Source organism: Alteromonas sp. RKMC-009 (genome assembly GCF_003584565.2).
In the GTDB taxonomy this organism is placed as follows: Bacteria; Pseudomonadota; Gammaproteobacteria; order Enterobacterales; family Alteromonadaceae; genus Alteromonas.
Genome location: NZ_CP031010.1, coordinates 3,056,588 through 3,113,121 on the forward strand (window position 1 = coordinate 3,056,588; position 56,534 = coordinate 3,113,121).

A 56,534-nucleotide genomic window follows, 5' to 3' on the forward strand; every position below is an offset into this window, starting at 1 on the left:
CGCTTCAGGGAAAAGCTGTCAGCAGGGAGTCGCTATTTTGCACTGGCAAGAAGACGTTGCCAGAGCGCCATAACCAGCCGCTGATCCTCTTCTTCCAGTTCTTTATTATCAAAGGCGGCTTGTAAACTGCCCTGCATGGCTTCGTCCAGGGTGGCCAGGCTCGCATCAGGCTGCATTTCCTGTTGTCTGGCAATCACCGCAAAATGACCTTGCAGGTAGCTGGCAATAAACAATTCATCGTCACTACCATGATCAACAACACCATCCAGCGCGTCTTCGATGTGTCCGGATTGCCCGATAAATTCAGTGGGGGCGGCGGCGGGAAATTCCATAAAGTCTCCTTATTTTGCAGGATACAGCACTTTGTCCCGGTATCCGGTGATCACCGGAAAATAGCCGGCAAGTGCGGTATCTAATTCAGCGTCACCGGTATCGAGCCGCAGAGGACGGCCATCCAGAGACTGTAATTTGGTTTTTGTAGCGGTGATCAGTACATTTTCCTTCCCTGTCCGGCGGATAAATGACGGTGAGAGTTGCTGGTTCCCACGGCCAAAAATATGCCCCTGACCACCAATCACTGTAATGACCATTTTAACCGGCTGGCCGTCAGTAAGTTCAAGCAGCTGTGCCGCTGTCACATCCGACGCCACCAGTTCGCCGTCTTTCACGACATCGACGCCCAGCAGCGTATTGTCCAGACCCATTGAATCCATAATTGCGGCCACGGTGGAGCCCGATCCCATCACGAAAAACGTGTCCGGCTCATCTTCGATGGTTTCACGGATAAAGGCCGCGATATCTTCCAGCACCAGTTCATCACTTTCCTTGCCGCCGGCTTTGACGGCCTGTACGTAGGTCAGTGAGTCCGGCACCCGCATTTCACCGAAATGCTTTGCCAGTACCTTGCCCTGACGAAATGCCTCTTCGTCAATGTCACGGACTTCCGCCGGGGCTTCACTCACCAGCTCCCCGCGAACCATCATAGCCACCACTTCACCGGCAGCTACGGGGGTTACTGCATATACTCCGGAGTGGATTTTACACCCGGCCGGTACGCCCAGCACAGGCGTTTGCAGCTCTGCAATCTGACACACATTTCGTGCAGTGCCGTCACCGCCGGCAAATAACAGTAAGTCGATCCCCTCAGCAAGTATGGCTTCCACTGCAGCTTCTGTGTCTTCAGCTTCAGTCTGTGCCTGTGCGGGTGTGTACACCACCTTTGCTGTCAGACCGGCCTCACGGGCACTGTTTTCACCCATTTCAGCGGAGGCGGTTATCACAGTGATCTGACCGGCAAGCGAACTGAGTACATTCAGCGCGCGGGTCATTTTAATACCCGCCAGTTGTTCCGCTCCGGCTGCCAGCGCCTGTTCACGTACCGCAGCACCGTCGCTGCCTTTGAGAGCCACCGCACCGCCAATGCCGGCAAACGGATTAACCACCACGCCCAGACGAAATTTATCGCTCATGCTAATGCCTCTGCCCGTTCTGTAGTAACCGGCGCCGTATTAAAATGCGCCTGCAGTACTGTCATCAACATACCGGCACGGGGTGGAAATCCAGTACGGGTATATTGCACCAGTTGCTCATGCACAGCAGCGGTGAACGCTTCACGGTCAGGCTCTGCCCCGTCCAGATTATCCGTACTGACCCGGAATTGACGCCCCGCACTGAGCGTCAGAGCCCATTCCACTGCCTGCGGTTTAATTTCCACCTGTTCAAAAGCTTTCTGTTGAACGGCGTCCCGGCCGTCAGGGCAATACCAGTAACCATAATCTTCCAGCAGTCGCCGTTTTTCACCGGCGATACACCAGTGCGCAATTTCATGCAACGCACTGGAGAAAAAACCGTGGGCAAAAACGATGCGGTGAAAAAGTACTTCATCACCCGCGGGCAAATACACCGGCTCATCATCGCCGCGCACAAGACGGGTATTCCAGTTTTCGGCGAAGGTGGCGTCAAACAGGCGGATGAGTTCCTCCACTTGCGGATCGGTATCGTCCTGCGGGGTAAACTGCATTTGTGGTTGCATCGTATTTAAGGCTGAATTTTGTTGCTGCATTCAACTCACTGACAAGCCTGAAAAGAGGTTGCGCATAGTACCAAATGCCGGTCATTCCGCCAAATCTGAGCATGAATGTGATATGTTGATGTGAACATAAGGAGAGCAGATTTGAACACCACGTCCGGTATTGTCAGACACATCCACCGCGTGAATGCGTTGAAAAACATGGCAGAGAAAATGGGCCAGTTGCCGGCTATCCATGCCCTGCAACAATGGCAGTGTGAACGTTTGCTGGTGACTCATGCAGATCTGGCGGCTCAGCCACAGTACCGCCAGGCTATGGCATTTTTCACTGAAGAGCTCTACGGACCGAAAGATTTTTCACAGCGGGATGCCGATATCGCGCGGGTGATCCCGAAACTGGCAAAAGTACTGCCGGACAAAGCCATGCAGGCGCTGGATGACGCCCTTGCACTGAATGCCCTCTCTTTTGAATTGGATCAAAAGGTTGTTGAGGCACTGCAGGGCCAGCCGCTTAACAACAATACCTATGCACTGGCCTACCGTGAAGCGGGTGATAAAGCAGCAAGAACACAGCAAATTGACATCATCCGGCACCTGGGACAACAACTGGCCGGAATCATTAAAATACGGGGTATTGGTATGCTGATTTCGGTATCCCGCCGTCCGGCAAAACTGGCGGGACTCCTTTCTCTGCACGAATTTTTGCAGCGGGGATACGATACCTTCAGACAACTTGGCGATGTTGAACGCTTTACCGGACCGGTTATTGCCCGTGAGCAACAATTAATGTTACAACTGTTTTCCGACGATTTTAGCCTTGAAAACAATCCTGTACCCCATGTACCCGAACGATGAATACCAGCCGGAATGGGCACTGCCTGCCCCTTTCGTTAAACCATGGCAAATAAACGACTCCCACATAGATCACTATCAGCACGTTAACAATGTGGCCTATCTGTCACAACTGGAGTCGCTGGCCTGGTCACATTCAAATCATCTGGGACTGACATTCGATGATTACCGGGCATGCGGTAAAGGTATGGTGATTCACCGTCACGAACTGGACTATCTGTTACCCTGTCACGAAGGTGATACATTATTGTGTGCCACCTGGATTGTGGAATGCGACGGTAAACTGAACCTTGAGCGACGTTTCCAGTTTATCTGTCCCGTGCGCCGGAAAACGGTGTTTGCCGCCAGAACCCGTTTTGTTTGCGTCAATTTAAAAACCGGTGCCCCTGCGCGTATGCCTGCACTGTTTAAAAATACGTATACTGAAGCGGTGACAACGTCGTGAACAAATGGTTGCTGGCTGCTCTGGTGTTATCTCTCGCCCTTAACGGCATATTGCTGGTAACCCGCCGGGAGCCCGTTACACAGCAGGTTGTGCCGCTGGCAGACAGTACTGAAGATAATATTCGTCCTGCTGCGCAAGCCTCCTCAGTGACAAGCTCTCCCCTTTCAATCTCAGATCCCATGCAGGAAGAAAGGCCATCTGCCGCTACACTGCAAGCCTGGTTTAATAACGGTGATCCACGCTTTTTTCCTGCCCTCACTGCCGCCCTCAGGGATCAGCCTTATAACTGGGAATTGTTGCTGCTGGAAGCAATGTGGGTGAAACGTGAGGAACCGTTAAGTGAAGCTATCATCCAGTACTACAAAATTCTTGAGCGAAACCCTCCGCCGCAGGTAGAACAGGATATCTCCGCATTGATTACCCAAATGGCAGACACCGCAGCAGAAAAGCTCCGGCTCGCCGGCGACTGGGACACCCTTGCGGCGTTTGTTGAGCCACTTTACCAGTACCGGCCGGAAGACCGTTTTTATACCCTGCAACTGGCAGAGGCGTATGGCAGACAGCAGAAATTTACACTGATGGAAAATGTACTGGCTTCGCTGCCATCTGAAGACCGGCAGGCTGAAGCGCTGCGGCGTGTGCTGTATCCTCAGACAGCAGACGCACAAAGTGAAGATACCCCGCCCACGGAGAAAGAACGTGAGGTATCCGGTAACGCATACAGAATGCCGCTGGAACAAACCGGCGATCATTATCTCGCGCCACTGACACTTAACGGCCGTCACTCAAGATTGCTGGTAGATACCGGTGCCTCGGTTACAACGGTGACGACGGAGGTATTCAGGCAAGTAGCCAGACGGGGAAATTACCGGGACCTGGGAAATTTTGCAGTCAATACCGCAGGCGGCCGGGTAGACGCCCGCATGGTAACGTTAAAAGAAGTAGAGTTTGGTCCGTGGCGACTGGCGGATGTATCGGTGCTGGTGCTGCCTCCGGGTACGCTTGATGGCACTGAGGGGCTGCTTGGCATGAATATTCTCAAGCGGTTTCATTTCCGCATTGACCAGGCCGGGAATGCGCTGCTGCTGGATCCCATTCATTAAGCCCGGTTTTGTAACACCGGGCTCAGTCTGCTTCGAACCGTTACAAAGCCGCAGCGACTTTTGTACCCTGTTCAATCGCCCGCTTGGCATCCAGCTCACGGGCCTCATCCGCACCGCCGATAAGATGACACGGTTTCGTCAGGCCTTCCTGCAATGTCCGCAGCGGCTCCTGTCCGGCACAAATGATCACATTATCTACCGGTAGTACCATTGGCTTACCCTCTACTGTGCAGTGAAAACCTTCATCATCAATGCGGTCATAGGTCACGCCCGCGATCATTTTCACTCCTTTCATCATAAGATTGGCGCGGTGAGACCATCCGGTGGTTTTACCCAGGCCGGCGCCCACTTTGGAAGTTTTCCGCTGGAGCAGGAAGATTTCTCTGGATGACGGCTCTGGTGCAGGTTTAACCCCTTCCACACCAGCCCTTGCTGTCATTGTCATATCCACCCCCCACTCTTTCATGAAAACGGGAATATCCAGGCTTGGCGCATCCTTCCCGTGTGACAGATACTCAGAGACATCAAAACCGATCCCACCGGCACCGACCACCGCGACCCGTTTACCCACCGGTTTTTTATCTCTGATCACGTCCAGATAGGTGAGAACTTTACTGTGTTCAATACCCTCAATGTCGGGCACTCTCGGGGTAATACCGGTAGCCAGAATAACGTCATCAAAGTTGCCGTTATTCAGTGTGTCTACAGTCACTCTGGTGTTCAGTTGAACATCTACGCCGGTAAGCGCAAGCTGGCGGGCAAAATAGCGCAGGGTCTCATTAAACTCTTCTTTGCCCGGGATCTGTCTGGCGATATTGAACTGACCGCCAATCTCAGAAGCACTGTCAAAAAGTGTGACTTTATGGCCCCGACGTGCAGCGGTAGTCGCCGCCGCCAGTCCTGCAGGACCGGCCCCGACCACTGCAATGTGCTTCACTGACTGCGCCGGTGCAATTTGCAGTTGCAGTTCATGACAGGCCCGCGGGTTAACCAGACAACTGGTGAGTTTGCCGTTAAAAATATGGTCCAGACACGCTTGATTGCAGCCAATACAGGTATTTATTTCATCACTGCGGTTTTGTTCAGCTTTAATAACGAACTCAGCGTCTGCCAGAAATGGCCGCGCCATGGAAACCATGTCCGCATCACCCCGCGCCAGCACGGCTTCTGCGACCTCCGGTGTATTGATGCGGTTACAGGTGATCAGCGGCACATTGAGCGCCGCCTTAAACTTCGCGGTCACCCAGGTGAAAGCAGCCCGCGGCACCCGTGTTGAAATGGTAGGAATTCGAGCTTCATGCCAGCCGATCCCGGTATTGATAAGATTCGCGCCGGCTTCCTCAATAGCCAGCCCCAGCTTCACCACTTCATCGTATGTGGAGCCGCCTTCGACTAAGTCCAGCATGGAAAGCCGGTAAATAATGATGAAGTTATCGCCGGTGGCTTCACGGACCCGGCGCACCACTTCAACCGGCAGACGCATTCTGTTCTCATAACTGCCTCCCCAGTCATCATCACGCTGATTCGTGCGGGCGGCAATAAACTGATTCAGGAAATACCCTTCAGAACCCATGATTTCCACACCGTCATAACCGGCTTTCTGCGCCTGAGTGGCAGCAAAAATAAAGTCACTGATCTGTTGTTCGATTTCTTCTTCTGTCAGCGCTTTGGGTTTGTACGGATTAATCGGCGCCTGAATAGCCGATGGCGCCACCAGTTTCTCTGAGTAGGCATAACGGCCGGTATGCAGGATTTGCATACAAATTTTCCCGCCTTCTGCATGCACCGCATCCGTTACTTCACGATGATGCGCAACCGCCTTATCTGAATCCAGGCGCCGTGTGGCAGGATGGGTAGAGCCTTCTTCGTTCGGCCCGATCCCACCGGTCACAATTAACGCCACACCGCCCCGGGCACGTTCGGCATAGAATGCAGCCATGTGTTTGTGCCCGCCCGGCATTTCTTCAAGCCCGGTGTGCATAGAGCCCATGATGACGCGGTTCTTTAACTGAGTGAATCCCAAATCAAGGGGGCGAAACAGATGCGGATACGTGGTGGTGCTCATGTTTAGTCCTGATGGTTGCCTGTAAATGAATTTGTAGCCAGGTTTGATCAACAACGCAAACTTGACACCGTCAAGATAACACCAATGTTGACAGTGTCAAGATTAAACGGGACACTCTGCCTACCGACTTTTCAGGAAACGCTATGACTTCCGGTTCTTCTTACCATCACGGTGATTTACGCAGTGCGCTCATAGAAGCGGCCACCACTATCATTGAAGACAGTGGCATAGATGCTTTGTCACTGAGAAAGCTGGCAGAGGTAACGGGCGTATCGAGAACCGCCCCGTATCACCATTTTAAAGATAAAAATGCATTACTCAGTGCTATTGCTGCTAAAGGGTTCGACGACTGGCACGCGTCTGCCAGAGCTATTTTTGAACAGGAAGATGTGACTCCGGCTACCCGTTTCCGCCGCTTTATCCACCAGTATGTCAATTATGCTGCGAACCACCCGCAGGTGTATGAACTGATGTTCGGGCGGACGTTATGGCACAACGATCAGGCAACAGCACAGTTGAAAGACATTGCTTATCCCTGTTTCCAATACCAGCTCACCATGACCCGCACCTGGCAGTCCTGTGGCCTGCTCCCCGAAGATCAGGATGCACTGAGGCTGGCGCAGGTCACCTGGAGTACCCTGCACGGTATCGCAAGACTATTAATTGATGGTATTTACGCCGACGAGTCGCATATCAGCGAAATGTGCGACTGTGCCGCAGAAGTGTTTATCCGCTCTGCCGGATTAAAGTAAGTCCTGAAGGCAAAGTACCTTTTGCAGAAAACCCGGCGGCTCAGGGATGGCCGGCACTGCGGATGATCAGGTCCGCCACCCGCTCGGCAATCATCACCACCGGCGCATTGGTATTGCCCCCGGGCAACACAGGCATGACCGACGCATCTGCTACCCGCAGGCCATTAACCCCTTTTACGCGACACTGATTGTCAGTCACCGCCATTGCGTCGTCTGCCGCTCCCATTTTGCAGGTGCCCACAGGATGATAGATACTTTCCGCATGCTCACGGATAAATTCGTCCAGCAATGCCTCATCGTTATTCCCTTGTGGCGGTGACAATCGTTTTCCCCGCACGTCATCGAAAGCCGCGCTGTTTACCAGCTTGTCCGCCAGAGCAACCCCCTCGAGCAGCACTTTTTTATCGTCGGGATGGGTGAGATAAGCAGGCTCGATAAGCGGATGGTCGGCAGGATGACTGCTTTGCAAGGAGATACTGCCACGGCTTTTCGGATACAGGGCACAAACGTGGACCCCGAAACCGTATCCGTAAACCGAGCGGCGGCCATGTTCAGCCAGAATGGCCGGCAGGAAATGAAATTGCAGATCCGGCTGACCTGACTGCGCCAGCGAAGAAGAAGCAAAACCGCCGGCTTCAGCAATGTTAGAAGAAAGCAGGCCACCTGATGAAAACAAATACCGGAAACCGGCTGCAATGTAAGAGGGTATGGCAGAAAGTGCAACAGCATAGCCCTGACGGGAGGTGCACCGGTATTGCACAATAGCGTCCAGATGGTCCTGCAAATTACGGCCTGTACCGGGGGAGTCCGCGACCACATGGACGCCTTTTTCCATCAGCATGTCACGGGGTCCCACCCCGGAGAGCATCAGCAAATGCGGTGAATTAATTGCACCCCCGCACAAAATGACTTCTTTACGTGCGCCAATCCGGCGACCTTTGCCTTTATACCGCACCTGCACGCCGCTGGCGGTTTTACCGGTGAAAAGTACCTTTTCTGTGAGCGTCCGGGTATGTACCGTCAGGTTGGGCCGGTTCAACGCCGGTTTAAGATACGCCTGCGCCGTAGACCAGCGCCGGCCGTGCTTTTGGGTAACATCATAAAAGCCAAGCCCTTCCCGCTGTTCACGGTTGAAGTCTGTTCTGACAGGCAAACCGGCAGCATCTGCAGAATTCACAAAACACCGGGAAAGCGGATCGGTATGACGAAGCTTTTCAACTCTGAGGGGACCGCCGGTGCCATGATAAGCATCAGCACCGCCGTGATAATCTTCTGCCTTTTTAAACCATGGCAGCACTTCGTTGTAACTCCAGCCGGCAGCGCCGGATTCAGCCCAACGGTCATAGTCTTCCCGTTGTCCGCGAATGTAGCACATGGCATTGACAGAACTGCTGCCCCCCAGGGTTTTCCCTCTGGGCCAGAAAAGTTCGCGGTCATTCAGCTCACGTTGCGGCGCAGTGAAATATCCCCAGCCAATGCTGTCAAAACGACTGAGCAAAGACAATCCGAACGGCACATGGATGAACGGATTGTTATCTTTACCGCCGGCTTCCAGCAGACACACAGTAACAGACGGATTTTCTGACAAACGGGCCGCCAGCACTGCGCCGGCAGATCCCGCCCCGGTGATCACATAATCATACTGTTCTTCAACCATACGCCACCCGCGATGTGCTTATTCAACTGCTCTTACCAGTTTAACAAATTGTCGGCTATTGTCTGTGTTTTTTATGTTACTGTAGTGACAGACGCAACCACAGGGACAGAGGATTGACACTCAGCTGGCGGGAAAAATGGAAAGTCGCCGTTTGCGGCCTGATGATAAAAACAGGCCGGCTGACGTATGACGACTACACCACACAAGAACTACAGGCGTTACTGACTCCCCTGTTCCCCCGCTCTTTTCCGTTTGATGTACCGGGAGGAAAGGCCCGCCTGACTATCACGGAAGCACAGGTTCACTGTCAGGAAGAATCAAACAGGCTGGCACTGCAATGTTTCGCGGAACTCAACATTACGGTGCTCGATACCCCGCTTTACCGGGCCCATGTCATTGTCGTGATAAGCGGAACGCCGGTTTACGATATTCAAAACCATGTGATCAGTATTGAGGATCTCAAATCCGACGCCATCCAACTGGTTAATGACAACTATGCTCTGCTCAATGACACCCGCTCACTGATCCGTCAGATTGTGCCCGGGTTACAACTGGGTAAGTCACTGACTGAGTTTATCAGTGCTCCCCTTCTGAATATCGCCAGTATCGCCACCACCGGCAAAACTGACCGTTTGTTGTCGTATCTGCGTCTGTATCTTGATCACAACAAACAGCGCATTCTGGACTATCACAAACCGGAAATTGATGCGGTGTTGCAGCGCCATACTGAAACGCAGGATCTCAGCTATGCATTAGGCGGGCACTGGCGGGAAGATGTTTTTCACCGTTGGGGCAAACAGGTATTCGTGGTCAACGGCGGGCTGAGATTCAGTTTCCGCTAAGGTTATTGATTTGTTCAGACTATTCAGCAATGACTGAACGGGGATAACTTTCAATCTGCTCGCCGATATCTTCAATACCCACTCCGGGTTCATCCAGCGACTGGGCCAGAATGGCTAAAGCTTCATGGACATAGCCGGCCAGAGGGCTGATGTCTTTGACATGCCGGTTGCAGCACACCATCCCCACGTTTGCCGTCCCGTTGTAGGTCATGAGTGTGATATTCACGCCGCCACCCGGCGTCATGGTGGACACCGGATAACAGGCCAGTAATTTGCTGTCCTTCAGATAACGGGCTTCTTTTGGTCCGGGCAGGTTTGAAATTAAGATATTCGCTATGGGCTTGACGAAGTCTGACAAGTGTAACCATTCAAACACCAGTGATACCGCCTGAATAGTGATGGTGTACGCTTTGAATGCCCCCGGCGTCGCTTTTTGTGCAGCATGTTTGACGATGCGGTGATTCACAATAATTTGCCTTAACCGCACATACGGGTCCCGCTCACCGTGGGCCAGTTCAACAGGCACAATGGCAATTTTATTTCCGGTGGTCTTCTCGCCCGGTTTACGCAAATTAACCGGCATATTAGTATACAGAGGACGGATAAACCGCTGTCCGTGATCTTTCAGAAAACGGTGAACCGCAATATCAAATACGCACAGCAATATTTCGTTAGCAGATGCCCGCGTGCGTCTTGCCAGCGCTTTAATCTCTGCAAAATCGATGTCTGTTGTAGTTACCGCCCTGCCCGCTCTCACCTGTCCGGTAAGGGGCGTCTGCGTACCGCTGAAGGGCAAAGGCATGTAATGGGTGTTAATACGCACCAGCTTCATCAGCAGCCGCAACATAATGATGAAAAACTGCCAGCTGGTTTTCAGTCCCTGCCAGACGGCGAACAACCTGTCACGCCAGCGCACAAGGTGCTTTCTTTTGTGGCGCAGCCGTTTCAGCGCCCAGACCGGAGTAAACCCCTCCTCTGCAGGTCCGGCGGTATATCCGGCCTGAAACCAGCGAACCAGCGTTGCGCCGTCGCCGTAGAGGTGATGTACCCGTGCATAAATCACAAACTGACGGCTGGTATTGTCATGCAAAAAAATGAACTGCCAGAGTGGCTTTTCCGGGTCGAGCCGCGAAGCATGCAGTGTTTCAGTGAGTTTATCGAGCTGTCTGCGATCCTGAATGTTTTCAGTTATATGAAATTGCACGTGATAATCCATATCCATGTGCTTAAAAGGCTGCAAACCCAGGGGGTAACCCAGCAGCGTTTTAACCTTGCAATTAAATGGCGGGGTAATTTTTGTGTGCGATTTTACTTCTTCGTAAAGCGCCCTGACGTACTCTGAAGCACATGCCTGCTCAGGCATTTCAAGGATTTGCACACAACCCACATGCTTGGGACTGGCTTCAGACTCCGCCAGCCAGAAAGACTTGTCCAGAAAAGACAGTGAGCGGCCCATCAGTCTTCCCCGTCCGTCCATTCAGTATGTTTCAGGTTTGCCAGACTGTGACGGGCAATCCCCTGATTCAGTTCGGCCAGGGTGCCCTCCGGTAAAGTTAACCGCGGCAATAAACTCATCATTAATAAAGACAGGCAGTGATATCGCTGAGATTCACCGTCAAGGCTGCGGCCAAGCTGGTCATATTGGAACGACTGGGTCAATACCAGGGTTAACAGCTCTGTAAGCAGAGGTAACTCTGCTTTCTCCAGGGTCAGAGAACCGGAGGATTTAAGTGCATGCAATACATTGCTTATCTGTTTTTCCAGCGCACTCACCACCTGATTTCTCACTTTGTGGGCGTGCGGATACTTTTCGGCAAGATCTGCCGGGCTACGGTAAAGAAATTCAAACAGATGCAGTTTCTCAATGATCATGTAGAAATAATAGAACACATCTTCCGCACTGATGCGGCCGGCAATATCACTTCGCAGTACATGCAGCATCTGATTTTTGTGAATGCTGATAAGGCGTTCAACAATCACTTCTTTGCCTTTGTAATGGTAATACAGGTTACCCGGACTGATATCCAGTTCCATGGCAATATCTACACTGGTTACGCTGTTTTCGCCATGCTCATTGAACAGTGACAGCGCCGTGTAGAGTATTTTGTCTGCGGTTTTCATGATCAGATAAATACCAGATAAAGCTGGGCAAAACCGGCAGCCAGACCCAGCAATGCGCCTGTGAGAATAAGCTTCCATTCATCCTGCCGGTAAGCAGGACGCAATACACCTTCAAATTCTTCCGGCGAGAGTGCCTGCATGCGGAGCCGTAAGTCATCACCTACCCGCAAAGCAGAATGGGCGTAATCGTAAGCATAAAACAGGGTTTTATCTGAGTTTTCAAAAATACGCTGTACGGCCAGCGCTTTCATCTTGAAATAATTTTCAGAGCCGACACCCAGCCCGAAATACGGCTGGGCAATGGCCACATAGCGCTCAATAGCATCATTGACGTGCAGCTCAATTAGCTCCAGTAACGAAGCAGATCCGGAACCGTGCAGGATCACATGGGTAATATTTTGCGGAGTGATAAGCTTATTTTCGATAATTTCAGCATACACACGGGACACTTCCGCCTGTCGTTTCAGAAACATGCCCTGAACAGTCACAGGACCAAACTTGCGGGGACGTTTAGGCTCGAAGATGATTTTAATAGCAATCCAGTTAGTGGCGTAGCCCACCAGCAATCCGCCCAGCGGCAATAACCACCAGGCCTGAAAATAGTGCCACAGAAACATGGTGGGTAAGCCGAAAAGAAAACCAAAATAAAAACCGGAACGGACGATGAACGGAAACTCTTTGGCACCGGCAGTAAGAAAAATTTCATTGATGAGTGAAGGCGAACCGACCAGTTGCTCGACTACCAACTCTTTGATGTTCAGAATTTCATTTATATTTAACTGAAAATCTGTGACCAGCTTTTTTACAACCCGGGGCATGTCATTTTCAATCCGGCGGTAAACCAGATTCTTTCCCTGCACCGGCACTGCGGCCCATAAATCCGGTGCTGAAGCTTCCATCACCTCGTTGACCACACTTTTCAGCACCTGCTTTAAGCGCCGTTCGATGGCACAGGCCAGCTGTTCGCCGTCCAGGCGTTGGGCGAGTTCTTCAACACTGAGCAGTTTGCCCAGAACCAGCTCTACTTCAATTTCAGCCATTTCCCGCCGTTTTGCCGGGATCAGCCCCTGCCAGCCCAAAAATGGTCTGATCCCCTTAAATTCAATGGGATAAAACATCATTTTGACCGCCAGATAATTGGTCACCCAACCCACAATCGCGCTGATAAACGGGATAGACAGCAGGCTAAGCAGTTCCGGGTTCCATTCCATGCAAGCTATTGTTTTTGGCTATTTTACCGACATAGCTTCAGGCTAAAGGGAGATTACATATTTAGCAAACCTTTTGCGGTGAAAGCTTGATCTGCGCCATACGTTCAAAATTAGGTAGAGCATTCAAATTATTCCTGCCAGGCTGGTTAATATCACTGCAAGTGATGCGTTTCCAAAGATCAGTTAGAGGCCGGTATTATGGTATTTTTCTCAAAATCGAATGCAATAGAGCAGGATATTGAACAGGCTTCTGATTATGCTGAATACCGTGAAGCCTGCCTGGCTCACGACGCCCTGACCGGCGCAGAGAACTGGAAGCGAAAAGAAGCCAGCAGAGATTATGACTACCGGTTGATACGAAAGCGTGTTCAACGCATGCAGTCAGCCAGAAAGCTACAGGATGTGACCGGCCTGATGTCGGTACTCCATGAAGGGTTGCATGGCAACCTGGGTAATATCGCCAACCCTGCCCTGCTGACACACAGTAAAACGGGCACCAAGCAGCTTATCGAGACCTTTATCAGCGAAGTGGTGATGGCACTGGATGCCATTTACCGGGCTGATGAGTCTGTGGTGGATTTTTTCCATAAAAAGCAGTTTTTTGAAGAGACGGCTCATGCTTTCGGCCGTTCCTGTCTGATGCTGTCCGGTGGTGCCGGTCTGGGATTTTTTCACGCCGGTGTAGTGAAATCCCTCAATGAACACAACCTGTTGCCCACCGTGATATCAGGCGCCAGTGCCGGTGCTATTATCGCTGCTATGATTGGCACAAAAAACCAGCAGGAACTGCAGGAAGCCCTTTCTCCTGAGTTTATTCTGAGTAAGTTTCGTTACTGGAGAAAATGGTCAGGGTTTGGCAGGAAGTCGTTGCTGGATGCCACAGCGCTGGAAAATACCCTCATTGACCTGTTTGATCTGATGACCTTTGAAGAGGCTTTCAGTAAAACCGGCCGTCATATCAACATTTCCGTATCGCCGATGGATTTGCATCAACAATCACGGGTACTCAACGCCAAATCGTCTCCGAATGCTATTATTACTCAGGCTGTGCGGGCTTCCACCGCCGTCCCGTTATTTTTCAGTCCTGTGCAACTACGCGCTAAAAATGCTGCCGGCGATATCATACCGTACATCCCTAACCGCAGGTTTGTGGACGGTTCACTCATGGCGGATTTGCCTTTCAGACAATTGTCGCGGTTATACGGTGTTAACCACAGCATCGTCAGCCAGACAAATCCTCTGGCTGTGCCTTTTTTGTCTTCGAACCGCGCCGGCGCTACCACACTGACCGGACTGACATTCCGCCACGTCAGTCAACTGGCAAAGTCTAACAGCATTTTTGCGTTCGACATGCTTGAGAACCTCACCGGTAACAAGGCTGCCCGCCTCGCAATTCATAAAGTACGGTCGGTTATTGACCAGCAGTACGTAGGCAATATTAATATTCTTCCTCATAAGCAGCTCAGGAGTCTCAGTCAGATCCTCGCCAACCCGACTTCAGAAAGTATTACGTCGCTGATACGCAGCGGCGAGAAGGCTACCTGGGAGCACATTGATGTTATTGAAAGAAATACTAAAATTAGCGAGACGTTACGCTTATATTTAACTAAGCTAAAAGAACGGGAAGCCAGGGAATCAGGGCACTGATAAAAAACCGGAAAGGAAGACCCGGAGTATTTTAACGCTCAGGAATGCCGTGAACCACAATGCCACTCAGGCTGACAGCCAGTATGTCAGCAAAGTCAAAAAACTCATTGAACTTGTCGATCCTGTGGATACGGCAAAGCCCTCGGTGGTGACATACGCCAGACACTTTTATGCGGTGACCGCAGACCTGAAAAAGCGCATTCAGAGCCTGGCGCAGGAAGTCAAAGTTGTCAGCGAAACCAGGGCTAACATTGCCGTGCTGGAAGATCTGAAGAAGCAACACAAAGCCGCGGTGCAGCAACTTGAGAAAGAACAGGCAGATCGCCAGCGCCTGATAATCACTATTGTGTCGCAGGTAATTGCCCTGAGTGAAGGTGAAACTTATTATGAAACCCAGACCGCCAGCTCCCGCTTTCTTGGCACATTGCTTCTGCTCACGCGGGGTAAGGACGGCAATTACGCCCGCTATCATCAACGGCTTAAACCGCTTTATAAAGCCGTACTTGCTCTCAGATTAAGTGACAAAGTGCTGGCAGACAGCAGCGTAAAACATAGCTATTTATCAAAATATGCTGGCGTACTTGAACGGTTTACTGATGAAGTAAAAATGCGGGAATGGGCAAACTTCATCGCCACCCCTGTCATCGCAGCGGCTGTTTTTCAGGACATCGGACTTTATCACGAAGAGGCTGTGCGCATTCTGTACGGAGAAGACGGCGAAGATGATCCGTTCAGAGAACTTGATGAATCTTTCCGCAAGCAATTGTTAAAGATTAACTATCAGCAAACGCTGACCTTTATCAGAGACGGCGTCTCCTTTATCGGCTGTGAACAAAACAAAGGCCCCCACGGTTTTCTTATGGAACTGATGCAGGACACATTCACCGGTAAATCCGGAATCGGCGATATTTTAAAAATCCCGCAGGTCTATTCCTCCATCGTCCTGTCCACCAAACCCGGCTATAACCGCTCTATGCTGCCGAAGGGTTATATGCTGATTGAACAAATGGCGAAACAAAAAAGTGTTAACAGCAGGCTCGCTGAGCACTTCATCAATATTGTGGGTTATTTCCCTCAGGGATTCGGTGTGTGCTTCATTCCGGTGAATGAAAAAGGTCAGGAAAAAGACCAGTATGAATATGCCATTGTGTCCCGGTTAAACCCGGAGCATCCTGCTGAACCGGTTTGCAAAATTGTGTCCAGAAACCTGACCTTTTTTGCTGCCGGCAAAGAAGAACGGGTAGCGAAAGACAGAAATCTGTTCTTTAACGCCACCAAACAAAAGCTGATGAAAATTGACCGCGCACGCATGACAGAAATCATGTGTCAGTTGAAAAAGAACTTCACCATCGCCGATGTGGACGAACACATTCCGGCATTCTGGGAACCCCATGACTTCTTTGCCGACCGCAAAAACCAATCTATCTGGCGGTGATAGACATCAATCACTGAAATCCTCGCCCCGGGTTCAGTTTTATTTGATATTTTAATTTTATAAATTTGGTCGCGAGCTTAAAAATCAGGCTTAGCAGGCATGATCGGTATTGCTGCTGTGGATATTGCGACAAGCTTAACGACACCATAGTCAGAATTCGGGGCAGTTTAACTGCGGACAACTGCCCCCCTTCACCGGAGGGTAATACATGAAACGGATAACGCCTTACACTCTTCTATTTTCAGCCTTTCTGTTGTTCGCAGCCTATTTTGTGGAAGGGCTTGAACAACCTTATTATCTTACTCTGGGTTTGATATTTCTGGCGCTGGCGATTTTGCTCAGCAACCCTAAAACCAGGGCTAAGTTATTGAACACGAAAAAAGGGTAGCGCTTTCGCTACCCACTCAAAGACAACAGGCAGGCTGTGAGCGTTACCTTGCTTTAGGACGAACTGAAGATACCGAGCGGGGTCTCGCTCCGGGAGTAGAAGTCACCGTTTTCTTCCGGGTTGAAGGTCTCCGCGAAGGCTTCTCCGGCGTCTCTGCACTGGCAGATTTTGCTGCTGTCGCAGCGGAATCAGCTTTTTCAGCTACATCTTTCGTTTTCACTTTGGCAGAAGCTTCAGCTTCCTGCGTTGCCTGAGCTTTTTCCTGTGCCTGCTTTGCCGCCAGTAACGCAACCTGTTCTACCAGCACATCCACTTTCGCCGACAACACATCAAGTTGTTGCTCACGTTTGTCACGCTTTGCCGTGAAAGACGGCACAAATGACCAGAGCGGACTGGTTTTGACTAACTGTTCCATATTGGCAAGAACAGCCGAAGGCGACAAAGATGACCGGAGATGTGCATCCATCCTGGCACCCCGTTGCTGCAGCTCATCAAAGGATTTTTTTTGCGCATCAAGCTGACGGTTAATCTGTTCAGTCACGCCGGACAACTGCTCAGCGATAAGTTCGGAGCCGGCTTCAATCCAGCCGGTCAACGGACCGTTTGGCTTATTTTTCTGTACCATCACTTTTCCTTTATACTGAAGAAATCGTAGCGGCGAAAACACCGCGTGCCCGTCGTGCCGGACACACGGTGATCTGACATTATTTATTCGCTGCCAGCTTGGCAACCGCTTCTGTCAATGCGTCAATTTTGGCTGAAAGCTCTTCAATACGATGATCAGTATTATCCGTATCAAGTCCCAGCTTCTGACGTACATCACTCACACGGCTTTCAACATCGTCAGTGGTTTCTTTGAATTTAGTACGGGCGTCATCTTCTAAAGTTTCACCCTTTTTCACTAATTCATCGAACATTTTAGACGCTTCAGTGCTCAGCTTTTCGTAACGGCCCTGTGCTTCTTCAACACTTTTACCATAGGCACCCAGTCCTGCAAGCCAGACTTTGCGGGCGAAATCTTCAGCATCATTCAATTTGCTTTTAATAGTATCTGATTTGGTCATTTTCGGCTCTCCTAGTGGAATTCGCTTCATCTGACACAACCATAAAATGAAAAGTTAGAAAGCGCATACTAATCCCGTTTATTTTTGGGAATGCAGACCAATCATATTGCCTTCACTATCCTGCAGCAGTGCGACAAAGCCATATTCGCCAATCGGAAATTTTTCCTTAATAACCGTGCCGCCCGCTTTGGGTACGCGGGCACATTCAATGGCACAGTCATCACAGGAGAAGTAGACCAGTGTGCCCGTACCGCCGGGTGTCATTCCTTCCATACTGACCAGCGCGCCGCTGGCTCCGTAAGCCGTCATGTCAGAGCCAAATCCTTTCATGACCAGCGATTCATCCGCAGGTACAGAGATTGTCTCTAACTCACACATAAAAACAGATTCATAGAAGGTTTGTGCCCGGGACATATCACTGACGTAAATTTCAAACCAGCCAACGGGATTGAGGTTCATTGTGTTTCCTTACTGTCTGAGAGGTTGATTCAGGGCCGGCTGACCCGTTCTGAACACCACCGGCATTGACTTCACCGGCGTGCGGCGACAGCAAGAAAACAACATGACGGGTAAAACGGATCCCAGCATAAAGGAAGTAAAGGCTTTACCGCAAGCCCGGGAGATTCGAAAGGCAGATAGCAAAAAGCCCGGCGGATACCGGGCTTTCAGGATAAAACAGAATGATTAGTCGACGAGATCTTTAGGCATATCTTCGCGGATTTGTGCCCACACTTTACCTGACGCGATACCATACTGACGGATCAGGCCTGGTACACTCTCGTGGTCTCCGGATTTCGCTGCCGCTAACAGTTTACCGTAGAAATCTTTCGCCACATCACGGGCGGATTGCTGGGCAAAAAAGTAACCACCGATGCGGGAATACAATCCGCGGAAGCCGTTCATCATCAGAACAAACACTTTATTGCCGGATGCCAGCGCAAGATCGTGGTTTAACTGATAATCAAAATGCGCAAAATCTTTGCCGTCTTCTTCAATATTCAGATACCGGGCGATAATTTCCGCAGAGTCTTCAGGGTTATTCCGGATTGCCATACGAATAAACACTGCGCTCAGATTCGTACGGGCGGCCAGCAGGTTATCCACCAGCTCGGGAATACCGTCCTGATCGAGACGGGCCAGGGTTTCCAGAATATTCAGACCACAAGTTTCCCAAAAGTTGTTCACTTTTGTGGGTTTGCCATGCTGAATCGTCAACCAGCCGTCTCTGGCGAGTCGTTGTAATACTTCGCGTAACGTGGTGCGTGTTACACCAATAAGCTCGGACAGCTCCCGTTCTGCCGGAAGAATGGTCCCCGGAGGGAAACGACCACTCCAGATAGACTCAACAATATACTCTTCAGCAAAACCTGCCGGGCTCTGGGCTTTATAAATCATAGGTGACTCGCCTGAATCTCTTTTTATTGTCAAACTCATTGTACCAGAGGAATTTTCTTTAACACAATCAATTAATCAGTCATAAAACTGATATAAGTTATACTAACTGAGGCCTGTGGCAGCTTTCTCAAGCTGTTTTTTTCAGGTAGAGTTTGGTTATGAGTGTACCAGATGTGATAAAAGCCACTAAAAACCATAACTTGGCTAATGTCCAACATTCTCTGGACAAGATTTACGATAATAATTACATTCACATCGCAACAAGTTGTTAAAGGAAAATTAACTATGCAAACATCGCTACCTATGGCGCTTTATAAGAACTTTCTCGGGCATGCGCCGGACTGGTACAAAAAAACAATTGTAGCGTTCCTTATTCTTAATCCTTTCCTTTTCATGGTAGATCCATACCTCGCGGGTTGGACACTGGTCATCGAGTTTATCTTCACGCTGGCGATGGCACTGAAATGTTATCCTTTGCAACCTGGTGGTCTTTTGCTGATTGAAGCGATGTTCATTGGCATGACCTCGCCCGAACACATGATGCATGAAATTGAGGTGAACCTTGAGGTACTGCTGTTACTGGTCTTCATGGTTGCCGGTATTCACTTCATGAAAGATCTGCTGCTGTTCCTGTTTACCAAGCTGGTCATACGGGTGAGAAACAAGATGATATTGTCGCTGTCTTTTATTGCAGCGTCCGCGTTTTTATCTGCTTTCCTTGACGCATTGACGGTTGTCGCGGTCATTATTGCGGTGGGTCTGGGTTTCTACACGATTTACCACAAGGTCGCCTCCGGCAAAGAATTTCATCATGACCATGATCATACAGACGATGACGGTGTGTCGAATCTGGGGCGTGATGATCTGGAGAACTTCCGTGCGTTCCTGCGCAACCTGATGATGCACTCAGCGGTGGGTACTGCGCTGGGTGGCGTAATGACCATGGTAGGTGAACCACAAAACCTGATTATTGCTGATAAAGCGAGTTGGGACTTCGTTGAGTTCTTTACCCGAATGGCACCGATTACCTTACCCGTATTCGTATGCGGTCTGGCCACTACAATAATACTGGAGAAAACGAAACTGTTCAGCTATGGCGCCCAGCTACCGGCGGCAGTAAGAGACATTCTTGTATCCTACGACAAACATATGGATGAAGGCCGTACTAACCGCGATAAAGCCCGTCTGGCCGTTCAGGCGTTAATTGGTGTCTGGCTGGTTGTGGGACTTGCGGGTCACTTTGCTTCTGTTGGTCTTATCGGTTTGTCAGTCATTGTTCTGGCAACATCTGCCAGCGGTATTATTGAAGAGCATGCGTTAGGTAAAGCGTTTGAAGAAGCCCTGCCGTTTACAGCATTGCTATGTGTTTTCTTCGGTGTGGTTGCGGTAATTATCGATCAGGGCCTGTTCCAGCCGGTTATCCACTGGGTACTGTCTTTCGAAGGCGAAACTCAGCTGGTGATGTTCTATCTTGCCAACGGTGTGCTGTCGATGGTCAGTGATAACGTGTTTGTAGGCTCTGTGTACATTACGGAAGTGATGGCAGCGCTGCAGGAAGGCCAGATCACCCGTGACCAGTTCGACTTACTGGCTGTTGCTATCAATACAGGTACAAACCTGCCTTCTGTAGCGACACCTAACGGCCAGGCAGCATTTTTGTTCCTGTTAACGTCAGCCATTGCCCCGTTGTTGCGCTTGTCCTACGGAAAAATGGTAATGATGGCGCTGCCTTACACCGTGGTACTCACCTTAGTAGGACTGGCAGCCACCTATTTTGGCTTGGCAGATGCCACACAAGCGCTATACGATATGCACCTTATTGAGCACCATTCAGCCACGATGCCAGTATCAGGCGCTGAACCGCACTAAGGTTTTTATTGCAACAATGAATCTCATTCAATGGATTAGTCGCCAGGCGGAGTATAAACCCGCCTGGCTTCTTTTATTTTTATCTGCCGCAGGACTGTTGTCTGCAGCATTATATTTTCAGCATGTTAATGGCCTGCAACCCTGTGTAATGTGTATTTATCAGCGAACAGCGGTTATCGGTATTTTGTTGTCCGGTTTACTGGTCGTTATTGTGAATCATGGCCTGACGCGGATGCTGGCTTTCGCCGGTTGGGCGGTTTCTTCAGTTTGGGGCTTTATGATCGCCCGTGAACAGTACGACATCATTCACAGTACCTCTCTGTTTGCCAGTTGCGAAATAGTTCCGAATTTCCCTTCATTTATGCCCCTTTATGACTGGTTACCGGCCATATTTGAAGCAAAAGGGGATTGCCTGGATGACGGCTGGCGTGTTGCCGGACTGGGTATGCCTGAGTGGATGATGGTGATCTTCGGGATTTACGCTGCCGTATTCGTTATCGTGTTTGGCTGTCGTTTACTGGACAAGAAACCCTTTTGATTGACTTAAGTACCCTGCCATCGCGGCTTCCTGCTATTGCAACCACAACCAGCCCCATCAGTATTGAACGGGCCGGGCAAAAACATGCCGATTTGTTGTGTGAAGCGTCTCAGCAATCAGTCAGTCATGTGCGGCCATGGATGGGTACAGATCTGTGCCCTGTCACCCCCGCGCAGGCCCGTCAGTGTCTGACCGCGCTGGAAAATCAGCGTGAGCAGGGTTACGGTATCACCTACCTGCTGGTGATGGACAACCGTTGTCTGGGCATGGGACTGATAAACTATATCCACCCTTTGCACCGTAACGCGAATCTGGGTTTCTGGATCCGGCCTGAGGCATGCGGACAGGGTCTGGCTGTTCAGCTTTGCCAGGCATTGAAGAAACTGGCTTTTGATCAGATGGATTTATTTCGTCTGGAGTTGTTTATTGAACCCAATAACAAAGCCAGTTTACGTGTTGCTGAAAAGTTGGGAGCAGAAAAGGAAGGTTATTGCCGCAAACGTATCTGCGGCAGACATGCATTGCTTTACGCGTTAACGAACGAATAGCCGGATATCAGTCTGTGTCGTGCAAAGGCCAGCTGGCGATATAATCTTCAAACGCGTCTAAATCCACATCCGTTTCAAATACGGTCTTCCCTCTCACAGACATACCGGCCTGATGCATTTTGGCTTTCTTGCCCTTATTTAGCAGCGGATGCCAGGACGGCAGCCCGCGACCTTCATGCAAACGCCGGTAGCTGCAACTTGGCGGCATAAAGAAAATATCCTTGAGATTCTCTTTGGTCAGCTTTACACAATCAGGAACCAGCTTTGTGCGCTCTGCATAGCGGGTACAGCCACAGGTTTTGGTATTCAGAAGCGAACAGGCAATGTTGGTATAGTGAATTTCCTCTCCCTGATTCAGGGTATCCGTTGGCGCGGCTTCTTCAGCATCGTCATCTTCAATGAACTTATGCAGACAACATTTTGCACAACCGTCACACAGTGATTCCCACTCAGCAACAGTCATTTCATCAAGCGTCTTCGTTTCCCAGAACGGTGTCATCACATCACCACATTCGTTTCGACAGACATTAATTCACCCAGCTCTGCGCGGATCCTGTCACCGGCATTTAGCGGGCCTACGCCTTTTGGCGTTCCGGTGAGAATAATATCGCCGGGTTGCAGGGTGAAGATGTGAGACATTTCTGCGATAAGCTCCGCTACCGGCCGGATCATCATTGCTGTATGCCCCTGCTGACGCACGGTATCATTCACGGTCAGGGTGAAATGAATGTCAGTAAGATCTCCGGTTTGCGTCAACGGAGCGAAAGCGGAAACCGGGCAGCTGCGATCAAAGGCTTTGGCACGCTCCCAGGGATAGCCCTGCGCTTTGAGTTCACTTTGTACATCACGTAAGGTCAGGTCAAGGGCGAGCCCTGCGCCCCAAATAGCGGCCAGCGCGTCATCAGGCGTCGCTTTGCACAGTGACTGACTCAGCAAGATTGCCACTTCAAGTTCGTTATGGCATTCGCCTTTGTCTGAAGGGATCACCACCGGTTCAGACAAATGGCAAAGTGCCGGAGCCGGCTTCATAAACAACAAGGCTTCATCCGGCACAGTGTTGTTCAGCTCCTGAATATGATCAAGATAGTTGCGGCCGATACACAGGGCACGTGTCACAGGCAAAGGAACAGGCTGGCCCTGAATATTGAGATGTTGATACATGTTATTCCCCTTTGCGGATCCGGTCTGCCAGATAACTGACCGAGACGCCGAAATATGATGAACGGTTCCACTTCATCAGCGTATGAAAATTATTATAGACAAGGTATAAACGGCCATCGATGCCGTCCGGCATGATAAGAGAGGCTTTGATACCGGCAGCAGGTAAGTCTGATAAATCAAATTTACGTACGCCTCTTTCCTGCCATACTGTTAACGGCACGAAATCTTCTTTTGCAAAGCCTGAATGTGCACCGTCATAACCGTCAACAAACTTAACCTGCCGGCCCCAGGTATAGTCATCGTCCCACCCTTCGCTGGCAAGAAAATTAGCGATAGAGGCAAACACATCTGCCGGCGTGGTCCAGATGTCTTTTCTGCCGTCACCGTCATAATCCACGGCATAATTTAAAAAAGACACGGGCATAAACTGACTCTGGCCCATCGCACCGGCCCAGGACCCTTTCAGTGCTTCAATACCAATATGACCATCACGAATGATATCCAGTGCAGCATAGAACTGCTTTTTGAACATCGCTTCACGACGCCCTTCATAGGCTAAAGACAGCACTGCGGAGAACACCGGATAGTTGCCCTGAATCTTACCGAAGTTAGACTCATTGCCCCACAAAGCGACAATAAAGCGGGGCTGAACACCATATTTGCTGCCGATTTCATCCAGCAGAGACTGATGCTCACGATACAGGGTAATTGCCTGCCTGACCTTCCAATCCGGCACGCGGGTCGCCAGATAATCATCCAGCGTGATTTTTTTCTCCGGCTGATTTTTATCTGCCTTTACAATGGTGGGACGAAATGTGGCAGTGTCCAGCGCTTTGTCCACCAGTTCTGCCGTATAGCCTTTTTCCACTGCTTCCTGCTTCAGAGATTGTAACCAGACTTTAAATCCAGCTTCGTTTTTTTCTTCTGCTGAAACCGGCAAAGCCAGCAGCAAAAAAACGGTGAGCAATACAACAGGACTGATTGAAACCAATGCTTTCATCACCGTTTTTCATCCACATGGGGCGCCAGACCAAGCTCTGTGCGGTGAGCGGCCAGCATATCTTCCGCTTTTGGCGGCATTTGCAGATAAAAGCCTTTTTCTTTCAGCGCCACTTCCAGATCAGCTTTGCTGACACCGGCAAGCTGAGGCCGTTTATCCAGGGAAATCAACATCACCAGTTCCGGCGTGCCAAATTTCTCCATCAGTATTTCCGGTACATCACCGAAAGCATTTTTGCCGGGCACGTATAAATACATGCCTTCTTTCCGGCGGGTTTTATAAATTGCACAAAGCATATTCAGTCCTGCATTATTTCTTAACGGGTGAAAGCCAGCGGCCCTAATAATGAGGCCAGCCCCTTTTCCAGCAGAGGACGGCGCCAGCCACTCAGCAAATCAGGCAGAAGCCCCTGCACGCGGGTTTCATCCAGTTCAAACCATTGCCATTTTAACAGCTGATTGATTTGTTTTTTAGAGGCCACAACTTCCTCTGACACGCCCTGCTCTGCGGCAACCATTGCACACAGGCGCTTAATAGCAGCCAGATGCTTTTTATATTCGGGATAGTCAATCAGCCGGCGCATACGGGGTAATTGTTTGTCTGCGGGGGTATCTTCATAAAGGGATTTTGCTTCAGCCACCAGGGCGGTAAGCGTTTCACCGTAACGACGGAGGGTTTGCGGCTGCAATCCCTCGATACGACTCAGCGCAGTGCGGCTTAACGGCATCTTTACTGCCATATCGAAAAGCTGACTTTCTCTGACCACAAAGTTGAGGGCCAGATTTTTTTCACGGGCAACCTTAAGCCGCCAGCCTGCAAGATGGCGAAACACGGTAAGCTGTTCAGGATTAAGCCGCCAAGTATTTTTCAGCACAAGGTAAGCCTGCTCCAGAGGAATTTGTGCAGCCTTCTTTTCTCCCAGTGCAGCAATTTCCTGCGTTACCCAATCAAATTTACCGGCTGCTTCGATTTGTTCTTTCAGTTGTAAGTACACAGGTAAAAGATACAGCACATCATTGGCGGCATACACCAGCTGACTTTCCCGTAGCGGTCTGGCCAGCCAGTCAGTGCGGGACTCCCCTTTATCCAGCACCACGTCACTCATCAGTTCCACCAGCCGTGCATAACCCAGGGTCGCGCCCATGCCAAGCACACTTGCTGCAAATTGAGTATCGAATACCGGCGCAGGTATTACACCGAATGCTGCCAGAAATGTTTCCAGATCTTCTGAGCAGGAATGCAGCACTTTGATCACATCAGGATTCGTCATTAATGCCACAAACGGGCTTAAGTCATTAATCGCCAGCGGATCGATAAGTACCAGTTGCTCGCCGTCGAACAACTGCAATAATCCCAGCTGCGGCGTCAGGGTACGGGTACGTACGAATTCAGTATCAATGGCAACTGCTTCAGCGGCAGAAGCCTTCTCACAGACAGCTTTAAGCGCAATTTCGTCGGTTATTAAGGTATATTTCATCATAAAAAAACAGCCGGCAATGATGCCGGCTGTCCCAATTAGTTGCGTAAAGTCACGGTGAACTCAGTCCCTCAGTTCTCTACGCAGAATTTTGCCTACATTGGTTTTTGGCAGTTCGTCTTTAAAGACAACGTGTTTCGGCACTTTATAGCCGGTGAGGTGCTTACGACAATGTGCAATAACCGTTTCGGCGGTCAGGCTCTTGTCCTTGGCAACCACAAATAATTTCACGACTTCACCACTGACTTCGTGAGGCACACCGATAGCAGCCGCTTCCACCACATCATCATGCATGGCTGCCACTTCTTCAATCTCATTCGGGAACACATTGAAGCCGGAGACCAGGATCATATCTTTTTTACGGTCAACAATATAGAAGTAACCTTCATTGTCTGACTTCGCAATATCGCCTGTAGCCAGCCAGCCATCTTTAAGAATTTCTTCTGTAGCTTCGGGACGGTTCAGATAGCCCTTCATGACCTGCGGCCCTTTCACCCACATTTCACCGGCTTCACCTAAGGGCACATCATTGCCGTTATCATCCAGCAGACGAATTTCTGTGGAAGGTACCGGCATACCGATAGCGCCTTTATAAGCCTTAATGGTAGGTGAATTAACCGCTACCACGGGCGAACACTCAGTCAGGCCGTAACCCTCAAGCAGTACTGTGCCGGTGACTTTTTGCCAGCGTTCAGCCACCGGGCGCTGCACGGCCATACCGCCACCCAGACCGAACTTAAATCCGGAGAAATCAAGTTCACTGAATCCGGGCGTATTAAGCAGACCGTTAAACAGGGTGTTCACCCCGGGTAAAATGGCAAATTTGTGTTTCGACAGCTCTTTCACAAAACCCGGCATGTCTCTCGGGTTGGTAATAAGCAGGTTCGGACAACCAAATTTAAGGAACAACAGGCAGTTCGCCAGTAATGCAAAGATGTGATAAAGCGGTAGCGCAGTGACAACGACATCTTCACCGGGCTCAATGACGATTTCGAGAATACCCGATACCTGTTCCAGGTTTGCAATCATATTACGGTGTGTCAGCATCGCACCTTTCGATACGCCTGTCGTACCACCGGTATATTGTAAAAATGCCAGGTCGTCCCCTGTTATCTCAGGACGCTGATATGTGTAATTCGCGCCGGCTTTCACTGCTGACATGAACGACTCAGCTTGTGGCAGAGAAAACTCCGGCACCATCTTTTTCACGTGCTTCACCGCCAGGTTTACTATCCAGCGCTTAGGAGCCGGTAACATATCCCCTAACGCCGTGCGCAGTACTTTTTTCACCGGTGTATCAGCAATCACACTTTCCAGCGTGGCGGCAAAGTTATCGACAATAACAATGGCTTTGGCATTGGCATCGTTTAACTGGTGCTTTAATTCGCGGGCGGTATAGAGCGGGTTCACGTTAATGACGGTGAGTCCGGCCCGTAATACGCCGAACATAGCAACAGGGTATTGCAACAAATTTGGCATCATGATGGCGACAGCATCGCCACGCTCTAAACCACTATTTTGCAGATAAGCCGCAAACTGAGCAGACAACACGTCCAGCTCATTGAAAGTCATGCTGTGCCCCATATTCATGTAAGCGGTTTTATCGCCCCAGGTCGTCACAGACTGTTCAAAAATATCTACGATAGAGGCATAACGATCAGGGTTAATTTCTGCCGAAACACTTGGGTCGTAATGCTCAAGCCAAATTTTTTCCACACACCCTCCGGTAACTTTTATTTTTATATTTGCAAAAAAGTACAAACTTTAACCAATATTTCACAACTGGTCTGATTTCTTCCGTATATTATAGGATGATAAGGAAAAGATAAACGCCACTATTTACAATTGCTCAACAAATTGACGAATTTCGCAGCCAATTTCGTCTGTTTTTTCCATATGTATGTGGTGGCCGCCGGCAAAAGTTTTACACTGACAGTGACTAAACCAGTTTTGCCTTTTCGCATAAACCTGCTCAACCTTTTTAAAGCTGCTGTCCGCGGCCAGAAACAATACCGGACACTCAATGCTTCGCATGAACGCCTCTGCCTGTGGCTCAGTCAGCCGCAGGGTAGATTTTGTGCGCACGCGGGGGTCGCTCGCCCAGAAACAATGGCCGGATGCATCCTGCGTCAGATTACGGGATAGAATTGCCCGGGCATGCTCAGGCCGGATATCAGCAACAGCGCAACGGGCTTTCACCGCAGCATCCAAATCCACCATATTCAGTTTGTTCCGCCGCTTCTTATCACGACTGATGACAGACTCCCTGACCTGTTCAGCGCTTGTTTGCGGATCCAGAGTAAGCGGTCCGCAGGCATCTATGGAAATCACTGCTTTCACCTGTTCAGGAAACACAGCGGCATAAAGTGTCGCCAGAATACCGCCCAGTGAGTGACCCAGCAGGACCACATTTTCAAACTGATTCTCTTTGATAAGCGCGTATAAATCCTGCAGGAAATCAAACTGGTGGTAGTGGGCACCGGCCGGCCGGTGGGCTGACTGACCGTGTCCCGGTAAATCCAGTGCGATGAAGCGGCAGGATTGCAGATAAGGCGCCAGCGGCGCCAGTGATGCAGCATTATCGAGATAGCCGTGCAAACCGATCACAACAGTTCCGGCTCCCTGATTATCAAGTGCAGCCAGTTTGAGTTCACCGGCCTGAAATTCGGTTTCTAACATGTTTACGCCCTCCGGATGCGGCAAAAATAAGAAAAAAGCGGCAATGAATTGCCGCTTTATAAGGAATAAACCTGCCGCCGGATTACTTCAGATTTTGTCTTGCGCCGCCATTAGCCGGCGTGGAGGTTCTGGTAACCGGTCTGCTTACACTGCTGCGGGTCGATGTTGAAGGCCGGCTGATAGTACCCTTGTTGCCGCTGCGGGTAACGGAAACCCGTACCGGCGAGACATTGGGATAAGCACTTCTGTAATACCCGCGGGAGAAACCAACGCCAAACGTATAGGGCGAATAATACGGACGGTAAAATGAATAGTAGAACGGTGAGTACCAGCCCATACGGTAGTCAAAGAACATGGGGTGTACGTAGTTCAGTGAATCCTGACGCCACATATGAAAGTTTTCACCCTTGATGCGCGGATACATGTAAGGCTGTTCACCGACCATACCGGCAACAGGTCGTTCCACAGCACCAATGAAGGTGACGGAGCGGCCTTCTTCGAAATTAATCGGATCAACAAAACCATCAAGTTCCACTTTGAAGCGGCCAATGGTTTCTTCAAACGTATTCGGACGCCCGTAGTGATTCAGAGGAAAATTGACCACTTCAACCCAGGTCTTGTTTTCCTTGTTCTCCACGCCAACGATCACACCACCCCAACGGGCCATTTTGCCCTTCACGCCGTCACCGCCGGTAACCGCTTTGTTGTAGGAGACCAGATTGGTGTCGTCCGGTACGCGGATATCTTCAGGAATAATGGTACAACCGGTTGCTAAGACTACCGCCACCAGCAGAAAAATTTTACGCAACATAAACGCCCCGGAATGCTAAAAGATAAACTCTATTAATTATGACGTTGCAAACTGAATGCAACCTGAACAATGGCCTGAAAAACGAAACTAATCGGGGTGAGCAGACCAGATTCAAGAATAAGGAGGTCAGGCGTAAATGTCTACACCGAGGAGCTGACGGATAGAATCCCGCTGCGCTTCCCGTTCAAGGCTCTGGTAGGCAGCAGTGGCCTGCTGACCTTTGCCTTCCGGCTGGTCGTAACCGGTTTGCTGCTGAAATTTCTTTGCAGAGTTCAGTACATCATCAGACTGGCTGCTGCGCACCGGTTCAGGTACAACGATACCTTCAACACTTTGAACAGGTTCTTTCTGTCTGGCATCCACTTTCTCAGGCTGCTCCCGGCGGGGCGCCTGATCAGGTCTGATAATACTGTAGCCGGACTGAATTTCCACGCTGTATGAGTTCCTGTATTCGTGATTGACGGTTAGCTGACAACGGGTTTAAGTAAGCTGTAAGCAACGCTGATTGGCGTTTACTGAATATTTAAGCTTATTTTAGCCCGAATAAAATGTCACGCAAAAAACGCACCACTATTCCCTGCCGGGAAGCTTTTTCCACGTCACTTTATCCCGCAGATAAACAGGTTCAATGTTATCCACACTGGTAGCCATGCCTCCGGCAAACATCCCTTCGCCGGGTTTCAGCATGTGCAATGCGTCGGGATAGAGTACTTGCGGTGGCTCATCACCAAACTGCTTAAGTTCATCATAGGCCATCCAGCCGGTACCGGCACGGGCAAAATCTCCGGAGAGCTGCGTTGCAGCGTGTTCAGGCGGGCATACCTGTTCTTCACCGGTTAACTCAGCCTGACCGTTTACATTAGTAAATTGTGCAAAGTACACTTCACCCATGCGCGCATCAATGGCGCAGGCGATACGGCCGGCACCCTGCGTATCTATCACCTGCTGCGCCATCGCGGTAAGCGTACTGACACCTGCCACTTCCAGGCCCGTGCCCAGAGCCAGTCCCTGAATCATGCCGGTGGCAATGCGAACGCCGGTGAAACTGCCGGGCCCGCGACCGTAAACCAGCCCGCCGGTGTCTTTTAGGCTCACACCGGCTTCTTTCATTACTTCATCAACCATAGGTAACAATCGCTGACTATGTTGCTGCGGACAAATTTCGAAACGGTGAAAAATACCGTTTTCGGTTTTCACCGCAACAGAGCAGGCTTCAGTAGCGGTATCAATGGCAAGTAAAATCATAAAACTCCGGGCTATTTAATCGCTTGCAGAAACGATTCAACTTTGTCCAGCGAACGTGTTCTCTGCATATCAGGTAAACTTGATACAAATGTTTGTGCATAGGGTTTGGTCACCAGACGGTTATCACAAATAACCAGTACGCCTTTGTCGGTGGGATCACGGATAAGCCGTCCCGCCCCCTGCTTTAACGTAATGACTGCCTGCGGGATCTGAATTGCAGCAAAGGGATTTGCTCCCCGCTTTTTCACATCTTCCATGCGCGCCTGTAACAGCGGATCATCCGGTGAAGCAAAAGGCAGTTTATCAATCATCACGCATATAAGGTCATTGCCGCGAACATCAACCCCTTCCCAGAACGCACCGGTCCCGAGCAACACCGCACTTTCATCTGCCAGATAAGCATCCAGCAGTGCCTGCTTTGTCGTCGTTCCCTGCACCAGCAGCTTGTTAGGTACCTCAAACTCCAGCCTTTTGGCGATTTCACGGAGCATGGCGTGGCTGGTGAAAAGCAAGAAACAGCGGCCTTTACTGGCCTTAATCAGACGTTTCGCCGTTTCGAACAACGTGTCTTTCATGGCAAAACTGTTCGGCTCCGGCAGGAACCTCGGCACACAGAGCATTGCCTGGTCTTTGTAGTTAAACGGACTTTCCAGTTCCAGAGTTTTGGCGTCGTCCAGTCCCATCCGTTTCTGGAAGTAGGTAAAGCCGCCATCGACGGTTAAGGTTGCAGACGTGAAAACCCATCCTCTCGGCACGGCATTGATAAACCGGCGGAACTTCGCAGCAATGGATAACGGCGTGAGATGCAGGATAAGGTGTCTTTGCGTGGTTTCATACCACAAGCTCACGCCCTGCTGTTCAGCATCACATAACGCGTCAAGCTGTTCCCGTGTCTGCACTACCCGCTCGTAAATATTATCCAGATCTTTGTCTCTGCCAAGGTGCAGTTTGATTACTTCATGAAGCACACCGATGCCGTCTTTTAATCTGGCGACCTGAGTTTGTATGTCATCTCTGTCCAGCGCTTCGGCCCAGTTGCCTCTTTCAGGATTTTCCGGAAACAGCAGGCGCAGATCGGCTGATGCAATCCGGCATTTTTCTGCGGCTTTATCCAGCTGTTCTGCGTCTTTCAGCACTGTGCGGTAAAGCACGTTAATATCTTTTGCCAGTTCCTGTAACTGACGGCTGGACAAGGATTCACCAAAATAATCGCTGGCGATATCGGGGATTTGGTGAGCCTCATCGAAAATGATGGCATCCGCTTCAGGGATGAGCTCACCGAAGCCTGTGTCCTTAAGCGCCATGTCAGCAAAAAACAGGTGATGATTGACCACAATGATATCAGCCTCCAACGCTTTGCGGCGGGCTTTTACCAGATAACACTCTTCATATTCGGGACAATCACGTCCCAGGCAATTGTCTACTGTTGAGGTGATCAACGGCAGTACTTTGGCATCTTCCGGCAACGTTTTCAGTTCGCCGGTATCACCGGTTTTGGTGGTCTCGGCCCAGCTTCTCACCGTTGAGAGCTGACCGAGTACTTCTTTTTCCACCAGTGTGGAATTACCGCCGTGCTGCCCCATGCGGTGCAAACACAAATAATTCGAACGGCCCTTCAATAACGCTGTTTTTCTGCGGGAGCCAAGCGCTTTTTTAACCACCGGCAAATCACGGTGGTAAAGCTGCTCCTGCAGATTTTTCGTTCCGGTAGAAATGATTGCTTTACCTTCAGCCAGCAATGCCGGACCGAGATAAGCGAAGGTTTTGCCTGTTCCTGTGCCGGCTTCAACAATCAGCGAATGCTGATTGTCCAGCGCTGACTTCACAGCCAGCGCCATGTCCGTCTGGGCGGCGCGGGGAGAAAACCCCGGAATGGCCTTAGCCAGCAATCCGTCAGCAGTAAACAGGGAAGATACAGAAGGCATAAACAAACACTAAAAATTTAAAGCGCGTAGTATGCCAGAATTATCAGCTAAATGGGGCAAGAATTCACTGACCGGCCGGCCAGTTTAATTCATGTTCAAATCGCCTCGTAAACACGATAGGCCCAGGGAGCCAAAATAGGCGGCTGTGCAGCATCAAGCACGATGTCCTGACGGTTCAGCACGTCGCGGTACTGGCCGTTATACAGACCGGCATCAAAGGTGGGTGAAACGGTATCCGGGGATAAGTTAAGCACCACCAGAATTTTCTCATTTCCCTGCATGCGCACGTAACTGAAAACCCGTTTCAGATCATTGCTGTTCACCTGCAACATGGTTGCACCGGCTTTTCCGTTCCACAATGCCTTCACGCGCTTTTTCAAACTAATCAGTTCACGGTAAAGATCGCCGATGGCATGGTCCTGCCAGTCGATGGGATCCCGTTCAAAAAAGGCCAGACGTTTGTTTTCCCCCGCTTCCTGACCATTGTGAATTAGCGGCATACCTTCGCCGGTGACAGACAACACAATAGCAGCCTCCAGAGCTTGTCCGAACTGCTCATGCTGCGTGCCATCCCAGGCATTTTTGTCATGATTGCTGACGAATGTCATCCGGTAGGCTGACTCCGGCCAGCTGCGCTCGTTCCAGGAATAGTATTTTCTCAACCTGTCCAGCGGTGCCCTGCCCTGAGCTATATCGTGCATAGCTTCGTTCCAGCTCCAGGCATAGGTCATATTGAATGCCTGTTCGTGAAGATCGCGGTTCTCCCATTCTGCCAGCATGAAAACCGGTTTAATGGCATCCAGCGCGGCTCTGGCCTGAGCCCAGAAATCATTAGGCACGTAACCGGCAACATCGCAGCGAAAACCGTCAATATCAAACCGTTCTACCCAGTAACACATTGCCTCAGTCATGTAACGGCGCAACGCCGGCACACTGTAATCAAACTCAATAATATCGTCCCAGTCCCACCACGGTGACGGTCTGAAATTACCCTGATAATCTTTTGCATACCAGTCAGGATGTGACACGGTGAGTGGATTATCCCAGGCACTGTGATTAGGGATCCAGTCGAGAATCACCTTCATATCAAGCCGGTGAATTTCACTGACAAGTGCGGCGAAACTGTTCTCGTCTCCGAACTCGGGATTAATGGCAAAGTAATCTTTTACAGAATAGGGACTGCCCAGTGCCCCCTTGCGGTTTTTGATACCGATGGGCTGTACCGGCATGAGATAAATGATATCTGCGCCCAGCGCTTTGATATGCTCAAGACCTTTAATTACGCCCTGAAAATTTCCTTCAGCACTGAACTGGCGGGTATTGACCTGATAGATGACCGCGTTTTCAGACCACGCAGGTTGCGCAACCTGATAACGGTTTTGCGGTAAAAAATCTGCTGCCATGATGTTCTCCGGGCGTTAAAAATCAATCTCATAGCATTGATACGTCATTCCCGTCGAAAAGTTTTCCGTTCAGAATACCGGCAATCCGCTGATCCCCAGCAGTAAAACCCACAAACCGAAAAACAATTTTAATTTCTGTACGGAAAATGCCAGCACAACATATTTAGCCAGTCTGCCGCCAATGATTGCACCTGCTCCGGCAAACAGTACCACCGGCCACACAATGGCTAAGGATTCAGTAACATGGTAAATCACCCCGCCCCACACTGAAAATGCAGTCAGCATTACAGCGACAGCAATCGCCATGGTAACGTGAAAGCCCCTCAGAATAAGAAATACAGCGACAAGCTCACCAACGCCGACAGACAACCATGCAGTCACTGCTCCGCCAACAAACGCCACCACGGGCAACAGCGCAGTTTCAGTCATGGAGAGGCTACTTCTGAACCGGGTTTTCTTTAGTAACGGGATACTGGCAAAAATGACCAGAGCCAGAAAAATAGAGAAAATACCGAAGCCCAGGTGCAAATCATTCACATTACCCTGAATGAAAGACAACAACGGAATGCTGCCGGCAGCAAACTGTGCCATCAGGATACCGCACACCGAAGCCGGTACTGTGAGTGCCACCACCTGCGGTAACATTTGCCAGTGTTCGTTGTGCTTTTCTTTGTTTTGAAAAAACGCCCACCAGCTTAATGCACCGGCCGTCATACCGCAGCACTGAATGGCAAAACTGGTTGCCACAATGTTCTGAGGGGAAAAATCAAGATGGTGGAACACCGGCACAAAAACAACGCCGCCACCGGCCCCGGTTGCATTCGCAAACACAGCACCGATAACACCGAGTAACGCAAAAGCACCATTTTCTGCCACGATGCCAGCCGGATCCGGTTGCATAAACAACACAATAAACCAGAGGATGGTCAGCGCAGAGGGAACGGAAAACTGACGGACGATACTTAACACAGATAGACTACTTATCCAGAAAATACACCGCGATGGCCTTCGCAAGTGAAAACAAACATTTGAGAATTGTACTTTTACAGCTTTAACAGTAAATTGCATAGCACATTATGAGAGGAATCGTAGCAAAGGACTCAGTATTATGCGAACAGCCTTCACCGGATTAAAAAAGGGTTTTATAGCCGCAGTGGCTTTATGGGGTATGGCCACGCCGCTCACTGCTTTCTCAGCATCCGTCTGGGAGGTGAGCAAGAACGGGAATACCGTCTATCTCGGTGGCACACTGCATATCCTCAGCCCGCAGGACTATCCGCTACCGGCAGAATATGACATCGCTTACAAAGCATCCTGTAAAGTCATATTCGAAACCGATCTGGATGCGCTGGATACGCCGGATTTCACCCGTAAAACACTGCAACTGATGACTTATCAGGACGGACGCACAATCAAAGATGATTTATCTGAAGAAACATTCAGTATGCTGTCTGACTGGCTCTCTGAAAGAGGTATTCCGGTAGCTCAGGTAAGTAAGATGAAGGCATCATTTCTTGGTATATCGCTTTCTATGCTGGAAATGCAGCGGGCAGGCTTAACCAGTCAGGGCGTCGACAAATACTTTTTCGCCCGCGCGACGGAAGACCAGAAGCCTGTAGGCTGGTTTGAAACGCCTGAGCAGCAGTTAATGATGCTGGCCGGACTGAGTGAAGGCGACGAAGATGCCTACATCCGCTACACCCTGGAAGAGTTAGAAACCATGAATGACTCACTGGAACCGATGAAGGAAAACTGGCTGACCGGTGACATGCAGGCACTGTATAACGACAGCATGGAAAGCTTCAAAACAGACTATCCTGAGGTGTACGATGAAATGCTGACAAACAGAAATAAAGCATGGCTCCCGCACATTGAAGAGTACCTGACCACGCCGGAAACAGAGTTTGTACTGGTTGGCACCATGCATATGGCCGGTGCCGAAGGCGTTATCGCCATGCTTGAAAGTGAAGGTTATTCCGTCATTAAAGTTAATAAATAAGTATTACCCGCCGATATATGTAAGTGTGAAGATGATTTCAGACAAAATAATCATCACTGTTCTGAAATTTTAAACTACGCTTAAATCAACAAAATATGCCAGTTAACCAGAGCGACTTGTATTCAGGTCGCCTCTGCTGCCGGTGCTGTCCGGAAAGTTTAAGCGTCTGACTGTTTTAACGGAGTTTGCATGTCCATAAAGCGAAGATTTCTCATCGCCATTTCCATTGTGATAGCGGTATTTACTGTCATTGTAGGCATAGTAACTTCCGTATCCATCAAGTCTGATATTGACCATCAGATCCAGACACAAATAGATCAGACATCTAAGCGCTTGCTGGATATTTTCACAGTCACCGATTCACTGATGAGTGAACGGGTAAAAAGCAGTATGGCGTTATTAAAGCAACGGGGCGCAGCATTGGGAACACCCTCACAGGCTGGCGATGTGATGGTGAAAGAAACGATTTCCACGCAGCTTTTACTGGGCGAAAAACCGCAGGCGAATGATTTTACTCTGGTTGACGGGCTAACCAGCATTATGGGCGGCACGGCAACATTATTCAGTCGCCGGGGTGATGACTACATCCGCGTCAGTACAAATGTGATTAAAGACGGTCAGCGCGCAATTGGAACAAAACTCGCCCCTCAGGGCAAAGCCATGGCGAAAATCAAAAATGGCGAAGCCTATTACGGTGAAGTAGATATACTCGGTAATCCTTATCTGACCGGTTACGAACCCATGTTTAATAACGCCAGTCAGGTTGTCGGTATCTGGTATGTGGGGTACTCCGCTGATTTAAAACTGCTGGAAGAAGCCATCGCCCGCAGTCATATACTGGAAAAAGGGTTTGTTGCCCTGCGTGATGCAAAAGGCAATGTACGTATGCATTCTTCTCATGTGAACGAAAGTGACGTCAAAGCCGCCCTCTCCGGAGACGACAAATGGAATCTTACCGTTGTGCCATTCAGCCGCTGGGGCTACGACATCTTGCTGGCGGAATCAAACAGTGAGAAAACGTCCATGCTCAGCACCGCGCTTTTCATTTTGCTGATTAAAGTACTGGTGGCGAGTGGCATTATTCTTATCAGTCTGGTTATCCTGGTGAAACGTTATGTGGGTCAGCCTCTGGATGAGTTTAATCAGGTTGTCACCAGTTTGTCCGGCGGTGAAGGCGATCTGACTTTCCGCTTTGAAAACAAAAAGAATGATGAATTTGGCCGCATGGCACAGGCCTTCAATAAATTACTGGCACAATTGCAGTCCACGTTACAAAACGTCGACAGTGCCACTCAGGCTATGCAGTCTAAATCACAGGTGCTGAACAGAACAGCCACCAGCGCACAGAAAACCGTGAAATCCTTATCTGACGAAACCAGTGCGATCACCAGTGCCATCACTGAGCTGCAACAAAGCGCAGAAGCCGTCTCAGTAAATATTCATCATGCCAGCGATGCTGCAAATGCGGCCGACGCTGACACCCGTAACAGCGTTAATGTACTGAAAGCGACTATCAAAGACATAGAGAAACAGGCCCGGGAAGTGGATGCCTCAGTACAGGTAATTACCGATCTGGCCCGCTCCAGTGAGGAAATCAGTGGTGTCATGGATGTTATCCGCAATATTGCCGAACAAACCAATTTGCTGGCTCTGAATGCTGCCATTGAGGCCGCCCGTGCCGGAGAACAGGGCCGGGGCTTTGCGGTGGTCGCAGATGAAGTTCGCTCACTGGCAAGCCGTACCCAAAGCTCTACAGAAGAAATCCGCGTCATGATTGAACGCCTGCAACAAGGCAGCCGCGATGCGTCTGAGCGCATGCAGTCGAATAAAGACAATGCATTTGCTACCGTGGAAGTGACACAAAAAGCCGGAGAGACGTTACAAAAAGCCCTGTCCGCCGTCGCAACCATTACTTCCCTGAATCAGGAAACCGCATCAATGGCCACACAGCAGGCCGCAGTATCGCAGGATGTATCCAAACGACTGAACAGCATTCAGCAGGTTGGTAGTGAAAATGAGCAACATGCCCGCGAGGTATCTGATAGCTGTGAAGCGCTGGTTGAGCAAATTGAACAAATGCGGGAGCAACTGAGACGTTACCGCTTCTGATGATCAAGTTTGGCGCAATTTGCGGACGAGTGTCTGTAAATTGCGTCATCGCCCCCTTTTCTTCCCCGCAACACTCTTCCCGAATCACACATAACACATTGAATAAAAAGAATTTATAAAACTAAGCACGCTAATTGCTTTGTTCTGTCAGATCTGAAGTTGCTTATTGCCTTGTCTGCATTCAGACAGGTTCTTACAGGAGTAATAGCATGATAAATCTGATTAGAACGATAAAAACTAAACGTATTATGTTCGCTGCCGGTGTACTGATGCTGGTATCAGGCTGCGCTTCCATGGGCAGTGGCACCGTTGCTGAAAAACGGGACGCCATACTAACCATGCAGGATGTGGCGCTGGCGAAACTCTACAAAGAAAAACCCGATGTAAAAGCGCAAATAGAAACAGCGCCCGGCTATGCCGTTTTCAGCAATGCGAATGTGAACATTATTTTTGTTTCAGCCGGTACCGGCTATGGTGTTGTTAACAACAACACAACCGGCCACCAGACATACATGAACATGGCCGAGGGCGGTGTGGGACTGGGGATCGGAGCAAAAGATTACCGCATTGTGCTGGTGTTTCATTCTCAAAAAGCCATTAATTACTTTATTGAGAACGGCTGGACCGCAGGCGGTAACGCAGATGCCACTGCAAAGGCTGGTCAAAAAGGCATGTCGGTTGAAGGTGAAGGGTATTTAGGTGATATTACCGTTTACACAATGACGGAATCCGGTCTTGCTCTGCAGGCCTCGGTAAAAGGCACCAAATTCTGGCCAGACAAACAACTCAACTAAATGAAACAGCGCTGCGCGATTTAACCGTGCAGCTTTTAAAGGATGATCCGTTACGGTATGCAGCTCTGCAGGCCGTAGCGGCCTTATCGTTACCGGACTGCTGGATTGGCGCCGGATTCATCAGAAACCTCATCTGGGATCACACTCACCGGCGCAGCATCCCCACTCCCCTTAATGACGTGGATGTGGTGTACTTCGATAGTGACAACGTGTCTGCCGGAGCCGAAACCGTGCACACGGGCCGGTTGAATACCATTATGCCGGCACTGAACTGGGAAGTCCGTAATCAGGCACGCATGCATGACAAACATGGACGTCCGCCATTCAGCAGTACCCCGGATGCGATTTCACACTGGATTGAAATTGAAACCACTGTAGCAGCCAGACTTCAAAACGGAAGTATCGAAATATTCAGTGCTTATGGATTAAGTCACAACTACAACAATACCATCACCCGTAACCCGCTGGCAGCGCAGGCAACCTTTGATTCACGGGTAAAAAATAAATCGTGGCTGGCTGAGTGGCCGGAGCTGAAAGTGCAACGCGGGCAGATTCAGCGGTAACGTCTTTTCGCGCCCTTGCCCTTCCTTTCTTTCTTATCCCGGTAAAAAAACTTCACAACACTGTCATTGACTCTCACCCCTAAACATGTGAAATTTCACATATGTATTATTTCACATGTATTAACTTATGAATGCGCTGCAACTGTTTAAATGTCTGGCCGACGATACCCGGCTGAAATCCGTTGTGCTTATCCATACGTTTGGTGAAGCCTGCGTGTGCGAGCTGATGGAAACCCTGAAATTGGATCAGCCCAAGACATCCCGTCACCTGGCATCACTACGTAAATGCAACATTTTGCTGGATGAACGCCGTGGCAAGTGGGTGTACTACCGCCTTCATCCCGAACTGCCGGCATGGGCAAAATCTGTCATTGCCAGCGCCAGTGAAAGTAACAGCGAAGGCTTTGAAACGTCGCTTGCGACTTTTAAGCAATGCCAGCTTAACGGCAGCGATTGTTGTAATTAAATTTTTAACCGGAACACACTTATGAAAATTCTGTTTATCTGCACCCACAACCGGTGCCGGAGTATTCTTAGCGAAGCCATCACCAATCAGATTGGCCGCGGCATCATTGAAGCGCGCAGCGCCGGCAGCCAGCCGGTAGGTGAAGTACACCCGTTGTCTGTGAAATATCTGGAAGAATCCGGCTACAGTGCAGCCGGCTTGCAAAGCCAGTCATGGGACGAATTCGAAGACTTTAGCGCCGATGTTGTCATTACGGTATGTGACTCAGCGGCGGGCGAGACCTGCCCGGTCTGGTTCGGTAACAGTGTAAAAGTTCACTGGGGCCTGTCAGATCCATCGAAGGAAAGTGGCACCACTGAAGAGATCCGCACAGCGTTTTTAAGCTGCATCCGCATTATTGAAGAAAGAGCAAAACAGTTGCTAACCATTGCTGAAAAAGCAGGTGATACTGAAGCTCTGCGCAAGGCTCTCACGGATTTAGGAGTGCAACACACGGCAAGTGCAGAGGCACTGAGCAAACGCGTTAATCAAAAATCGATTTAGGATATTGGACCATGGGATTATTTGAACGCTTCCTCTCCGTCTGGGTTGCACTTGCGATTGTTACAGGCCTGCTTGCAGGCAGTTTGTTTCCGGATCTGTTTGCTACTGTAGCAGGGCTTGAGTATGCACATGTCAATCTGGTAATCGCCGTACTCATCTGGCTGATGATTTACCCGATGATGGTGCAGGTAGATTTCACCTCGGTTAAAGATGTAGGGAAGAAACCCAAAGGCCTGGTTCTGACCCTTATCATCAACTGGTTGCTTAAGCCTTTTTCTATGGCTTTTCTGGGCTGGCTGTTCTTTAAAGGCATCTTTGCAGAATGGGTCGATCCGCAAACAGCGGGCGAATACATAGCCGGTATGATCCTTCTTGGTGTGGCCCCCTGCACAGCTATGGTGTTTGTGTGGAGTCAGCTCACAAAGGGTGATGCCAACTATACCCTCATGCAGGTTTCCGTGAACGATATCATCATGATTTTCGCCTTTGCGCCGTTAGCGGCATTTCTGCTGGGCGTTACCGATATTACTGTTCCCTGGAACACGCTGCTATTATCAGTCGTGCTGTACGTTGTGATCCCTCTTGTAGCCGGTGTGATTACACGAAAAGTACTGGACAGTAAGGACAACCACCAGCGCCTGACACAATTTCTTGCCACCATGAAGCCATGGTCAATTGTCGGGTTGCTGGCTACCGTCGTACTGCTATTCGGCTTTCAGTCTGAAACTATCATTGCAGATCCGCAGGCCATTGTATTAATTGCCATACCGCTGCTTATTCAGACCTACGGCATTTTCTTTCTGGCTTACTGGCTGGCTAAGCGAATGGGAATGCCCCACAATGTTGCCGCCCCGGCATGCATGATTGGCACGTCAAACTTCTTTGAACTGGCTGTTGCCGTGGCAATTTCTTTGTTTGGTCTCCACTCGGGAGCCGCACTGGCTACTGTAGTCGGCGTGCTGGTTGAAGTGCCGGTGATGTTGTCGCTGGTAGGCTTCGCAAACAGAACACGGCACTGGTTTGACTAATTAATACATGGCGCCACCCGCGATTGCGAATAACAAAAAGGCCCGCTCTATATAGAGCGGGCCTTTCGTTTTTAATTCAGAGCGTTAACGTTCAAGCATTTATGTTCATAGCGCTGAATTTCAGAGCGCTTCCGGGGCACCACCGATTTGTTGCCGTACAGGAGCTTACTCTATTTCCAGCATCACCACTTTACCCATTGTCTCCAGTTCGTCCTTGTAAAGTGCAGCGTCGCCCACAATCAGATAAATGACATTATCAGTAGTGAACAAACCGGACTGCGCCCTGACGTCTTCCAGGGTAAGCTTGTCATACTCCTGCTGTAATAACATAGGATAGTTGAGCGGCTTACCCTCTTTCAGACTGGACTCAATTTCTGACAGCACACTACCGTTTGTTTCAAATAAGCCCGGTAACTTACGGATTTCAGTCGTAACGGTTTCGGTCAGCTCCGTTTCTGTTGCCGGATTATCACCATTGTATTCTTTCATCTCGCGGTCTATTTCGTTAACCGATTCGACGGTTTTGTCACTCTGTACCGGCGCGTACACAAACCACGGACGCTGCCCCAGTGTTGTCATCGCAAGGCTGCGTGCACCGTAAGCCCAGCCTTTATCTTCCCGCAAATTCATATTCAGGCGGGCGGTAAATTTACCGCCTACAATGGCATTAGCCGTTTCGATAGCCAGTGTGCTTTTATCTGATACAGGCGGGATGAGTTTACCGGCCAGTATAAGCGACTGGGGAGAATCAGGACGGTCGGCCAGGTAGAATGTACGGCCTTTCACCTGCGGTACGTCAACAATGCGCTTTTCTCCGGCTTTACCACTGACTTTCCAGTCACCCAGACTGTCATTCAGCATGGATTGGAGTGCTGATTTTTCGATGTCACCCACTACAATGATTTTCGCATTGTCAGGGCGTATCCAGGTGCTATGGAAGTTTTTGAGTATTTTGGTGGATATTTCACTGACCGACTCACTGGTGCCGGAACCTGTCAGCGGCATACCATATGGATGCTCTTTTCCGTACAACAACGGCGGCAACTCCCGGACAGCCAGTTGTACCGGCTGAGATTTTTCCTGGGCAATATCCGACAGCCAGATCGGCTTCAGTTTTTCCAGATCGCTTTCCCGCATGGCAGGATTTTTTACCACGCTGCTGAACAGTGACAATGCAGGTTTTAAGTTTGCAGTAAGGGATTGTAAATGTGCATAAGAACTGTCCAGCGAGCCGCCAAAATAGCTGGCAGCGCCCAGCATATCCATTTTCGTTTTGTAAGCTTCACCATCAATTTTACCGGAGCCCTCTTCCAGCATGCGCATGGTCATTGATGATGAACCCAATGGATAGCCATATGCGTCGGCGGCATAACCACTGTCGAACACGATACGCAGAGAAACATCAGGCACGGCATCACGCTTAACAAAATAGACCTGCAACCCGTTATCCAGGGTAAATTCCTCTGCCTCAGGGAACGACAGCACGGGCATTTCTGTCACTTCCGGTAATGCAGAGCGGTCGGCCCCTTCTGTACTTGCTGCATAATTCGGAAACGGTCGGACAATCAACTGATGATAAGGAAGATCGAGCCATTTTTTAGCGACGGTATTGAGCTGCTTTGGTGTGGCCTCTGAATAGCGTTTCAGGCTTTTCATATAGTGGTCTGAATCGCCGGCATATAACTCGCCTTCTGCCAGAACGTTAGCCTTTCCGCCAAAGCCACCAATCTTCTCCATACCGCGTATAGTACGGGAAAGCGTGCGCATCCGCGCCCCTTCCAGTTCCTGCTTACTTACCGGTTTGGCAAGCAGAGCGGCAATTTCTTCATCAATAATCGCAGACACTTTATCTTCATCAGCATTTGCACCGAGCGTCACTTCGAGGGTAAAGATACTTGCCAGCGTATGCTCTTCTAAATACGCATCAATACCGGTTGCCAGCTTTTCTTTTTCCACCAGGCGCTGATACAAGCGTGAGGTTTTGCCTTCTCCCATCACTTTGGCCAGCAAATTCAGTGCTTCAGTATCATCATCTACCCGTCCGGCTACCGGCCAGACCCGGTAGATGCGTTCAGCCGCCACCTTGTCGAACAATTCCTCAAAGCTGTTGGAGCCTTTAACCGGCACATAGGATTTCAGACGTTTTAAAGGCGGTCCCGGAGGAATATCACCAAAGTAATGCTCCACTTTCTGCTTTGCCACTTCCGGCGTAATGTCACCGGCGAGGACAATGACAGTATTGGCTGCACCGTAGTACTGCTCAAACCAGGCTTTCACATCATCCAGACTGGCAGCATTCAAATCTTCCATGGAGCCGATGGTACTCCAGCGATACGGGTGTCCTTCAGGAAAAATGCCTTCCAGTAAACTGTATTCAGCCTTACGGTACGGCGTGTTGTCGCCCTGTCGCTTTTCGTTCTGTACCACGCCACGCTGGTTATCCAGCTTTTCCTGTGTGATGGCACCAAGCAGATGCCCCATGCGATCAGATTCCATCCACAACGCAAGATCGACGGCGGTAGACGGGACATTCTGGAAGTAGTTGGTGCGGTCAAACCAGGTGGTACCGTTCATATCGGTGGCGCCTACCTGTTCAAAGGGCTTGAAGTATTCGCCGTCGTAGTTTTCCGAGCCGTTAAACATAAGGTGTTCAAACAGGTGAGCGAAGCCGGTTTTACCGGGTTTCTCATCTTTAGACCCCACGTTGTACCAAACAGAGACCGCGACAATGGGCGCTTTGTGATCTTCGTGGACCAGTAACGTCAGGCCATTGTCCAGTTGATAACGGGTATGAGGGATAGCCAGATCGTCAACGTTTAAAGACGCAGCATTCAGGCAGGTATGCGTAATTGCCATCGCAATCAGCAGCAGTGATTTCTTCATAATATCTGTCCGTAGTATTTATTGTTAGTTGTCCTGTATCACCGGCGCAAGCCCTACAGGTTAATTTTCATACTAGCGGATATTTACCGGAACACCAGACAAAATTGGATCAGATATAGATATCTAAATGCTTTATTTTACTGTCCTTATTGTCTGAAGAGGGCTCCTGACTGTTGTCTGCCTTGTGTCCGGAACTGCCCCCCTGATTTTCTTTAGCATTTTCAGCATGTTGCTCCGCTTTATCATCCTGATGATGCCCGCTGTCACGTTGTTGCTTTTCAGCCACACGACGCTCCTCGTCATGCTCATAACGCTCATCTTCACCCAGGCCTTTGGTTTCCGCTTCCTTACTGACTTTCTTTACGCGGTCATCCGGTTTAACCGGCACCTTGCCCTCTCTCGGCAGAATAGGAAAAATAAGGTCGTTGCTCACCCTCGCCTCCACGTAAATAAAAACACGCCATTATTCGCATTTTTGATGACATTTATTTCATTGTCGCAGGTTTTTACCCGTTTCGAACAGTAAGATATAACTTATGACCAAACATTTAGTATAATAATTCCCTTATTATGGCTTTTTGGGGTTGATTTAGATCACTCAATTAGCTACTGTTTGCCGCGTCAAAAAGATTGGAAACGAATTTTACATGTTTAATTGCGCTGCTAACCATCACCACCATCATAAAGCATAACCTTTCAGGTTCGTGCTGGAAGGTCTATAGTTCCTTCCAGTGGCGCAGATAAAAAATTCTCGACCCCCGGAAGGAAACTTCCGGGGGTTTTTCGTTTAAGCAGCTTCAAATCAGGTTCACACAAAGAGGAATGTTCACATGGGTGACAGCAAACGTCTGCGTATTGCAGTTCAGAAATCAGGCCGTCTCAGCGATGACAGCATCGCGCTGCTAAAAGCGATTGGTATTAAATTATACATCCGTGACCGCCTTCTCATCGCCCATTCCACTAATGAGCCTATCGATTTACTGCGCGTACGTGACGACGATATTCCGGGTCTGGTCATGGACGGCATTGTCGACCTGGGTTTTATCGGCGAAAACGAATTAGAAGAGAAAATGCTGGAACGTCAGGCGGCCGGTAAAGCGTCTGATTTTGAAGTACTGCGTCGTCTGGATTACGGTGGTTGCCGTTTGTCTATCGCGGTACCGCAGGAGATGAAATACGAAGGTATTCAGTCACTGGAAGGTAAAAAAGTAGCAACGACCTACCCTTACCTGCTTGAGCGTTATTTCAAAGAAAATAATATCAATGCCCGCGCGGTTATGCTGACCGGCTCAGTAGAAGTTGCTCCCCGCGCCGGTGTGGCCGATGCGATTTGTGACCTGGTTTCAACCGGTGCCACACTGGAAGCCAACGGTCTTGTGGAAGAAGACGTTATTTTCCGTTCAAAAGCGGTACTGATCCAACGTGCTGACGGTGCGCTTTCAGAACAGAAACAGGCGCTGGTGAATCGTCTTGTGCCCCGTATCGATGGCGTCATTCAGGCCAAAGAAAGTAAATACATTATGCTGCACGCGCCGAAAGCCTATCTGGAGCAGGTAAAAAGTTTGCTGCCCGGTGCTGAGAACCCTACCGTACTGCCTCTTGCCGGTTCTGATGATGCGGTAGCGGTACACGTGGTCAGCCCTGAAGACTTATTCTGGGAAACCATGGAGAAACTGAAATCCTTAGGTTGTCGTTCTATTCTGGTTATGCCAATTGAAAAAATGATGGGTTAATCTGCCATGATCAACTGGTCCTCACTTACACCTGCCGGGCAGACAGAAGCCCTCGCCCGGCCGGTTATGAAAAACTCAGACAGTCTGCGGGTGACCGTTGCAGACATACTCGCGGCAATTCGCCAACAGGGCGATGCCGCGGTACTGGAATACACCCGGAAGTTCGACTGTGCTTCACTGAACAGCCTGCCCCTTTCTGTTGCAAAACGAGACGAATTGGCTGCACGGGTTTCTACTGACGTTAAAGACGCCCTGCTGGTTGCGTTTAACAACGTAAAACAATTCCACGAAGCTCAGAAACCTCAGGATATTACCCTGACGACTACGCCGGGCGTAGTATGCGAACAGCGTTTTACCGCGCTGGATGCTGTCGGCCTTTATATACCCGGCGGCAGTGCGCCGTTACCGTCTACCGTGATGATGCTGGGCGTACCGGCGCTGGTTGCCGGATGCGAACGCAAAGTGCTTTGCACACCGCCTAAACAGGCCGGTGAAATCGCCCCTGAAATCGCTCTTGCGGCTTCACTGTGTGGCATTGAAGAAATTTACCTGTGTGGCGGAGCCCAGGCCATAGCTGCCATGGCGTTCGGTACAGAAAGTATTGCCAAGGTCGATAAGATTTTTGGCCCGGGCAACAGTTTTGTGACTGAAGCCAAACAACAGGTCAGTCAGCGTGCCGACGGTGCCGCTATCGATATGCCGGCAGGCCCTTCAGAAGTGCTGGTGCTGGCTGACGGCAACGCCAATGCCGCATTTGTGGCTTCGGATTTACTATCACAGGCTGAGCACGGTCCGGATTCCCAGGCTATTCTGGTTTCAGACAGTGAAGCGCTGATTGAAGCCACTAAAGCGCAGGTAGAAGCTCAGCTGGCAAAATTGTCGCGCAACAGCATTGCTTCTCAGGCCATGGAAAATGCCCGCTATATCCTCACCGGTAACATTAGCGAGGCAGTATTGGTAAGCAACGCCTACGCGCCGGAGCACTTAATTGTGCAGACCGACAACGCCCGTGAACTACTAACCGACATCAAATATGCCGGTTCCATTTTTGTTGGCCAATGGTCACCGGAATCTGCGGGCGATTACGCCTCGGGCACCAACCATGTGCTGCCAACATATGGCTATGCGCGCAACTATTCCAGTTTAGGTCTGCTTGATTTTATGCGTCGTTTTACTGTGCAGGAATTGTCTGCCAACGGCATGCGTAATCTGGGTCCGGCCATTATGAAGCTGGCCAGCGCAGAAGGACTTGATGCCCACGAACAGGCTGTTGCCCTGCGTATGGCTGAGCTTGAAAAGGGGAATGACCAATGAGCAGTCTGGTCGACCATCTGATTAATGACAACCTGATCCCGCTGAAACCTTATGAATCAGCGCGCCGCCTTTACGCCGGTGGTCAGGACTGGCTGAATGCCAACGAATCGCCGTTTGCTAACCACTACGACGTGGACAGCAGCCACTTCAACCGTTATCCGTCCTGTCAGCCTGACGGCGTGATTAACGGTTATTCGGCTTACGCCCGTGTCGCGAAAAGCCAGCTGATGGTGACCCGCGGTGCCGACGAAGGCATTGAACTGCTTATCCGCACGTTCTGTACGCCGGGTAAAGACAGCATTCTGATTTGTCCGCCCACCTACGGCATGTACGCGATAAGCGCAGAAACCTGCGATATTGGCGTGAAAAAGGCGCCATTAAAAGCCGACTTCAGCCTCGATGTGGAAGCTATTTGCAGCAACGACGACGTTAACGTGGTGTTCATCTGTGCGCCAAATAATCCTACCGGCACACAGGTGGCTAAACAGGATCTGGACACCGTGCTGCGCCACTTCACTGACAAAGCGTTAGTAGTGGTTGACGAAGCCTACATTGAGTTTGACGCAGAGAACACCTGGGCGAACAAGCTGGCAGATTACCCGAATCTGGTGATCCTGCGTACCCTTTCCAAAGCTTTTGCGCTGGCTGGTTTACGCTGTGGATTTACCATTGCTAATGACGATGTGATTGCTGCGCTGATGAAAGTGATTGCGCCTTATCCTATTCCGGATCCGGTGGCGCAGATCGCTGCCGAGGCGCTTAGCGAAGAAAACATCGGTCGCCTGCATGCGCAAGTCGATATTCTTAACGCAGAGAAAGCCCGCCTCACAGAAGCACTGAATGCGTTTGAAGCATTCGAAATGGTGGGCGACACCAAAGCCAACTACGTGCTGTTCCGTTATGCGCGCTGCAAAGAACTTATGGCATATTTGGTTGAGCGCGGCATGCTTATTCGCGACCAGTCCAAACAGCTGAATCTGGAAAACTGCCTGCGCGTAACCATCGGCAGTCCGGAGCAGGACGACCGCCTGCTACAGCTGATTAATGATTATTTTTCCCAGACAGGAGCTTCCAAGTGAGTCAGCAAGCTATTTTATTTATCGATCGAGACGGTACGCTGGTTGAAGAGCCGCCGGTAGATAAGCAATTAGACAGCCTGGAAAAGCTGGTATTTGAGCCAAACGTTATTCCTGTTTTACTAAAATTGAAAGCTGCCGGTTTCTCACTGGTCATGGTGTCGAATCAGGACGGTTTAGGCACTGACAGCTTCCCGCAGGAAGATTTCGACAAGCCGCACAATGCGATGATGGCGATTTTCGAATCTCAGGGTGTCACGTTTGATGATGTGCTGATTTGTCCGCACTTCGACCACGAAAATTGTGCTTGCCGCAAGCCTAACCTCGGGCTGGTTAAAGACTACCTGCAACAGGGCCGCATCGACTTTACCCGTTCTTATGTGATTGGCGATCGCATCACTGATGTGCAGCTGGCCGAAAACATGGGCATCAAATCATTCCAGTACAATCCGGAAACCAACAACTGGAAAGATATCGAAAAAGCCTTACTGGCATCATCGCGCATTGCGGAAGTGGTGCGTAAGACGTCTGAAACCGATATCCGCGTGCGGGTGGATTTGGACTCTACGGCCAAATCACAAATTCACACCGGAATGGGTTTCTTCGACCACATGCTGGATCAGATTGCTACCCATGGCGGTTTTGAAATGCAGGTGTCGGTTGACGGCGATCTGCACATCGACGATCACCACAGCGTGGAAGACACGGCACTGGCCCTGGGCGACGCGCTGAAAAAGGCGTTGGGCGATAAGCGCGGCATTGGTCGCTTTGGTTTCGCACTGCCTATGGATGAATGTCGTGCCGAGTGCATCATGGACATTTCTAACCGCCCTTACCTGAAAATGGATGCAGAGTTCAGCCGCGATCAGGTTGGCGAAATGGCCACTGAAATGGTACCTCACTTCTTTTATTCACTGGCGCAAAGCATGGGCCTGTCCCTGCACCTTTCCACCAGCGAAGGAAACGCGCATCACCAGGTAGAGAGCCTGTTCAAAGTGTTTGGTCGTGCATTACGCCAGGCGATTACCCGTCAGGGCGATGCCTTGCCGAGCAGTAAAGGAGCTCTGTAATGGCGCAGAAGATTGTTATTGTTAACACCGGTTGTGCGAATATTTCGTCGGTGAAATTTGCCCTTGAGCGCCTGGGCGTGACGGTGGATGTATCTGATGATTTCGACATCATCAAAGCCGCCGACAAAGTGTTCCTGCCCGGCGTGGGCAGTGCTTATGCCGCCATGCGCAGCATTAACGGCAAGAACCTCACCGACACCATTCGTTCACTGGAACAACCCGTGCTCGGCGTGTGTTTAGGTATGCAGCTAATGGTCGAAACTTCGGATGAAACCAGCAACGGTCAGATTGACTGTTTAGGCCTGATGCCGGGTCATGTTGCCCGCTTGCAAGCGGGTGAGTTACGCCTGCCTCATATGGGTTGGAACACGGTAACGCCGCTTGAGAGCAACACGCTGTTCAAGGGCATTTCGGCTGACACCTATTTCTATTTTGTGCACAGCTTTGCCGTGCCGGTATACGACAAAACCCTGGCCACCTGTGAATACGGCCAAACGTTCTCTGCCGCCTTGCACAGCAATAACTTCTTCGGCGTGCAGTTCCACCCCGAGCGAAGCGGTGAAGCCGGCGCACAACTTCTGACTAATTTTGTGGAAATGTAATGATTATTCCAGCAATTGATTTAATCGACGGCGCCGTGGTGCGCCTGTTCCAGGGTGACTACAACCAGAAAACCCAGTACCAGAAACATCCGGTAGACGTGGTACATGACTACGCCGATCAGGGTGCTGAGTGGCTGCACATTGTCGACCTCACCGGTGCCAAAGACACCAGCAAACGACAGCTTACGCTTATCCGCAAAATGGTCGATACCCAACGCATGAAGTTTCAGGCTGGCGGCGGTATTCGCAGCGAAGAAGACGTGGCCCAACTGTTAGATTCTGGTGTAAGCCGCGTAGTAATCGGTTCTCTGGCAGTAAAGCAGCCAGAACTGGTGAAAGGCTGGATGCAGAAGTACGGTGCAGAAAAAATTGTGCTGGCACTGGATGTAAACATCAACGACGCCGGTGAGCGAATGATTGCTACCCACGGCTGGCAGGAAGACTCCGGCGTGGCACTGGAAGGTCTGCTGAAAGATTTTCAGGAAGTCGGCGTAAAACACGTGCTGTGTACTGACATCAGCCGTGACGGCACCCTGCAAGGCAGCAATGTAGATTTATACACCGACGTATGTGCCCAATTCCCGCAAGTGAGCTGGCAAGCATCGGGCGGCATTGGCGGCTTGGATGACATCCGTGCTCTTCGTCCTACCAATGTAGGCGGCGTGATTTTAGGCCGCGCCCTGCTGGAAGGTAAATTTACCGTTGAGGAGGCTATCGCATGCTGGCAAAACGGATAATTCCCTGTCTCGACGTACGCGACGGTAAGGTTGTTAAAGGCGTTCAGTTCCGCAACCATGAAATCATTGGCGACATTGTGCCACTGGCAGAACAGTACGCTAAAGCCGGTGCCGACGAACTGGTGTTTTATGATATTACCGCGTCGTCTGATCAACGTGTTGTCGATAAAAGCTGGGTAAGCCGTATTGCCCAGGTCATCGATATTCCATTCTGCGTAGCCGGTGGCATTAAATCGGTGGAAGACGCCGGACGTATTTTAGAAATGGGCGCGGACAAGATTTCCATTAATTCCCCAGCTCTTTCTAACCCAGATCTCATCAACGAGCTGCACGACATTTATGGTCAGCAGTGCGTGGTCATTGGTATCGACAGCTTCTACAACGAAGCGAATGGTCGTTACGATGTGTACAAGTTTACCGGTGACGAAAGCCGCACTCAGCAAACTCAGTGGCACACCATCGACTGGATTAAAGAAGTGCAGTCACGCGGTGCGGGTGAAATCGTACTGAACTGTATGAATCAGGACGGCGTGCGTAAGGGCTACGACATCGAACAGCTGAAAGCCGTGCGTGACGTGTGTAACGTACCACTTATCGCTTCAGGCGGTGCCGGTGCTATTGAGCACTTTACCGACGTATTTAAGCAGGCAGACGTAGATGGCGCGCTGGCAGCGTCGGTGTTTCACAAGGGCATCATTGATATGCACGAACTGAAAGATACCCTGGCGTCTCAGGCTATTCCCATGTGTATCCGTCACGGCCGTTAAGGAACAATTTAATGATTATTACTAAAGACAATCTGACGCAATTAGCGTGGGATAAAATGGATAACCTGCTTCCGGCTATCGTGCAGGATGCCGTAACCGGCAAAGTGCTGATGCAGGGTTACATGAACCCGGAAGCGCTGGAAGCGACTCTTGATTCGAAAAAAGTCACCTTTTTCAGCCGCTCTAAACAGCGTTTGTGGATGAAGGGCGAAGAGTCTGGCAACGTTCTGAACCTTGTTGAAGTGGGTAGCGATTGCGATAACGACAGTTTACTGATCCTAGCCCGCCCGAAAGGCCCAACCTGCCACACAGGAACGGAAAGCTGCTGGTTCGATAATCAGGCGCCGGCTTATACGTTCCTGGGTGATTTGGAACGGGTTCTGGCAGAGCGTAAGTATGCGGACCCTGAGTCCAGTTACACCGCTTCACTGTACAGCAAAGGCATTAAACGCATCGCTCAAAAAGTGGGTGAAGAAGGCGTGGAAACTGCACTTGCTGCAACGGTGCAGGATAAAGAAGAGCTGAAGAACGAAGCGGCCGACTTGCTTTATCACCTGACAGTGCTGCTGCAGGCCAGCGACATGTCAATGAAAGATGTCATTGCGGTGCTACGCGCCCGTCACCAGAAGTAATCCCCATGCCCAGCTGTTGTGCCGCTTCTTTCAGTTGCGACACAACAGCGTGATCCGTGTCTTTACTGGCAGCCAGATAGCCGGTCACGGCAAGCTCGGGAATATCCATTATTGGATTGAGCTGCTCCCCGTCCACGTTTAATTTCTTCGCCGTTGCAGGAATCAGGGCAGGATCTTCGATGATAAAATCGACCATCCCCCTCAACAGATACTCCCACGAGCACTGAATATCTGCACATACCAGCATGTTCTGACCTTCCCTGAACCCCTGTTGCTGTAACCAGTGGTAGCTGATGTCGTCCCGTTGCACAGCAAATGTATAGTTAGTGAGATATCCCTGCTTTAGTTCCCCGTTTGCAACAGGCTGGCTTTTGAGGCCAACAACGGCAAGATGAAAAGCCGATACTTCAGCCAGCCAGTGAAACTGTTTTTCACGCTCCGGTGTCCGTGCAATGGAATAGATAAGTGTGCCGGCCTGACGTTCTGCCATGATGATACTTCTGGCCCAGGGATATAACGCAAACTCTCCTTTTACCCCGGCGGCTTCAAGGATAGCCTGTACTTTGTGCGTGGTCTCGCCGTCTACCCTGCCATATTTATTGAGGTAGTGATAAGGAGGCGATGACTCTGTCACTACCTGCAGAACTGTACTTTGAGCAGGCAGAGGGTGGCTGATAATCAAAAACAAGAGTAATACAAAAGAGATACGCATCCCTGAACCGTACCAATAGTGATTATAAAACGTACGATATCATGCTTTATCATCAATAAAAATGACACCCGACCGATTCCTCCCGTTTTCATACCTTGTTACATCTGTGGATGAACTATTTCGCCGGACAACAGCTCTGACATTAAGACCTGCAATTTCTTCAACGATCAGAGGACGACTATGAAAGACAAGCCAACCGGACTGAAGCGAATTTGGAAAGACAATCAATCCTTTTTTATATTTATCGGCCTGATGTTGTTTGTGCGTGCCGGTGTGGCAGACTGGTATTACATCCCTTCCGGTTCAATGGAACCTACCATTCAGGTTGGCGATCGCATATTTGTGAATAAGCTGGCTTATGAAATCAAAATGCCGTTCACTGACATCAGTCTGGCTGAAACAGGCTCCCCTGCCCGCGGAGATATAATTGTGTTCGACAGCAAGGCGGCAGATAACCGACTGATTAAACGTGTTGTGGGCTTACCCGGTGACAGAATTGCCATGCGCAATAACATCTTGTATCTGAACAATCAGCCCTTATTGTATTCCGGCGATGATGAAAATCAGCAGGAGCTATTGGGTAAAGTGCTTCATCAGATCCATCTGGATAAGAATGGCTCACCGTTATCATCATTTAATACGGTGACTGTTCCGGAAAATCACGTGCTGGTGCTGGGTGACAACCGTAATAACTCGGCCGATTCCAGAGTGCATGGCTTTATTCCTATGGATGAAATCATCGGTAAGGCGTCGCATATCGCTTATTCGCTGGATAATGACAACGCTTATATGCCAAGGCTTGCACGTACATTTCAGGCACTGGAATAAAAAAATTTAAATTTTTTTGCTTTGAGGTGTTGAAAAGACTTTTTCAGCACCTACATAGTAATTGTCGGCGCTTGATAGCAAGGTCGACAGAACCGCCGCCGCAATGTCGGGGCAAACATTTTAAACATATTGCTTTATAAAAAGGATATGACTATGCGTACTATCGATCTATCTCCACTTTACCGTTCTTTCATTGGCTCTGACCGTTTGGCATCACTTGTAGATGCAGCTTCACGTTCTGAGAGCCAGACTGCTTATCCCCCTTATAATATTGAATTGCTTGGCGACGATAAATATCGTGTGTCCATGGCGATTGCCGGATTTACAACTGAAGAAGTTAACATTGTCTCCGAAGACAACACGTTAACGGTAACGGGCAAAAAAGCCCCTGCTGAAAATGACGAAGCCGGCAAAAAACAATACCTGCACAAAGGAATTTCAGAGCGCAGCTTTGAGCGTAAATTCCAGCTTGGTGATCATGTAAAAGTGACCGGCGCAGATATGCAGCACGGCCTGTTACATATTGACCTTGAGCGTGTTGTGCCTGAGGCGAAGAAACCCCGTCGTATTGAAATCGGCAGTACACCGGCCAGCCACGGGTAAGCCACTCTGGTCTGCATACACAGACCTCATGTAACTAACGATTTTATTTTTTCGTGCCTGCAGGTGCAGGCACGGAATAACCTGAGTCGCCGGATACGGGGCTCTGACAATTACATATTGCTTAATTGGAAGGATATGACTATGAGAACTATTGATTTATCACCACTTTACCGTTCATTTATCGGCTCAGACCGTCTGGCGTCATTCATTGACAATGCTACCCGGTTTGAAAACCAGAGCGCTTTTCCTCCGTATAACATTGAATTGCTGGAAGAAAACAAATATCGCATCGCAATGGCAGTAGCCGGATTTGCAGAAAGCGAAATCAGTATTGAAGTACAGGAAAATACGCTGACCGTAACAGGCAGCAAATCTGCTGATGACAAAGAGTCATCGCGTAAATTCCTTCACAAAGGTATTTCCGAGCGCAATTTTGAACGCAAATTCCAGCTTGGTGATCATGTAAACGTATTAAGCGCAAATCTCGAAAATGGTTTGCTGAGTGTCGATCTGGAAAGAGTTATCCCTGAAGCTAAAAAGCCTAAACAGATCGCTATCGGCTCTGCGGCCCTTGAGCATAAAAGCACCGGTGAATAATCCGGAAGGGTTTTACTGCAATTAAACATAAAAACGGCACCTGCTCCCGGTGCCGTTTTTTTATTTGAATATATTGGCAGACACAAGGTAGTCAATCAGCACACGTGTGCGCTGCGGTAAGTTTTTCCGCGACGGATACACCAGTGAAAAAGCTGTGCGTTCCCCATGCCACCCCGGCAATATCTGAACCAGCTCTCCCCGCTCTGTTTCTTCTTTTACCGTAGATGGCAACAGTAAGGCCACCCCCGTTCCCATAGCCGCCATCTTGTGGATCAAATGGGGCGAGTTGCTTCTGTAATATCTTGAAGGTGTTATGGTTCTGCTGCTGTCTTTACTTTGCAACCGCACATTATTGTGCCAGTGAGGTAAATCCAGCAACACCCAGGGCAATGCTTCCAACGCGTCGAGGCTCTCCGGTTCACCAAGTCGGTCCAGCATTGCAGGCTGTGCAAATATCGCAAATGTTTCCTCATGCAATACCCTGGCAATCAGCGAGGCATCGCGGGGTAATCCAATCCTGATTGCCAGATCAATTTTCTCTGAGATTAAATCAACCCGCTCGTCATCCAGTACAAAATCAATCTGAACCTCAGGAAACTGCCGGATAAACCCATCCAGTGCGGGCAGTACAAACTTATGGGCAATATCATGATTCATGGTTATAGCGACACGTCCTGCAGGAACAGGGGTATTCGTAATGCTGTCTATATCTTCAAGTACTTCCTGCAGAATAGTTGCACGGCTGAAAACACGCTGACCTTCCTCTGTCAGCATTAATTTTCTGGTTGAACGTTGAAGCAGCCTGCTGCCTAAAGCGCCCTCCAAATCAGCAACCTGCTCACTGACTCTCGAACGGCTGGTATGCAACACTCTGGCTGCAGCAGCAAAACTCCCCTGCTCTGCCACCACACAAAATATTGCCAGGTGCCTCAGATAGGCAAAATCTATTGTACTCATTTTCCGAACACTACATTCACTTTTGTCCTACTTATCATAGCAACCACATAGCACCATAATCTAGTCATCCGTCCAATACGGCACGGCAAAATAGTTTTAACAGGAGAACAATCATGATTGGAATTACCGGTGCAACAGGTCAGTTAGGTCAACTGACAATTAAACACCTGCTAACGAAAGAATCCGCAGACTCTTTGATCACGCTGGTCAGAGACCCCGGCAAGTCGCAAGCTATGTTTGCTGATATTGCCTCACGGCACTTCGACTACAGTGAACCTGACACGCTGACGGATGCACTGACCGGTATCACGACACTGTTTCTCATTTCAGGCAGCGAAATCGGACAGCGTATTGAACAACATGCCAATGTAATCGATGCGGCTAAACGCGCCGGTGTGAAAACCCTGGTGTATTCAAGCTTGTTACGGGCAGACACTTCATCTCTGATGCTGGCAGAAGAGCACAAAGCCACAGAGCAACGTATTCAGGCGTCCGGCATGGATTACGTGATTTTACGGAACGGCTGGTACACAGAGAATTACACGCAGGGTCTTCAGGCTGTTCTTGACGCCGGCGTGCTGGCTGGCGCAGCCGGTTACGGTCGCATTGATTCAGCGACCCGCAATGATTACGCAGAGGCAGCAGCGAATGTGCTGACAGATGTATCTGCGCACAAAGGAAACGTGTATGAGCTGGCCGGTGATGCATCGTTTACTCTGCAGGGATATGCAGACGCTGTCAGCGCTGTAACCGGTAAGCCCGTTCATTTTGAATCCATGAATTATGAGGGTTACAAACAATTCTTGCAGGATGTTGCCGGTCTGCCGGAAGGTTTTGCTCATGTGCTGGCAGATTCAGA

General features: G+C 49.9%; 59 protein-coding genes and 1 other annotated feature (1 of these 60 cut by a window edge). Of the genes, 30 read left to right on the forward strand and 29 right to left on the reverse strand.

The features are described from left to right. Positions 1-32: 32 nt before the first annotated feature. From DS731_RS13540 to DS731_RS13550, 3 genes are read right to left on the reverse strand one after another with little or no spacing between them, the layout of a single operon-like run. Entirely contained in the window at positions 33-332 is a 300-nt protein-coding gene (locus DS731_RS13540) for a YfcL family protein (protein ID WP_119501834.1), read from the reverse strand. Positions 333-341: 9 nt separating this feature from the next. Then, on the reverse strand, positions 342-1,469 hold the full coding sequence (locus tag DS731_RS13545) for an ATP-NAD kinase family protein (RefSeq protein ID WP_119501835.1): 1,128 nt from the start codon (positions 1,467-1,469) through the stop codon (positions 342-344). Beyond that, a complete protein-coding gene (locus tag DS731_RS13550; RefSeq protein ID WP_442858465.1) occupies positions 1,466-2,032 on the reverse strand; it encodes an elongation factor P hydroxylase in 567 nt (188 codons plus the stop codon). Before DS731_RS13550 ends, DS731_RS13545 begins: the two co-directional genes overlap by 4 nt. Positions 2,033-2,173: 141 nt before the next feature. On the opposite strand from DS731_RS13550, the gene DS731_RS13555 reads away from it, so the two are divergent. The 3 genes from DS731_RS13555 to DS731_RS13565 are packed head-to-tail and all read left to right on the forward strand — an operon-like array spanning position 2,174 to position 4,429. After that, positions 2,174-2,884 (forward strand): FFLEELY motif protein, encoded by a 711-nt coding sequence (locus DS731_RS13555; RefSeq protein ID WP_332311117.1) that lies wholly within the window; start codon positions 2,174-2,176, stop codon positions 2,882-2,884. After that, positions 2,868-3,326: an acyl-CoA thioesterase gene (locus tag DS731_RS13560; protein WP_119501837.1), complete on the forward strand. Its 459-nt coding sequence runs from the start codon at positions 2,868-2,870 to the stop codon at positions 3,324-3,326. The genes DS731_RS13555 and DS731_RS13560 overlap by 17 nt, the downstream gene beginning before the upstream one ends. Continuing rightward, on the forward strand, positions 3,323-4,429 hold the full coding sequence (locus DS731_RS13565; protein ID WP_119501838.1) for a retropepsin-like aspartic protease family protein: 1,107 nt from the start codon (positions 3,323-3,325) through the stop codon (positions 4,427-4,429). The genes DS731_RS13560 and DS731_RS13565 overlap by 4 nt, the downstream gene beginning before the upstream one ends. Before the next feature lie 40 nt (positions 4,430-4,469). On the opposite strand, the gene DS731_RS13570 is transcribed toward DS731_RS13565, so the two are convergent. Further along, positions 4,470-6,494: an NADPH-dependent 2,4-dienoyl-CoA reductase gene (locus DS731_RS13570; RefSeq protein WP_119501839.1), complete on the reverse strand. Its 2,025-nt coding sequence runs from the start codon at positions 6,492-6,494 to the stop codon at positions 4,470-4,472. 143 nt (positions 6,495-6,637) lie between these two features. Here DS731_RS13570 and DS731_RS13575 point away from each other — a divergent pair, with 143 nt between their 5' ends. Beyond that, entirely contained in the window at positions 6,638-7,246 is a 609-nt protein-coding gene (locus tag DS731_RS13575; protein WP_119501840.1) for a TetR/AcrR family transcriptional regulator, read from the forward strand. 40 nt (positions 7,247-7,286) lie between these two features. On the opposite strand, the gene DS731_RS13580 is transcribed toward DS731_RS13575, so the two are convergent. Further along, on the reverse strand, positions 7,287-8,903 hold the full coding sequence (locus DS731_RS13580; RefSeq protein WP_119501841.1) for a GMC family oxidoreductase: 1,617 nt from the start codon (positions 8,901-8,903) through the stop codon (positions 7,287-7,289). A gap of 113 nt (positions 8,904-9,016) precedes the next feature. On the opposite strand from DS731_RS13580, the gene DS731_RS13585 reads away from it, so the two are divergent. Further along, positions 9,017-9,745, forward strand: coding sequence for a DUF4403 family protein (locus DS731_RS13585; RefSeq protein WP_119501842.1), 729 nt, complete (start codon positions 9,017-9,019; stop codon positions 9,743-9,745). A gap of 19 nt (positions 9,746-9,764) precedes the next feature. Here the strand turns inward: DS731_RS13585 and DS731_RS13590 are convergent, their stop codons facing one another. Genes DS731_RS13590 through DS731_RS13600 form a run of 3 tightly spaced genes read right to left on the reverse strand, consistent with a single transcriptional unit; the run spans position 9,765 to position 13,077 of the window. Next, positions 9,765-11,201: a wax ester/triacylglycerol synthase domain-containing protein gene (locus tag DS731_RS13590; RefSeq protein WP_119501843.1), complete on the reverse strand. Its 1,437-nt coding sequence runs from the start codon at positions 11,199-11,201 to the stop codon at positions 9,765-9,767. Continuing rightward, the gene (locus DS731_RS13595; RefSeq protein ID WP_119501844.1) at positions 11,201-11,866 is read right to left on the reverse strand and encodes a TetR/AcrR family transcriptional regulator; all 666 of its coding nucleotides are present in this window, start codon (positions 11,864-11,866) and stop codon (positions 11,201-11,203) included. Before DS731_RS13595 ends, DS731_RS13590 begins: the two co-directional genes overlap by 1 nt. A 2-nt stretch (positions 11,867-11,868) precedes the next feature. Further along, positions 11,869-13,077, reverse strand: a complete 1,209-nt coding sequence (locus DS731_RS13600) for a DUF445 domain-containing protein (RefSeq protein WP_119501845.1) — start codon at positions 13,075-13,077, stop codon at positions 11,869-11,871. Positions 13,078-13,272: 195 nt separating this feature from the next. On the opposite strand from DS731_RS13600, the gene DS731_RS13605 reads away from it, so the two are divergent. The 3 genes from DS731_RS13605 to DS731_RS13615 all read left to right on the forward strand — a co-directional run bounded on the left by DS731_RS13605 (position 13,273) and on the right by DS731_RS13615 (position 16,547). Further along, positions 13,273-14,724 (forward strand): DUF3336 domain-containing protein, encoded by a 1,452-nt coding sequence (locus DS731_RS13605; protein ID WP_442858466.1) that lies wholly within the window; start codon positions 13,273-13,275, stop codon positions 14,722-14,724. 49 nt (positions 14,725-14,773) lie between these two features. Further along, on the forward strand, positions 14,774-16,159 hold the full coding sequence (locus DS731_RS13610; RefSeq protein ID WP_119501847.1) for a hypothetical protein: 1,386 nt from the start codon (positions 14,774-14,776) through the stop codon (positions 16,157-16,159). 208 nt (positions 16,160-16,367) lie between these two features. Next, positions 16,368-16,547, forward strand: coding sequence for a hypothetical protein (locus tag DS731_RS13615; protein WP_119501848.1), 180 nt, complete (start codon positions 16,368-16,370; stop codon positions 16,545-16,547). A 43-nt stretch (positions 16,548-16,590) separates the two neighbouring features. Here the strand turns inward: DS731_RS13615 and DS731_RS13620 are convergent, their stop codons facing one another. The 4 genes from DS731_RS13620 to fadR all read right to left on the reverse strand — a co-directional run bounded on the left by DS731_RS13620 (position 16,591) and on the right by fadR (position 19,006). Continuing rightward, positions 16,591-17,172, reverse strand: coding sequence for a hypothetical protein (locus tag DS731_RS13620; RefSeq protein ID WP_119501849.1), 582 nt, complete (start codon positions 17,170-17,172; stop codon positions 16,591-16,593). A gap of 79 nt (positions 17,173-17,251) precedes the next feature. Further along, positions 17,252-17,611, reverse strand: a complete 360-nt coding sequence (locus DS731_RS13625; RefSeq protein WP_119501850.1) for a phasin-related domain-containing protein — start codon at positions 17,609-17,611, stop codon at positions 17,252-17,254. Positions 17,612-17,689: 78 nt separating this feature from the next. Then, the gene (locus DS731_RS13630) at positions 17,690-18,070 is read right to left on the reverse strand and encodes a VOC family protein (RefSeq protein ID WP_119501851.1); all 381 of its coding nucleotides are present in this window, start codon (positions 18,068-18,070) and stop codon (positions 17,690-17,692) included. A gap of 225 nt (positions 18,071-18,295) precedes the next feature. Beyond that, a complete protein-coding gene (fadR, locus tag DS731_RS13635; RefSeq protein WP_119501852.1) occupies positions 18,296-19,006 on the reverse strand; it encodes a fatty acid metabolism transcriptional regulator FadR in 711 nt (236 codons plus the stop codon). A 285-nt stretch (positions 19,007-19,291) separates the two neighbouring features. Between fadR and nhaB the strand changes: the two genes are divergently transcribed. From nhaB to DS731_RS13650, 3 genes are read left to right on the forward strand one after another with little or no spacing between them, the layout of a single operon-like run. Further along, the gene (gene nhaB, locus DS731_RS13640; protein ID WP_119501853.1) at positions 19,292-20,875 is read left to right on the forward strand and encodes a sodium/proton antiporter NhaB; all 1,584 of its coding nucleotides are present in this window, start codon (positions 19,292-19,294) and stop codon (positions 20,873-20,875) included. Positions 20,876-20,891: 16 nt separating this feature from the next. Next, the gene (gene dsbB, locus DS731_RS13645; protein ID WP_119501854.1) at positions 20,892-21,413 is read left to right on the forward strand and encodes a disulfide bond formation protein DsbB; all 522 of its coding nucleotides are present in this window, start codon (positions 20,892-20,894) and stop codon (positions 21,411-21,413) included. Beyond that, positions 21,410-21,961, forward strand: coding sequence for a GNAT family N-acetyltransferase (locus DS731_RS13650; RefSeq protein ID WP_119501855.1), 552 nt, complete (start codon positions 21,410-21,412; stop codon positions 21,959-21,961). The genes dsbB and DS731_RS13650 overlap by 4 nt, the downstream gene beginning before the upstream one ends. A gap of 7 nt (positions 21,962-21,968) precedes the next feature. On the opposite strand, the gene DS731_RS13655 is transcribed toward DS731_RS13650, so the two are convergent. The 13 genes from DS731_RS13655 to DS731_RS13715 form a co-directional block, all read right to left on the reverse strand. Continuing rightward, on the reverse strand, positions 21,969-22,460 hold the full coding sequence (locus tag DS731_RS13655; RefSeq protein WP_119501856.1) for a YcgN family cysteine cluster protein: 492 nt from the start codon (positions 22,458-22,460) through the stop codon (positions 21,969-21,971). Beyond that, complete coding sequence (locus tag DS731_RS13660) at positions 22,460-23,122, reverse strand: fumarylacetoacetate hydrolase family protein (protein WP_119501857.1); 663 nt, start codon at positions 23,120-23,122, stop codon at positions 22,460-22,462. Before DS731_RS13660 ends, DS731_RS13655 begins: the two co-directional genes overlap by 1 nt. A 1-nt stretch (position 23,123) precedes the next feature. Further along, positions 23,124-24,122, reverse strand: a complete 999-nt coding sequence (locus DS731_RS13665; RefSeq protein WP_119501858.1) for a lytic murein transglycosylase — start codon at positions 24,120-24,122, stop codon at positions 23,124-23,126. Further along, entirely contained in the window at positions 24,122-24,418 is a 297-nt protein-coding gene (locus DS731_RS13670; RefSeq protein ID WP_119501859.1) for a YcgL domain-containing protein, read from the reverse strand. The genes DS731_RS13665 and DS731_RS13670 overlap by 1 nt, the downstream gene beginning before the upstream one ends. Positions 24,419-24,438: 20 nt before the next feature. Further along, positions 24,439-25,599: a ribonuclease D gene (gene rnd, locus DS731_RS13675; RefSeq protein WP_119503422.1), complete on the reverse strand. Its 1,161-nt coding sequence runs from the start codon at positions 25,597-25,599 to the stop codon at positions 24,439-24,441. A 63-nt stretch (positions 25,600-25,662) separates the two neighbouring features. Then, positions 25,663-27,315 (reverse strand): long-chain-fatty-acid--CoA ligase FadD, encoded by a 1,653-nt coding sequence (gene fadD / locus DS731_RS13680; protein WP_119501860.1) that lies wholly within the window; start codon positions 27,313-27,315, stop codon positions 25,663-25,665. Positions 27,316-27,438: 123 nt separating this feature from the next. Then, positions 27,439-28,278 carry an alpha/beta fold hydrolase gene (locus DS731_RS13685; protein ID WP_119501861.1) on the reverse strand — a complete coding sequence of 280 codons (840 nt, stop codon included), beginning with the start codon at positions 28,276-28,278 and terminating at the stop codon, positions 27,439-27,441. An 82-nt stretch (positions 28,279-28,360) separates the two neighbouring features. Then, on the reverse strand, positions 28,361-29,089 hold the full coding sequence (locus DS731_RS13690; protein ID WP_232373368.1) for a Slp family lipoprotein: 729 nt from the start codon (positions 29,087-29,089) through the stop codon (positions 28,361-28,363). Between the two features lie 126 nt (positions 29,090-29,215). Then, on the reverse strand, positions 29,216-29,521 hold the full coding sequence (locus DS731_RS13695) for a hypothetical protein (RefSeq protein WP_119501862.1): 306 nt from the start codon (positions 29,519-29,521) through the stop codon (positions 29,216-29,218). A gap of 138 nt (positions 29,522-29,659) precedes the next feature. Further along, on the reverse strand, positions 29,660-30,334 hold the full coding sequence (gene tsaB / locus DS731_RS13700; RefSeq protein WP_119501863.1) for a tRNA (adenosine(37)-N6)-threonylcarbamoyltransferase complex dimerization subunit type 1 TsaB: 675 nt from the start codon (positions 30,332-30,334) through the stop codon (positions 29,660-29,662). A gap of 11 nt (positions 30,335-30,345) precedes the next feature. Next, positions 30,346-32,259: an ATP-dependent DNA helicase gene (locus DS731_RS13705; protein WP_119501864.1), complete on the reverse strand. Its 1,914-nt coding sequence runs from the start codon at positions 32,257-32,259 to the stop codon at positions 30,346-30,348. A gap of 95 nt (positions 32,260-32,354) precedes the next feature. Beyond that, positions 32,355-33,662 carry an alpha-amylase family glycosyl hydrolase gene (locus tag DS731_RS13710; protein WP_119501865.1) on the reverse strand — a complete coding sequence of 436 codons (1,308 nt, stop codon included), beginning with the start codon at positions 33,660-33,662 and terminating at the stop codon, positions 32,355-32,357. 69 nt (positions 33,663-33,731) lie between these two features. Then, entirely contained in the window at positions 33,732-34,631 is a 900-nt protein-coding gene (locus tag DS731_RS13715) for a sulfite exporter TauE/SafE family protein (RefSeq protein WP_119501866.1), read from the reverse strand. Positions 34,632-34,770: 139 nt separating this feature from the next. On the opposite strand from DS731_RS13715, the gene DS731_RS13720 reads away from it, so the two are divergent. The 7 genes from DS731_RS13720 to arsB all read left to right on the forward strand — a co-directional run bounded on the left by DS731_RS13720 (position 34,771) and on the right by arsB (position 41,164). Then, positions 34,771-35,661, forward strand: coding sequence for a TraB/GumN family protein (locus DS731_RS13720; RefSeq protein WP_119501867.1), 891 nt, complete (start codon positions 34,771-34,773; stop codon positions 35,659-35,661). Between the two features lie 189 nt (positions 35,662-35,850). Beyond that, a complete protein-coding gene (locus tag DS731_RS13725) occupies positions 35,851-37,770 on the forward strand; it encodes a methyl-accepting chemotaxis protein (RefSeq protein WP_119501868.1) in 1,920 nt (639 codons plus the stop codon). Between the two features lie 209 nt (positions 37,771-37,979). Next, complete coding sequence (locus tag DS731_RS13730) at positions 37,980-38,564, forward strand: YSC84-related protein (RefSeq protein WP_232373369.1); 585 nt, start codon at positions 37,980-37,982, stop codon at positions 38,562-38,564. A gap of 26 nt (positions 38,565-38,590) precedes the next feature. Then, positions 38,591-39,127 (forward strand): nucleotidyltransferase family protein, encoded by a 537-nt coding sequence (locus DS731_RS13735; protein ID WP_202980662.1) that lies wholly within the window; start codon positions 38,591-38,593, stop codon positions 39,125-39,127. Between the two features lie 127 nt (positions 39,128-39,254). Beyond that, positions 39,255-39,593 carry a metalloregulator ArsR/SmtB family transcription factor gene (locus DS731_RS13740; protein WP_119501870.1) on the forward strand — a complete coding sequence of 113 codons (339 nt, stop codon included), beginning with the start codon at positions 39,255-39,257 and terminating at the stop codon, positions 39,591-39,593. A 21-nt stretch (positions 39,594-39,614) separates the two neighbouring features. Next, entirely contained in the window at positions 39,615-40,136 is a 522-nt protein-coding gene (locus DS731_RS13745) for an arsenate reductase ArsC (RefSeq protein ID WP_119501871.1), read from the forward strand. An 11-nt stretch (positions 40,137-40,147) separates the two neighbouring features. Then, the gene (gene arsB / locus DS731_RS13750; protein ID WP_119501872.1) at positions 40,148-41,164 is read left to right on the forward strand and encodes an ACR3 family arsenite efflux transporter; all 1,017 of its coding nucleotides are present in this window, start codon (positions 40,148-40,150) and stop codon (positions 41,162-41,164) included. 165 nt (positions 41,165-41,329) lie between these two features. On the opposite strand, the gene DS731_RS13755 is transcribed toward arsB, so the two are convergent. Continuing rightward, a complete protein-coding gene (locus tag DS731_RS13755) occupies positions 41,330-44,047 on the reverse strand; it encodes a M16 family metallopeptidase (RefSeq protein ID WP_119501873.1) in 2,718 nt (905 codons plus the stop codon). 109 nt (positions 44,048-44,156) lie between these two features. Continuing rightward, positions 44,157-44,480, reverse strand: a complete 324-nt coding sequence (locus DS731_RS13760) for a hypothetical protein (RefSeq protein WP_119501874.1) — start codon at positions 44,478-44,480, stop codon at positions 44,157-44,159. Positions 44,481-44,714: 234 nt separating this feature from the next. Beyond that, positions 44,715-44,831, forward strand: a sequence feature (His leader region). A gap of 46 nt (positions 44,832-44,877) precedes the next feature. Here DS731_RS13760 and hisG point away from each other — a divergent pair. Genes hisG through hisIE form a run of 8 tightly spaced genes read left to right on the forward strand, consistent with a single transcriptional unit; the run spans position 44,878 to position 51,978 of the window. Further along, positions 44,878-45,780, forward strand: coding sequence for an ATP phosphoribosyltransferase (gene hisG / locus DS731_RS13765; protein ID WP_119501875.1), 903 nt, complete (start codon positions 44,878-44,880; stop codon positions 45,778-45,780). 6 nt (positions 45,781-45,786) lie between these two features. Further along, on the forward strand, positions 45,787-47,094 hold the full coding sequence (gene hisD, locus DS731_RS13770) for a histidinol dehydrogenase (RefSeq protein WP_119501876.1): 1,308 nt from the start codon (positions 45,787-45,789) through the stop codon (positions 47,092-47,094). Then, the gene (gene hisC, locus DS731_RS13775; RefSeq protein WP_119501877.1) at positions 47,091-48,173 is read left to right on the forward strand and encodes a histidinol-phosphate transaminase; all 1,083 of its coding nucleotides are present in this window, start codon (positions 47,091-47,093) and stop codon (positions 48,171-48,173) included. Before hisD ends, hisC begins: the two co-directional genes overlap by 4 nt. Beyond that, a complete protein-coding gene (gene hisB, locus DS731_RS13780; protein ID WP_119501878.1) occupies positions 48,170-49,240 on the forward strand; it encodes a bifunctional histidinol-phosphatase/imidazoleglycerol-phosphate dehydratase HisB in 1,071 nt (356 codons plus the stop codon). The genes hisC and hisB overlap by 4 nt, the downstream gene beginning before the upstream one ends. Beyond that, positions 49,240-49,842 (forward strand): imidazole glycerol phosphate synthase subunit HisH, encoded by a 603-nt coding sequence (hisH, locus tag DS731_RS13785; RefSeq protein ID WP_119501879.1) that lies wholly within the window; start codon positions 49,240-49,242, stop codon positions 49,840-49,842. Before hisB ends, hisH begins: the two co-directional genes overlap by 1 nt. Continuing rightward, a complete protein-coding gene (gene hisA, locus DS731_RS13790) occupies positions 49,842-50,579 on the forward strand; it encodes a 1-(5-phosphoribosyl)-5-[(5-phosphoribosylamino)methylideneamino]imidazole-4-carboxamide isomerase (protein ID WP_119501880.1) in 738 nt (245 codons plus the stop codon). The genes hisH and hisA overlap by 1 nt, the downstream gene beginning before the upstream one ends. After that, positions 50,561-51,346: an imidazole glycerol phosphate synthase subunit HisF gene (hisF, locus tag DS731_RS13795; RefSeq protein ID WP_119501881.1), complete on the forward strand. Its 786-nt coding sequence runs from the start codon at positions 50,561-50,563 to the stop codon at positions 51,344-51,346. Before hisA ends, hisF begins: the two co-directional genes overlap by 19 nt. 11 nt (positions 51,347-51,357) lie before the next feature. Continuing rightward, positions 51,358-51,978 carry a bifunctional phosphoribosyl-AMP cyclohydrolase/phosphoribosyl-ATP diphosphatase HisIE gene (hisIE, locus tag DS731_RS13800; protein ID WP_119501882.1) on the forward strand — a complete coding sequence of 207 codons (621 nt, stop codon included), beginning with the start codon at positions 51,358-51,360 and terminating at the stop codon, positions 51,976-51,978. Here hisIE and DS731_RS13805 read toward each other — a convergent pair. Next, positions 51,944-52,690 (reverse strand): substrate-binding periplasmic protein, encoded by a 747-nt coding sequence (locus DS731_RS13805; protein WP_119501883.1) that lies wholly within the window; start codon positions 52,688-52,690, stop codon positions 51,944-51,946. The two genes, hisIE and DS731_RS13805, sit on opposite strands and share 35 nt — an antisense overlap. Positions 52,691-52,870: 180 nt before the next feature. On the opposite strand from DS731_RS13805, the gene lepB reads away from it, so the two are divergent. From lepB to DS731_RS13820, 3 genes are all read left to right on the forward strand, one after another. Then, positions 52,871-53,518, forward strand: a complete 648-nt coding sequence (gene lepB / locus DS731_RS13810) for a signal peptidase I (RefSeq protein WP_119501884.1) — start codon at positions 52,871-52,873, stop codon at positions 53,516-53,518. 153 nt (positions 53,519-53,671) lie between these two features. Next, entirely contained in the window at positions 53,672-54,121 is a 450-nt protein-coding gene (locus tag DS731_RS13815) for an Hsp20 family protein (protein WP_119501885.1), read from the forward strand. A gap of 141 nt (positions 54,122-54,262) precedes the next feature. Next, complete coding sequence (locus DS731_RS13820; protein WP_119501886.1) at positions 54,263-54,718, forward strand: Hsp20 family protein; 456 nt, start codon at positions 54,263-54,265, stop codon at positions 54,716-54,718. 60 nt (positions 54,719-54,778) lie between these two features. Here DS731_RS13820 and DS731_RS13825 read toward each other — a convergent pair whose 3' ends face one another. Continuing rightward, a complete protein-coding gene (locus tag DS731_RS13825; protein ID WP_119501887.1) occupies positions 54,779-55,675 on the reverse strand; it encodes a LysR family transcriptional regulator in 897 nt (298 codons plus the stop codon). A gap of 113 nt (positions 55,676-55,788) precedes the next feature. Here DS731_RS13825 and DS731_RS13830 point away from each other — a divergent pair, with 113 nt between their 5' ends. Beyond that, on the forward strand, positions 55,789-56,534 hold the 5' portion of the coding sequence (locus DS731_RS13830) for an SDR family oxidoreductase (protein WP_119501888.1). 106 nt of this gene lie beyond the right edge of the window; the window shows 746 of its 852 coding nt (coding positions 1-746); its start codon is at positions 55,789-55,791; its stop codon lies beyond the right edge, outside the window.

What these genes read in the sequence shown, in the direction of transcription:
- DS731_RS13590 (WP_119501843.1), bottom strand. Translation starts at nt 11,201, where the DNA reads ATGGGCCGCTCACTGTCTTTTCTGGACAAGTCTTTCTGGCTGGCGGAG.
- hisG (WP_119501875.1), top strand. Translation starts at nt 44,878, where the DNA reads ATGGGTGACAGCAAACGTCTGCGTATTGCAGTTCAGAAATCAGGCCGT.
- DS731_RS13620 (WP_119501849.1), bottom strand. Translation starts at nt 17,172, where the DNA reads ATGGTACAGAAAAATAAGCCAAACGGTCCGTTGACCGGCTGGATTGAA.
- DS731_RS13730 (WP_232373369.1), top strand. Translation starts at nt 37,980, where the DNA reads ATGATAAATCTGATTAGAACGATAAAAACTAAACGTATTATGTTCGCT.
- DS731_RS13740 (WP_119501870.1), top strand. Translation starts at nt 39,255, where the DNA reads ATGAATGCGCTGCAACTGTTTAAATGTCTGGCCGACGATACCCGGCTG.
- DS731_RS13560 (WP_119501837.1), top strand. Translation starts at nt 2,868, where the DNA reads ATGTACCCGAACGATGAATACCAGCCGGAATGGGCACTGCCTGCCCCT.
- hisC (WP_119501877.1), top strand. Translation starts at nt 47,091, where the DNA reads ATGAGCAGTCTGGTCGACCATCTGATTAATGACAACCTGATCCCGCTG.
- hisF (WP_119501881.1), top strand. Translation starts at nt 50,561, where the DNA reads ATGCTGGCAAAACGGATAATTCCCTGTCTCGACGTACGCGACGGTAAG.
- DS731_RS13580 (WP_119501841.1), bottom strand. Translation starts at nt 8,903, where the DNA reads ATGGTTGAAGAACAGTATGATTATGTGATCACCGGGGCGGGATCTGCC.
- nhaB (WP_119501853.1), top strand. Translation starts at nt 19,292, where the DNA reads ATGCAAACATCGCTACCTATGGCGCTTTATAAGAACTTTCTCGGGCAT.
- DS731_RS13655 (WP_119501856.1), bottom strand. Translation starts at nt 22,460, where the DNA reads ATGACACCGTTCTGGGAAACGAAGACGCTTGATGAAATGACTGTTGCT.
- DS731_RS13630 (WP_119501851.1), bottom strand. Translation starts at nt 18,070, where the DNA reads ATGAACCTCAATCCCGTTGGCTGGTTTGAAATTTACGTCAGTGATATG.
- hisD (WP_119501876.1), top strand. Translation starts at nt 45,787, where the DNA reads ATGATCAACTGGTCCTCACTTACACCTGCCGGGCAGACAGAAGCCCTC.
- DS731_RS13745 (WP_119501871.1), top strand. Translation starts at nt 39,615, where the DNA reads ATGAAAATTCTGTTTATCTGCACCCACAACCGGTGCCGGAGTATTCTT.
- DS731_RS13575 (WP_119501840.1), top strand. Translation starts at nt 6,638, where the DNA reads ATGACTTCCGGTTCTTCTTACCATCACGGTGATTTACGCAGTGCGCTC.
- DS731_RS13705 (WP_119501864.1), bottom strand. Translation starts at nt 32,259, where the DNA reads ATGCCTTCTGTATCTTCCCTGTTTACTGCTGACGGATTGCTGGCTAAG.
- DS731_RS13720 (WP_119501867.1), top strand. Translation starts at nt 34,771, where the DNA reads ATGCGAACAGCCTTCACCGGATTAAAAAAGGGTTTTATAGCCGCAGTG.
- hisIE (WP_119501882.1), top strand. Translation starts at nt 51,358, where the DNA reads ATGATTATTACTAAAGACAATCTGACGCAATTAGCGTGGGATAAAATG.
- DS731_RS13670 (WP_119501859.1), bottom strand. Translation starts at nt 24,418, where the DNA reads ATGCTTTGTGCAATTTATAAAACCCGCCGGAAAGAAGGCATGTATTTA.
- dsbB (WP_119501854.1), top strand. Translation starts at nt 20,892, where the DNA reads ATGAATCTCATTCAATGGATTAGTCGCCAGGCGGAGTATAAACCCGCC.
- DS731_RS13820 (WP_119501886.1), top strand. Translation starts at nt 54,263, where the DNA reads ATGAGAACTATTGATTTATCACCACTTTACCGTTCATTTATCGGCTCA.
- lepB (WP_119501884.1), top strand. Translation starts at nt 52,871, where the DNA reads ATGAAAGACAAGCCAACCGGACTGAAGCGAATTTGGAAAGACAATCAA.
- DS731_RS13665 (WP_119501858.1), bottom strand. Translation starts at nt 24,122, where the DNA reads ATGAAAGCATTGGTTTCAATCAGTCCTGTTGTATTGCTCACCGTTTTT.
- hisH (WP_119501879.1), top strand. Translation starts at nt 49,240, where the DNA reads ATGGCGCAGAAGATTGTTATTGTTAACACCGGTTGTGCGAATATTTCG.
- DS731_RS13710 (WP_119501865.1), bottom strand. Translation starts at nt 33,662, where the DNA reads ATGGCAGCAGATTTTTTACCGCAAAACCGTTATCAGGTTGCGCAACCT.
- DS731_RS13540 (WP_119501834.1), bottom strand. Translation starts at nt 332, where the DNA reads ATGGAATTTCCCGCCGCCGCCCCCACTGAATTTATCGGGCAATCCGGA.
- DS731_RS13545 (WP_119501835.1), bottom strand. Translation starts at nt 1,469, where the DNA reads ATGAGCGATAAATTTCGTCTGGGCGTGGTGGTTAATCCGTTTGCCGGC.
- hisA (WP_119501880.1), top strand. Translation starts at nt 49,842, where the DNA reads ATGATTATTCCAGCAATTGATTTAATCGACGGCGCCGTGGTGCGCCTG.
- DS731_RS13570 (WP_119501839.1), bottom strand. Translation starts at nt 6,494, where the DNA reads ATGAGCACCACCACGTATCCGCATCTGTTTCGCCCCCTTGATTTGGGA.
- DS731_RS13815 (WP_119501885.1), top strand. Translation starts at nt 53,672, where the DNA reads ATGCGTACTATCGATCTATCTCCACTTTACCGTTCTTTCATTGGCTCT.
- fadR (WP_119501852.1), bottom strand. Translation starts at nt 19,006, where the DNA reads ATGATTTATAAAGCCCAGAGCCCGGCAGGTTTTGCTGAAGAGTATATT.
- DS731_RS13685 (WP_119501861.1), bottom strand. Translation starts at nt 28,278, where the DNA reads ATGTTAGAAACCGAATTTCAGGCCGGTGAACTCAAACTGGCTGCACTT.
- DS731_RS13690 (WP_232373368.1), bottom strand. Translation starts at nt 29,089, where the DNA reads ATGTTGCGTAAAATTTTTCTGCTGGTGGCGGTAGTCTTAGCAACCGGT.
- rnd (WP_119503422.1), bottom strand. Translation starts at nt 25,599, where the DNA reads ATGAAATATACCTTAATAACCGACGAAATTGCGCTTAAAGCTGTCTGT.
- tsaB (WP_119501863.1), bottom strand. Translation starts at nt 30,334, where the DNA reads ATGATTTTACTTGCCATTGATACCGCTACTGAAGCCTGCTCTGTTGCG.
- DS731_RS13595 (WP_119501844.1), bottom strand. Translation starts at nt 11,866, where the DNA reads ATGAAAACCGCAGACAAAATACTCTACACGGCGCTGTCACTGTTCAAT.
- DS731_RS13725 (WP_119501868.1), top strand. Translation starts at nt 35,851, where the DNA reads ATGTCCATAAAGCGAAGATTTCTCATCGCCATTTCCATTGTGATAGCG.
- DS731_RS13825 (WP_119501887.1), bottom strand. Translation starts at nt 55,675, where the DNA reads ATGAGTACAATAGATTTTGCCTATCTGAGGCACCTGGCAATATTTTGT.
- DS731_RS13600 (WP_119501845.1), bottom strand. Translation starts at nt 13,077, where the DNA reads ATGGAATGGAACCCGGAACTGCTTAGCCTGCTGTCTATCCCGTTTATC.
- DS731_RS13660 (WP_119501857.1), bottom strand. Translation starts at nt 23,122, where the DNA reads ATGTATCAACATCTCAATATTCAGGGCCAGCCTGTTCCTTTGCCTGTG.
- DS731_RS13625 (WP_119501850.1), bottom strand. Translation starts at nt 17,611, where the DNA reads ATGACCAAATCAGATACTATTAAAAGCAAATTGAATGATGCTGAAGAT.
- DS731_RS13615 (WP_119501848.1), top strand. Translation starts at nt 16,368, where the DNA reads ATGAAACGGATAACGCCTTACACTCTTCTATTTTCAGCCTTTCTGTTG.
- DS731_RS13755 (WP_119501873.1), bottom strand. Translation starts at nt 44,047, where the DNA reads ATGAAGAAATCACTGCTGCTGATTGCGATGGCAATTACGCATACCTGC.
- DS731_RS13550 (WP_442858465.1), bottom strand. Translation starts at nt 2,032, where the DNA reads ATGCAACCACAAATGCAGTTTACCCCGCAGGACGATACCGATCCGCAA.
- DS731_RS13805 (WP_119501883.1), bottom strand. Translation starts at nt 52,690, where the DNA reads ATGCGTATCTCTTTTGTATTACTCTTGTTTTTGATTATCAGCCACCCT.
- arsB (WP_119501872.1), top strand. Translation starts at nt 40,148, where the DNA reads ATGGGATTATTTGAACGCTTCCTCTCCGTCTGGGTTGCACTTGCGATT.